Genomic DNA, 47,423 nt, shown 5'->3' with positions numbered 1-47,423 from the left:
TCGGCGATCCATCCTCAGCACCTACCGCTGGTGTGAATCTCGCCCAATACCTGATTCCTGTATCCTTGGTACTGCGACTTTCTGACTCAGTAGAACTAGATTGAGATTCATCTGTTGCTGCGAGAGGCTACGATGACATCGCCTGAGGACTTTTCACGGCTGCAATCCGACATGACACACGCGGTCAAGGCGCATTGGAAGGCCTTCCTATTCGAAGGCATCCTGCTCGCTGTTCTCGGCGTTGCCGCGCTAATCCTGCCGCCGCTCGCAAGCCTCGCGATCGCGATCTTCCTCGGCTGGATGTTCCTGATCAGCGGCATCGGCGGGCTGATCGTCACCTACTGGGCCCGCAGCACGCCGGGCTTCTGGTGGTCCCTGATCTCGGCAGCCCTTGCCGTGCTCGCCGGCATGTTGCTGCTTGCGCGGCCGATGCAAGCCGTGCTGACGCTGACCATCGTGCTCGGCGCCTATTTCCTGGCCGAGGGCGTCGCCACCATCATGTATGCGCTGGAGCATCGCCGCGAGCTCAGCAGCCGCTGGTCGTGGCTCCTGATCTCGGGCCTCGTCGACATCGCGATCTCGTTCATGGTGATCACGGGGCTGCCGAGCTCGGCGGAATGGGCCATCGGCGTCCTCGTCGGCATCAACCTCCTGTTCGGCGGCGCCACCCTGATCGGCACGGCGCTGGCGGCACGCAACAGCAACACCTGAGGCGCCTCGTCACGCACTGCGCCGTTTTGGGGGGTGACAACCCGCCAACCGCGCGCTATATGGCGTTCCATGATCACCCTCGTCACCAGCTATTTTTGGTACTTTAGCTACGACAGCTCGCTGGCGGCGGGAGGATCGCGCTCAATCTGACACATTGCAGCAAACGTCCGGACAAGCCGCCGCCAGACCTGGCGGCTTTTTTATTGGCCGGCAGGTTCTTCAAAAGACAGGAGCCCGCCGTGCTGAGCACGACCGACGATCTTCGTATCCGTGAACTGAAAGAGCTGAGCACGCCGGAAGAGGTGATGCGGGAAGTCCCGCGCACGCTCACCGCGACGCGTGTGGTGATGGCGTCGCGCAACGCCATCCACGCGATCCTCAATGGCCAGGACGACCGGCTTCTGGTCGTGGTCGGCCCCTGCTCTGTGCATGATCCCAAGGCCGCGCTCGACTATGCCGAGCGCCTCGCGAGCTTGCGCGAAGACCTCGCCGACCAGCTCGAGATCGTGATGCGGGTCTATTTCGAGAAGCCGCGTACCACGGTCGGCTGGAAGGGCCTGATCAACGATCCCGACCTCGACGGCAGCTTCGACATCAACAAGGGCCTGCGGCTGGCGCGAAACGTGCTGTCCGCGATCAACAATCTCGGCCTGCCCGCGGGCGCCGAATTCCTCGACATGACGACGCCGCAATACATCGCGGACCTCGTATCCTGGGCCGCGATCGGCGCGCGCACGACCGAGAGCCAGATCCATCGCGAGCTGGCCTCAGGCCTGTCCTGTCCGGTCGGATTCAAAAACGGCACCGACGGCAACGTCCGCATCGCGGCGGACGCCGTCAAGTCGGCCTCGCATCCGCATCATTTCATGGCGGTGACCAAGCGCGGCCGCTCGGCGATCGCCTCGACCGCAGGCAATGAGGACTGCCATATCATCCTGCGCGGCGGCAGCAAGCCGAACTACGACGCGGAGAGTGTTGCGACCGCCTGCAACGAGCTGGCGAAATCGGGCGTCGCATCGCAAGTGATGGTGGATGCGAGCCACGCCAATTCAAGCAAGAAGCCGGAGAACCAGCCGCTGGTCACGGCCGACATCGCTCGCCAGATTTCGGGCGGGGAAAACCGCATCATGGGGGTGATGATCGAGAGCAATCTCATTGCCGGCCGCCAGGACGTGGTGCCCGGTAAGCCGCTCGTCTATGGCCAGAGCATCACTGATGGCTGCATTGACTGGGCGACGACGGCAACCGTGCTGGAGCAACTCGCCGACGCGGTCGAGATCCGGCGTAACGCGCGGCGCGCGGGGCTGCACGAGCGCTCGGCTTAAGGCGCAAACGCGGGCGGGGCGATGCTGTCGCGCCCTGCCCGCCGTTGCACGCTTAGCAGCCGCGACAGATGCTCTTGATCTTCTTGTCCAGCGCCGCGTCTTCCTTGTTCACGGGATTATTAGGATCGCTCAGATTCTTCTCGCTGGGCACGTCGCTGGCACGCGGCTGGCGATGACCGACCGGCGCCTGCGGCAGCGATCCAGCCGTGGCGCCGCCCGACGTCGATCCCTTGGCGCCGGTCTGCGCGACCGCGGTACCGCCGAGCAAGACCACGAACGATGCTGCCACCATGATCTTCTTCATTCTATACCTCCATTCCTCAAACCGGCGCTTCCGTCGCGACCCGTTCAGGTCTCGGGCGGATAGAGATGAACGTCGCCGCAATAGTCCACGATACGATAGCGCGTTTCCGATGCCGCATCACGCGCATCAGGTGCGGTATTTTGCATCGGCAACACATAATTCGGCCCCACCGGCGACTTGCCGGCGCCTCCAGGGATGTCGATGACATAGTCGGGCTGACACAATCCTGATACCCGTCCGCGCAACTGACGCATCAGGTCCTGCCCTTCCGCCAGCGTCGTGCGCAGATGCGCGGTGCCCGGCGCGAGATCGCCGTGATGCAGATAATAGGGCTTGATCCGGCATTCGACGAAAGCTCGCATCAAATCCGACAAAGCGGCGACATTGTCATTGACGCCGCGCAAGAGCACCGACTGGCTCACCAAAGGAATCCCGGCATCGATGAGCCGCGCGCAGGCCGCGCGCGCCGGGCACGTCAGCTCCCGCGCATGATTGGCATGCACCGCGACCCAGGTGGTCGCACCCTCGACCCTCAGCGCAGCGACCATCTCGTCGCTGACGCGCGCAGGCTCGGCCACCAGCACGCGGGTGTGAAGACGGATGATCTTGACGTGATCGATAGCGGCGAGATCGGCCATGATCTCGCTCATCCGCCGCGGCGACAGCATCAGCGGATCGCCGCCGGTCAGGATCACTTCCCAGATCTCGCCGTGCGCGCGGATGTAATCGATGGCGGCGCGGTAGGCGCTGTCCGACAGCGCATTCTCCTTGCCGGGACCCACCATCTCACGGCGGAAACAGAAGCGGCAATAGACCGCGCAGACGTGAACGAGCTTGAACAGCACGCGGTCGGGATAGCGATGCACGATGCCGGGCACTGGCGAATGCGGGTGGTCGCCGATCGGATCGGCATTCTCGCCCGGCTGCGCCTCCAACTCCGCGGCGCTCGGAACAAATTGCCGCGCGATCGGATCATCGGGATCGGATTTGTCGATCAGCTCGACCAGCGCCGGCGTGATCGCGACCGCATAGCGTGCGGCGACGCGCTCGAGCACCGGCAGCGCTTCAGCCGGCGCAAGCTGCTCGGCCACCAGCTCGGCCGGCTCGCGCAAGGTACGTGCAAGGTTGGTCTTCATCATGTCTCGCTTAACGTTTCATTTGCAAGCGGTGTCCACACCACCTGATCAATCCGTGAAGCGCCGCTCGCCAGCATCACCAGCCGGTCGAAGCCGAGCGCGACGCCGCTCGCCTCAGGCATCTCCGCGACCGCGGCCAGAAAATCCTCATCCAGCGGATAGGCCTCGCCGTAGCGGCGCTGCTTCTCCGCCATCTCTTCCGTGAAGCGCCGGCGCTGCTCGTCGGCGTCGGTCAATTCGCCAAAGCCGTTGGCGAGTTCGACGCCACAGGCATAAACCTCGAACCGCTCGGCAACCCGCGGGTCGCCGGCCTTCACACGTGCCAACGCCGCCTCTGGAGATGGGTATTCGAACAGGATGGTCAAACGTCCCTGCCCCAGCCGCGGCTCGACATGCTCGACCAGGATCTTGCTGAAGATATCCGACCAGGTGTCGTCCTCCGCCACGCGGATCTTGCCGGCGGCTGCGGCGGCGAGCGCGGCCCGGTCGCCCTTCCCGCCGGAGATAGTCGCGAGCAGGTCAATGCCGGCGAACCTCTCGAACGCGCCGCCGACCGTCAGAAGCTCCGGCTCGGCGAAGGGGTCGGCGGACCGGCCGCGGAAGGAGAAGGTCCCGATTCCGGTTGCCTGCGCCGCATGGGCGATCACGTCGACGCAGTCGGCCATGATGGCGTCGTAGGGCGCGCCGGCCCGGTACCATTCCAGCATGGTGAATTCGGGCAAATGCAAATCCCCCCGCTCGCGATCGCGGAACACCCGGGCGAACTCGAAGATTCGGGACTCTCCGGCCGCCAGCAGCTTCTTGCAGGCAAATTCGGGCGAGGTCCGCAGGTAACGGGGGACGCGGCTGCCATCCGGCCGCATGATCTCGGTCCGCGGGGCATGCAGATGGGTCTCATTGCCCGGGGAGACCTGGAGGACGGAAGTTTCGACCTCGACGAAGCCCTGTTCGGCAAAAAAGCCTCGTGTTGCGGCGGTAATGGCCCCCCTCGCCTGGAGGAATGGCCGCCGGTCGAGGTGGCGCCCGGGCGACCAGAACGGCGAGATCGGCTTGTCCCCAGCCATTAACCGACCGCCCCGTGGCACAGCAAAATGCTGGCTTCCAACGGCAAAATCAGTATGTTGCGGCCCGAAACGGGCGCCGAGGTCTGATTTGAGGCCCCAGGTCCCCCATCAATTTGACCAAGTCCTGGCCGGTGCCGGGCCAAGCAGACAGGAAATATCGCTTTGAGAGTCATCGCCAGTTCTATTCGCAAGGGCAACGTGATCGAGCAAGACGGCAAGCTATATGTCGTCGTGACCGCCGAGAACATCCATCCCGGCAAGGGCACCCCGGTCAGCCAGATCGAAATGCGCCGAATCTCGGATGGGGTAAAGATCTCCGAGCGCTACAAGACCACCGACCAGGTCGAGAAGGCCACGATCGAAGAGCGCAATTACACCTTCCTGTACGAAGATGGCGATGGCTACCACTTCATGAACCCGGAGACCTATGACCAGGTCCAGGTGTCCAAGGACGTCATCGGCGACTCCGCGGCGTATCTCCAGGAGGGCATGACTGTCAAGCTCTCGCTGCACGGCGCCAATCCGGTGTCGATCGCGCTGCCGCAGCGCGTGACGCTGGAGGTGGTCGAGACCGAGCCTGTGACCAAGGGCCAGACCGCCTCGTCCTCCTACAAGCCCGCGGTGCTGTCCAACGGCGTGCGCACCACCGTGCCCCCGCACATCGCGGTCGGTACGCGTATCGTGGTGATGACCGAAGACGGCTCCTACTCCGAGCGCGCCAAGGACTAAGCGAGGGATCGAGGATCAGAGCAGGTGCCGCCGGGGGGCGAGACAGTGGGTAGGAAGACTTTCCGCTTCGTCTCGCAAGCCCTAGCGGCGCTTTCGCTCCTCCTTGTAACTCCGGTCGCTGCGGACGAATTCCGCAGCCCCTCGCTCACGGCCCTGCGCGTCGATTGGCGCGCAGCGCTCGACCAGCTCCGCACCGAGATCAACAGCCGCCCCCAGATCGCCGGCGATTTTATCTTCGCACCCCGCCGTTCGGTGCCGCGCTACGATCCGCGCGCGATGCCGGCGCTGGTGCAGCTCAACGCGGTCTCCTCACAATTCTTCACCGGCATTGCGCGCAGCCCGGTTCCCGTGCTGCTGCCGTTCGACGCCGCCGCTTACCTTGACGCGCAGCGCAGCGGCGCGCCGGCGACACTCGCGCTGTCGCGCTACCAGGCCGATTTCAATCCCGCCGATCTGTTCGACGCCGGCCCAGCAGGCTATAGCGCCAGCTTTTCGCTTGAGCCCGGCGCAGGCGACGGCATGCCGACACGGGTGTTTGCACGGCCGGTCGAGGTGCAGATTACGGGCTCGGCGCTGATCTACGACATCGCCGATCCCAGCGGCGGCAAAGGCGAGCCGGTCAAAGCGCTCGCAGCAACCTATCCGGACCTGCGCAGGTTCATCCGCGAAGGCTATGTGCGCTACGCCTTCACCCGCTTCGGCGTCGGCTATGTGGTGTCGATCCAGTGTCTCGACAGCGTCGCCAAACCGCGGCGTCTCGCCTGCAAGGAAGCCTATCCGGTTGCCGAGCGTTTCCTGAAGGCGCTGCACATCGCCGGCGGGCGGCGAATGCCGCCGCTGACGGACATTGCCTCCAACGTCATCGATCGTCCCGCAGCGCGTTCGCCGGAATTCAGCTACCGGCCAAGCGGCGACATCATCCCGAATACCGGCTACCGCAACAAGAGCGGCCATCCCGACGTGATGGCCTATGCGCAGATCCGCTTTCCGCTCGAAAAGGCGCCCGCGTTCGTACGTTCGCAATCCTATGCCAGGCGCGACAAGATGGAGAGCACGACCGCCTATCCCTGGCGCGACAATTTCTGCGAGTCCCGTAGTTTCGAGGTCTGGCAATGCGGCGGCGGCTACGGCCACCAGGGGGAGGACATTCGTGCGGCCGAATGCCCGCCGCAGGGCGACGGTGGCGAACGCTGCGACCCCAAGCAACGTGGCGTGGTCGCAGTGCGCGACGCCATCGTGATCCGCGGCGCCAAGGACCAGGCCGCGACGCTTCAAGTCAACAGCCGCACCGAGCACATCCGCTTCCGCTACATGCACATGAATCCGCAGGCCATGAACGCCGATGGCTTGCTCAACGGCCGCATCGTCAGCGAGGGCGAGAAGATCGGCGTGGTCTCGAACTATCTAGATCATCCCGCCGGCACCTCAATGCACCTGCATTTCGACGTGCAGGTCTTCACCCGTGACGGCTGGGTCTGGGTCAGCCCCTACGTCACGTTGGTCTCCGCCTATGAGCGCCTGATCAGCGCCCGCGGCCGCGAGGTCGGCCCGGAGATCGCAGGCAGCCCACAACCCGTGGCACATGCGCTGCCGGAGGATGCACTCAAGCCCGACCTGCGTGAGGGCTCGAGCGGAGAGGATAATTGAGGCTGCTCGCGCTACAGCGGCGGTCCTCAGCGCGAGGCCTTGGCTGACAAGGCCGTTTTCCCGACGCGTTACGCGACCTAGCGCCTATCTGGCCTCAGAATTGCTTGGCCACCGGCAAGCAAGGCGGAATCCAGCCTTCGCGGGCGTTGCGTCGAAACAGAATGAAGGGAAGCACATGCGTTTTCTCACCACGGCGGCCTTCCTGGCCGTCGCGTTCGTCGTGCCGGTTCATGCGCAGGAATTGAGCGGCACGTTGAAGAAAATCAAGGAGACCGGCGCGATCACACTCGGGATACGCGACAGTGCGGTACCCTTCAGCTACATCGACGACAAGCAGAAGATCGTCGGCTACGCCATAGACATCTGCATGAAGATCGTCGACGAGATCAAGGCCGAACTCAAGCTGAACAAGCTCGAGGTCAACGAGAACATCGTCACCTCGTCTAGCCGGATTCCGCTGATGGCGAACGGTACCGTCGATCTCGAATGCGGCTCGACGACCAACAACGCCGATCGCCAGAAGCAGGTGTCCTTCACCAACACGCATTTCCTTACGGCAAGCCGCTTCGTGTCCAAGAAGGCCCTGAAGCTCGACCAGGTTGACGACCTCAAGGGCAAGGCCGTCGTCTCGGTCTCGGGCTCGACCAACCTGACCCAGCTCAACAAGGCCAATGCTGCACGCTCGCTGGGCATCACCGTGATGAACGCCAAGGACGTCCCCGAGGCGTTCCTGATGGTCGAGACCGACCGCGCTCAAGCGTTCGTCATGGACGACATCCAGCTTGCCGCCATGATTGCCTCCTCAAAGGATCCGTCGCTGTACGCGATCAGCACCGGCGCATTTTCGGATCCGGAGCCCTATGGCATCATGCTGCGGAAGGACGACGCACCGTTCAAGGCGGTGGTCGATCGGGCAACCGCAAAACTCTACAAGAGCCCGGAGATCGAGAAAATCTACAACAAATGGTTCATGGAGCCAGTGCCGCCGCGCGGCCTGAACTTCCACGTGCCGATGCCGATGTCGATGAAGAAGTCTTTTGAGAACCCATCCGACAATCCTGATCCAGCCTCCTACGGAGGCTAACGACAGATGTCCTCCGTCAACTACGGGTCTACTCCAGCAACGTCGTGAGCTGCGCGCCCTCATCCGCCACGAACACCGCGATCAATTCCGCGGGCTCCGTGGCGCTGGCGTTGGCCGAGACCAGATGCGTCGATCCCGGCGGCTCGAAGAAGGACTGGCCGACCCCAAATGTCTCGACAGAGCCACCGCCGAGCTGGGAGCGGATCTCGCCCTTGGTGATGTAGGCCGTCACCGAGCCTGCATGCCGGTGCGGCCGCGAAAACCCGCCGGGACCGTAGAACACGTGCACGATCGTGACCCGCTTGCCCGGCACGTTCGGCAAAGCGTAGGAGCCGATCGGCTCGACCTTGTCGAGCGGCGAGCTCTCGGCGGCATTGGCGCACAGCGGCGCCAGCGCGCCGGAGACCGTGTCCATCGTCACCGGCAACGCCTTACCGATCGCAAGAGCGCAAGCGAGCCCGCCAACAACAGCAAGCATCGTCGGGCGCGATGGCAGTTGCCTGGGCGCGGCGGCCAAACTCATTGCAGTCATCTCTACCTCTCCTTCATATACTCAGGATGCTGCGGCATTCGCCGCGACCGGCCGCTTCGCCGGCGTCCAGCGATAGGCCGCGCCAAAGCGGTTCCAGACGTTGATCGAGGCAACCGCGGATGTCAGGTACATGAGCTCGGCCTCGGAGAATTCGCAGGCAGCCTCTTCATGGACTTCATCGCTGACACCGTCGGGTAGAAGGGTCAGCGCCTCGGTCCACGCCAATGCCGCGCGCTCGCGCGCGGAAAAGACCGGCGCCTCGCGCCAGACTGCGACCAGATTGAGCTTGTCCACGGGCACACCGATCCGCTCCGAGAGCAGGATGTGATGCTGCAAACAGAACGCGCAGCCATTGATCTGCGAGGCACGCAGCTTGATGAGCTCGAGCAGCTGCTTATCGAGACCGGTCTTGGCCGCGACCTGCCCCAACGCAAGCACCAGATCATATGCATCGGGCGCAATCCGCTTGAAATCCTCGTATTCGCCGCGGGCGTGTGACATCGCCGTTCACCTCGTGTTATTGTAATAGCACTTACATCTTATAAGAGCTCTTATATGTCACGCAAGACGGCCGATATCACGAGATCGCCACCGAGGCGGAGCACGGCTTCCCGAAAGGACGCTGACCGGCCAGGCGCCGACGGAACACCGCGCGTGCCGGGCCCTGGCGAAGGCAAGCGCGGCGAGCAGGGCTATCTCGGCTATCTGCTGCGCCAGGCCCACGCCGCGGTCCGTCTGAAGATGGAACGAACCCTCGCCGATCTTAGCGTGACATCGCCGCAATTCGCCGTGCTGACCATGCTCAATGCCTACCCCGGCCTGTCGGGTGCCGACGTCGCCCGCCTCACCTTCCTGACGCCGCAGACCGTCGGCGTGATCATCCGCAATCTCGAACGCGACGGCGCGATTCTGATGACGCCCCATCCCGTCCACGGCCGCATCCAGCAATGGACGCTGACGCCACGCGGCGCGACGCTGCTGAAGGCATGCCGGGAGCGTGTGCTGGAGCTGGAGAAACGCCTTGCCAAGGGCTTGGACGGCAAGGCGGAAATCACAATAAGGCGGTGGCTGGCCGGGATTGCAGCCGAATTGCAGGAAAGCTAGGCGGGTCCGTGCTGCTCGCCAGTACGAGGCACGCCTCCGTCGCCCCCGTCGGCATCAGAGAATCCACCGCAAGCGCCGCCGCCTTGAATGCCTCGGCCGAAATTCTCGGCGATGATCATCAGGATCACGACGAACAGCCCTGCGCCGAAAGGCCAGGGATTGGCACGGATGATGTCAAACAGCTCCCGCATGCGTACATCATGCGCAGACAGGAACGAATCGAGCGTAAAGCGGCAGGCCTAAAGTTGGGGTAATCGATGTTGCGGAAAGGCACCTTACCCGCTCTTCAACGCATTCTTAACCTCGCCGTCGGGCCAGGTGTCGTCCGCCCCGATCACGCGAACACGGCTTTGGTCCGCAGCGTTTACCAGCACATGCGAACTTACCCCGTCACGGCAGTGCTCCAGATGCAGATCCGTCTCTGGCTTCCACCCTAGCGTCGTTGCAAGATCGCCCGGAAAGATCTGCCAGTTTGATCCGTCGTCGAGCTGGACGACATGGCTCTCCGAATGCGTGCGTATCTTCATTCAGTCCCGAATTGTACTTACATAATGGTCCGCGTTGCGGAAAGTGCCTCGACGATCGGTCGGAGCGCTCGTGCGGAAGGAATGCGTGAGCGCGAGCGTTTGTTCCGGGGAACGCCGGGTCGGTCGACTGTTCCTGCGTTCCAGGAACCACTCACAGGGACCGTGTTTCCCGCTACAATCACTCCATGAAACAAGCTGATTCTTCGGCCAACCAGACCCGCCGCGCCCTGCTGAACTCTGCGCTCGGCGTAGCCGCCCTGCTCGCATCACCCACTTGCGTCCTCGGCGCAACGCCTCCCGGCTTCGATGAATGGCGCGAAGGTTTTCGCGCGCGTGCAATAGCAAAAGGGATCTCGGCTGCGACCTGGCAGCGCACGATGGCGCGCGTCGAGCCCGACATGAGCGTGTTCAAGCAGATGCGCAACCAGCCGGAATTCCACGAGCAGGTCTGGCAATACATCAACCGCCGCGTCTCCGACTGGCGCATCATCAACGGCAAGATTGCGCTGAAGAACAACGAGGCGTTGCTTGCGCGCATCGAACGCGATTTCGGTGTCGAGCGCGGCACTCTGTTGGCGCTGTGGGGCGTCGAGTCCGCCTACGGCGATCCCCTGGTGCAGCAGAACCACATGACGCCGGTGTTTCCCTCGCTCGCCGCGCTCGCCTGGAACGAGCCGCGGCGAAAGGCTTATTGGGAGACCGAGCTGATCAACGCGCTGCGGATCGTCGACAAGGGCTGGAGCACGCCAGAGGAGATGCGCGGATCCTGGGCCGGCGCGATGGGGCATTCGCAATGGATGCCCGAGGTCTGGCTCAATGTCGGCATCGATTATGACGGCGACGGCAAGGTCTCGCCGTTCGGCAAGCCCGACGATGCACTGGGCTCGACCGCAAAGTATCTCGTCAATCGCGGCAAGTGGCGCCGCGGCGAGCATTGGGGCTACGAGGTGCGCGCCCCCGGCGACGTCAGCGGCAACCGCACTTATGCGGCCTGGGCATCAGCCGGCGTTACCCGCGCCGACGGACAGCCGTTTCCGCAACCAACTGCGTCTGCGCAGATGTGGACGCCGGTGGCGGGCGGGCCGACCTTCCTGCTGGGCCCGAATTTCTATTCGGTGAAGAGCTACAATCCCTCGATGAACTATGCGCTGGCAATCTGTCATCTCGGCGACCGCTGCCTTGGCGCGCCGCCCTTCATCCAGCCATTCCCCGGCTCCGAACGCGCGCTGACGCTGGCCGAGGTACAGGAGATGCAGACACGGCTGACGAAAGCCGGCTTCGACACCGGCGGCACCGATGGCCGCGTCGGCAACGACACCATGAAGGCGATCAAGGATTTTCAGCAGAAGGCCGGGATCACTCCGGCGGACGGCTATGGCGGGTTGAAGGTGCTGGCGAAGCTGCGGCAGGGTGGATGATGGCTCCCCTCATTCCGGGGACACCACTTGGCACGCGCCGCGGAATGACGCCCTGAGAGCTCAGTGCCTGTATTGCGGCTCCTCGGCATCGAGCTGGCGACGGACGGCGGCAAGATGCAGGCGCGCGGATTCGGAGTCGCCCTCGCGCATCTGCTTGTAGGTTGCTGCCGCCATCGCGGGATCGACCGGCAGAACCTTTCGTCCGGTCGACATCGCCAGCACCTGCACCTCGGCGGCACGCTCAAGGTAGTAGAGATCGTCCCAAGCCTCCGCGATGGTCGGCGCCAGCACCATCACGCCGTGATGCTTCATGAAGACGATGTCGGCGTCGCCGACGGCCGACGCAATGCGCGCGCCTTCGCGGTTGTCGAGCGCTAGGCCGTTGTAGTCGCGGTCCACAGCGGTGCGCCCGTAGAATTTCAGCGCGGTCTGCCCCGCCCAGATCAAGGGATCACCCTCGGTCATCGACAACGCGGTGGCGTAGGGCATGTGGGTGTGGAAGGCGACTTTCGCGCGCGGCAGGCGCTTGTGCATCTCGGCGTGGATGTAGAACGCCGTCGCCTCCGGCTCGCCGTCGCCGTCGAGCACGTTGCCGTGGAAATCGCAGACCAGGAGCTTTGACGCGGTCAGCTCCCGGAAGGCGTAGCCATAGGGGTTGACCAGGAAGAGATCGTCATGGCCCGGCACCACCGCCGAGAAATGGTTGCAGATCCCCTCCTCAAATCCGTTGCGCGCCGCCATGCGGAAGCAGGCGGCGAGATCCTCGCGTGCGGTGCGGATCGCATCGGTGGCGAGATCCGGCCGGTTCGAGCGGACAGCTACGGGTGAGGAGGCGTAAAGGCCGTGCGCCATGGCGAAGAAAACCTCTGTCGGTCGGAAGATGATGGCGTTGTACAGGGGCAACGCCAGTGCGTCAGCCCCTGCGAGCGCCGCTCTGCCCTGCGCGCCTCAGGCCCGCCGCGGCACGCCGCCAGCGTTCATGCCGCCGTCGATGACGAGCTCGGTGCCGGTGACGTAGCGCGAGGCATCGGAGGCCAGATACAGCACGCCGCTGGCAATCTCGGCGGCCTGTCCGGCGCGGCCGAGCGGTGTGACAACCCTGGCCCGCTCCTCGGGATCGATCGGCGCATTGCCCTGGTTGCCGGTCGCACCCGTCGGGATCTTGCCCCAGATCGGTGTATCGATGATGCCGGGATGCACCGAGTTGACGCGAATGCCATCGCCGGCCGTCGCGCACTCCATCGCAATCGATTTTGCGAACAGCCGCACGCCGCCCTTGGTCGCCGAATAGGCCGACAGCCCCGGCGAGCCGCGCAGGCCCGCCAGCGAGGACATCATGACGATGGAGCCGCCGCCGATCTTACGCATCAGCGGCAGGCAATGTTTCACGGACAGAAAGACGCCGTCGAGATTGATCGCGTTCTGCCTGCGCCAATCACTGAGAGTCATGTCGACGATCGAAGGCACGGCAATGCCGATGCCGGCGTTGGAAACGAGCACGTCGAGCCGGCCGAAGCGCTTGGCGATCTCGGCTGCGATCTCCGCCCAGCGCTCCTCGCTGGTGACGTCCTGCTCCAGAAAGATCGCCTTGCCGCCGGCCTTGGTGATGCGCCTGGCGAGCTCGGGGCCTCTCAACTCGTCGATGTCGGTGGCAATGACGGTGGCGCCCTCGCGCGCGAACAGCTCGACGATGGCTTCACCGATGCCCGATGCGCCGCCCGTCACCAGCGCGACCTTGCCTTCAACCTGCCCTGCCATGTTCACTCCCTTTTTTGTTGTTTGCGGATTTTTATCTGATCATAGATGGTCCCTGATCGGGTAGCGCAACGTCAAGGACGCGAAACTGCACGCGTTCGGCGCCCTGGTAGCGGTCGACCGACAATGACCCTGCCACGTGCAGCTGCTGGCCGCGGTTGGCCACAAGCGCATTGCCGAGCTTCTGGCCGACCGAACGGAACGCGATGCCGTTGACGATGGCGCCGTCGCCGGACTTGAAGCGCAGGCGCAGATGCGCCTGTCCGACCTCGTCGGCATAGACGAGCTGATGCGCCGGCAGCGCCAGCACGACCTCGGGATTGCCGCTGCCGAAAGGACCTGCGCGGTTGAGTGTGGTCGCAAGCTCCGTCGTCACCCCGCGCGCGGACACTGCACCGTCGATATAGAGCTCATTGACGTGGCGGGCCTCCGCGACGTCGCGTGCCAGTGTGCTTTCGAGATAGGCGCGGAATTCGGCGAGCTTTTCCTTGCGCAGCGTCACGCCCGCGGCCATCGCATGGCCGCCGCCTTTCAGCAAGATGCCGTCGACCACTGCCTGCCGCACCGCCTTGCCGAGATCGACGCCGGCGATGGAGCGGCCCGAGCCGGTGCCGATGCCGCCGGGCTCAAGTGCGATGGCAAAGGCGGGCCGCGCAAACTTCTCCTTCAGCCGGGAGGCAACGAGGCCGACCACGCCGGGATGCCAGCCTTCGGAAGCCGTGACGATGACGCCGAGTTTGTCCTCGAGCCCGATCGAGGCAAGCGCCTCGGCTTCGGCCTGCGCTTCCGCCGCCTGCTCGATGATGCGGCGTTCGCCGTTGAGCCGGTCGAGCTCGGCAGCGATGCGCGCGGCCTCGGTGCTATCGCCCTCGAGCAGGAGCCGCACGCCGAGATCGGCGCGGCCGATACGGCCGCCGGCATTGATGCGCGGCCCGAGCATGAAGCCGAGATGCCAGGCCTCGGGCGGCCCGTTGAGGCGCGCCACATCCATCAGCGCGGTGTGGCCGACATGATCGCGCCGCCGCATCGCGATCAGGCCCTTGGCGACGAAGGCGCGGTTGAGGCCGATCAGCGGCGCCACGTCGGCCACCGTGCCCAGCGCAACGTGATGCAGCATGCCGAGCAGATCGGGCTCCGGCATCTCACCGCTCCAGAAGCCGCGCTGGCGCAGCTCGCGATTGACCGCAACCAGCGTCACCAGCACCAGCCCGACGGCCGCGAGGTGGCCGAGGCCGGAAAGATCGTCGGGACGATTCGGATTGACCAGCGCGTCGACCTCGGGAAGGTCGATGCTGGATTGGTGGTGGTCGATCACGACCACGGACATGCCGAGGCGTTTCGCCTCGACGAGCGGCTCGATGCTGGTGGTGCCGCAATCGACGGTGACGAGCAGCGTGGCGCCCTTTGCGGCCAGCGCGCGGACCGCTTCCGTGTTCGGGCCATAGCCTTCGAAAATCCGGTCGGGAATGTGGATCAGCGGATCGAGCCCGCAATGTCGCAGGTGCCAGGCAAGCAGCGCCGCCGAAGTGGCACCGTCGACGTCGTAGTCGCCGAAGATCGCGACCTTCTCGCCTCTCACCGCCGCGTCCGCGATCCGCTTGGCGGCAGCTTCCATCTCCGTCACCGTAAAGGGATCCGGGAGGAGCTTGCGGATGGTCGGATCGAGGAAGTCAGACACCGCATCGATGTCGACGCTGCGGCCGGCCAGCACTCGCGCCAGCAGTTCGGGCAATTGATGGCGCTGCACGATGGCGAGCGCCTTGGCCGCTCCGCGCGCGTCCAGCCGGTCGCGCCAGAGCTTGTCCGTGAACGAGCGTGCCACGCCCAGGAAGGCGTGGGGCGCTTCGACCGGCAAGGCGGTAGCGGGCGGCGTCATGATTCGAGAGACTGACTGTTGGGAACTCGGGGCCGGACCATCACGCAGGCGTCCGGCTACTCATTTGGGGATTGGCCGGGAATCATTCCGGATTTGCAACGGCGGCCGGGCACAAAGCGGTGGATGGCCGCTCCGCAAGCCGGATTGACTACCATTTAGGCATTCCGCCGAACAGCAAATTAATCGGGCGTTAGGCGGAATCCCCGAAAAAGACTCGTATTCGATCTGTAATTGTTGTTCCGGGTTCTTTGCAGATCAGGCCTCATTGCCAAGGGAAGTTACCCGATGTCTGCAGCGCTGGGTCTGAAAGCCAAGCCGATCGCGAACGGAACCACCGCGCCCGACGATGATTCCGACATCTCCGCACTGATCAACCGATTGACTGCAGAGGTCAACCAGATCGCGGTCGACAAGACCAAGTCGATCCAGCAGATCACCAACCAGATGAAGATGCTGGCGCTCAACGCGCTGATCGAAAGCTCGCGCGCCGGCGTGCAAGGCGCCGGCTTCGCGGTGGTGGCGCAGGAGGTGCGCGGCGTCGGCCAGCAGGTCGAGACCATCGCCCGCGAGTTAGAAACCCAGCTGACCAAGCGCACCGGCGACCTCGTTGCCTCGATCGAACGCATGAGCCAGCGTTCGCGCGGCGAGCGCATGGTCGATCTGTCCCTGAACGCGATCGAGCTGATCGACCGCAATCTCTATGAGCGCACCTGCGATGTGCGCTGGTGGGCGACCGACTCCGCCGTGGTCGATTGCGCGGCCTCCTCGGGCGCTGCGGCCGTCTCGCATGCGTCGGAGCGCATGGGTGTGATTCTCGGCGCCTACACCGTCTATCTCGATCTGTGGCTCTGCGACCTCGACGGCAACGTCATCGCCAACGGCCGTGCCGACCGTTTTCGCGTCGTCGGCCAGAACGTCGCCCACACCAAATGGTTTCGCGAGGCCAAGGGACTGCGCTCCGGCGACGACTATGTCGCCGGTGACGTCGAGAACCAGCCGCTGCTCGGCAACGCGCAGGTCGCGACCTACTGCGCCAGCGTCCGCGCCGGCGGCCAGGCCAACGGCGCGCCGCTCGGTGTGCTCGCCATCCATTTCGACTGGGAGGCGCAGGCCCGCGCCATCGTGCAAGGCGTGCGCGTCGGCGACAGCGACAAGGCGCGCGTGCTGCTGGTCGACTCCAATTTACGCGTGATCGCGGCCTCCGACGGCCAGGGCATTTTGAGCGAGCGGATCGCGCTCTCGCTGAACGGCCAGCGCTCCGGCTTCTATCAGGACCGCTCGGGCACCCTAGTCGCGTTCCATGCGACGCCGGGCTACGAGACCTATCGCGGCCTCGGCTGGTACGGCGTGATCATCTGCGGGGCGTGAGGCGGCCCGATGACGCTGACCGTCAACTCAAAATCTAAAAAACAACCCCATGCACAGTAGAATGGGGCTGACAACACAGGGCTTTTTGCCCCGCTCGATCGTTTGACTCGTCGATTGCGTAATCTGTCGGTCTGGCAATTTACCTATCCCCGGTGGCAGCCGGTAAAGCCTTCGCCGCGCACGCAAATATCAGCTCTTCGGGCGATTGCCGAAGACCTCGATCAGGCGGAAGCGCTCGCACATCAGCATCATGTCCTCGCTGAACCGTCCCAGCCGGCCGAAATAGGTGCGATGAGCGCAGCGCCAATAGGCCAGGCTCCGATCGCCCTCTCCCTCGTCGAACGCAAAGTCGGCCTCGACTTCGTCGAAGCGTCGATAGGTCACCTCGGTGCTTTCGATGACACAGCGTGGTTCTGCGCACCCGTCGAGCACCACCCAGCGCTCACCGGGCGCGGAGGTGTTCGGCTCGTCTTCCGTGCTGCAAGTCGCAGTCTTGATGCCCCTGATGACAAGTTCGAGCAATTCATCCGCGAGCGCGGGACTGTCGCCGAACGCGAACGTTCGGAGGTGTCGATATTGTTCAGGGATCGGCTCGCCCATGGCTTTCACGCCTTGATGTCACGTCTCAACGACGCAATGGCCGCACCGCTGCAGGCACAGAGCGACGTTGTCGAAATCTGCGATTGCGCGCAAGGGCCAGCCTGCCGCCGCCCTCCCTGCTCAAGAGACGCGACAATCTGCGGCAGGTGGGCGTGCGTTTAGGACATAAGGGCACGATCCCTGACGGATTGCCGCCGCAACGCGACGCAACGTCTTGAGCATTTTTCGGCAACATAGGCCCGTTCCAGGCAAGAGCCTGCCCCATTGCTCCTGTAAAATGCGGCTCACATCGGGAGCGTGAGTAACCTCCGCCCTTGGTCATCTCACGTTCGCAACATGCAGAGGAGACGTGCCATGAAGATCGTCGTGATCGGCGGAACCGGATTGATCGGATCGAAGCTCGTGGCGAAGCTGAAGCAGCAAGGCCACGAGGCCGCAGCAGCCTCGCCGAAATCAGGCGTGAACGCCGTGACCGGCGACGGCCTCGCCGCGGCGCTGGCGGGCGCGGACGTTGTCGTCGACGTGGCCAACGCACCGTCCTGGGAGCCTGCCGCCGTGCTCGAATTCTTCGAGCGATCGAGCACCAACCTCGTCGCCGCGGAGGCCGCTGCCGGCGTCAAGCATCATGTGGCGCTGTCGATCGTGGGGACCGATCGCTCGCCCGACATCTCCTATTTTCGTGCCAAGCTCGCCCAGGAGACCATCGTCAAGGCCTCTTCGATCCCCTACTCGATTGTCCGCGCCACCCAGTTCTTTGAGTTCCTCGGCGCCATTGGTGAAGCGGGGGCAGTTGGAGGCAATATCGTCGTTCCATCGGCGCTGTTTCAGCCGATCGCGGCCGACGATGTAGTCGATTGCCTCGTGGAGATCGCGACGGGGCGGCCGCTAAACGGCACGATCGATATCGCAGGCCCCGAGAAGGCTCCTTTCAATGAATTCGTCGCGCGACGCCTGAAGGCGTCCGGCGACAGTCGTCCAGTGGTCGGAGACCCAGGCGCGCAGTATTACGGCGCCGCCATTAACGACACCTCGCTGAACCCGCTCGGCGAGGCGCGGCTCGGAAAAACGCCGCTCGCAACATGGCTCGCGAAGCTGTGAGTATCCGCCCGTCCTGCAATCGCGACAGTCACGGCAACAATAAAGGGAATCCCATGCGCAGATTGCTGATCGCAACGGCGGTTTATACAGCATCCTTCCTGACGGCACAGGCAGCGGAGACGCAGCCGGCAGCACCAATGGCCAAAGTGACGGTCGTGTTTGACCAAGCCCTGCCCAACGTCCCGGGCAAGAGCATGAAGGGCGTGCTAGTCGAGTATGGTCCGGGAGGCTTCTCACCGGCCCACATGCACCCGCGCTCCGCATTCATATATGCGACCATCCTGGAAGGAGCGATCCGCAGTCAGGTCAATGACGAGCCCGCCAAGGTCTATCACAAGGGAGAGAATTTCCTCGAAAGACCAGGCGACCGCCACGCCATAAGCGCCAATGCCAGCGATAGCGAGCCCGCGAAGCTGCTGGCCGTCTTCGTGGTGGATACAGCCGACAAGGAGCTGGTGACGCCGCTCGCGAAATAGCGCCGGATTAGCAGACGGCGTTGCTGGAACGAGACACTGTCATCAACCGGAGCCCTCCACGAACGCGACCGGCGTACTTTTCGAGACGCTGGCTGCGACGCGTTCGGCGTCCCAGTTGGTGAGACGCACGCACCCGTGCGACTGCGCCTTGGAGATTTTCTCCGGCGACGGCGTGCCGTGAATGCCGTAGCCTTCCGCAGAGAGATTGATCCAGACCGTGCCGACCGGATTGTTCGGACCGGGCTTGATAGTGAACGGCTTGCGGGAATGGACGTCCTTGAAGTGATAGTTTGGGTTGTAGCGATAGGTCGGATTTCGATTGACTTCCGTCACCTTCAGCGTGCCCGAGGGCGACGGCTTCTCTTCGCTTCCGACGGTTGCCGGATAGAACCCGATCAGTGCATTCGACTTGTCGAACAACTTCACCGTCTGCCGGCTCTTGTCGATCTCGACCCTGTCGGCCCGGGCGGGCGCGCCGCCTCCTCCGGCGGCGGTATCGACCACCACGATGGTGTCGCCGGCGCGTTCGAAATGGCGACCGGGGTTGAGCGTCGCCAAGAGCTGCTCGCTCATGTGAAATTTCTCGGCCAAGGCTTCGCGCGGACTGGTGAAGCCGAGCTTCGGGATGTCCTTCATGTCCTCCATCTTCGACGGAAGCTTGCGAAGGAACGGGCCCGACACATCCTGCTCGGTGATGGTGTAAGTCGCCGTCACTTGCCGGTCATCCGCCTGGAGCGCCTTCCAGGCCTCTTCCGTCAAGGCGTCCGAACTCGGCAATTGCTGCGCTTCCGCATAGGCTCGCAGCGCCTTCTTGGCGTTCTCTCCGAACTTGCCGTCGATCTCGCCGGGCGAAAAGTGCGCCCTGTCCAAAAGGACCTGCAGCCGCACCCCCGCCGGGGTCGGCTTCTCGTTCGAGAGAGTCTTCTTCGATGGCTGGGCCGCATTGATGGCGTCCGCGGTCATTTCGGCAGCGAACGCAGGTGCTCCCGCCAGGGCGAAGGCAGGAAAGAAGACAAGAAAGATGCAAATCTGCCCCGCTTTCGTGAGCGACACGGTCGCCTCCTTTCACGTCTCGGACCGTTGCATGTTGAATTCTCCGGCCGCGGTGGCAACCAGGTACTCGCCTTCGTACTCGCGCGCCATTCGTCGCGCCGAGAAGCGCTGCTCGAAGCGGGAGCGCACGCTGCTTCGAGCGTTCATGGAACGCCAACTCGTCGCGGCGGCGGAAGTTTCCAGTTTTTCCCGAAATTCATAAGCCTGCGGGCGGGGCGAGCGCGGTGAGCATTCGCTCCCCAGCGCGTGCAAATCACGCGCCGCGCCGCGCCGCCATCTCAGCCGCGAGCAGCACCGCGGCGCGGCTGGCGCCGGTGGACGCGATGCCTTGGCCGGCGATGTCATAGGCGGTGCCATGCGCGGGCGTGCAGATCGGAAACGGGAAACCGCCGAGCATGGTCACGCCGCGATCGAAACCCATCAGCTTCATCGCGATCTGGCCCTGGTCGTGGTACATCGTCAGCACCGCATCGAAGACGCCACTCTTGGCGCGCAGAAATACCGTGTCGGCCGGGAACGGCCCCTCGGCGGCAATGCCCTCACGCTGGCCGGCCGCGACCGCGGGGGCAATGACATCGATCTCCTCGCGGCCGAAATTGCCGCCGTCCCCGGCATGGGGGTTGAGACCGGCCACGGCAATGCGCGGCCGCTCAAAACCAGCGTTGCGCATACAGGAATCGGTCAACTTGAGCGCGCGTTGGATGCGTTCGCTGGATAGTTTCGAGGCGACGTCCTTGAGCGGAATGTGCGAGGTGACACGCGCATTCCAGAGCTCGCCAAGCACGTTGAATTCGCTCGCCGCGGTCTTGAGCCCGACGACCTCCGCCGAGAACGCGATCTCGTCATCATAGTCCGAGCGGGCATACCGCATCGCCTGCTTGTTGAACGGCGTGAAGCAGACCGCGTCGGCATGCCCGTCCCGCGCCAGCTCCAGCGCGTGACGGTAATTTGCCAGCGCGAACCTGCCGCCGGCAAGGCTCGCCGTGCCCTGTTCGACCTCCGCGGGATCGAGATGGCCGAGATCAATGAACAGCGCATCGCCCGCGGCCGCACGGACGTCGGCCCCCAGCTCGACCGTATTGAGCTCCGGCCTGACCCCGGCGACGCGGGCACCTTGGTCGAAGACGCGGCGGTCGCCGATGACGACGAGCCGGCCACGGGCGCGAATATCATCCAGCGCGACCAGTTTCGCCGTCAGCTCCGGGCTGATGCCGGCGGGATCTCCCATCGCAAGTGCGATGAGCGGCTTTGAGGTCATATGATCACCTTTTCCTGACTTGTCGTCTGATCGCCGGGTAACGCGGGCTTGCGCAGCAACATGCGCGCCAGCTGCAATGCCAGCGGAAGCAGCAGGAGCACGATGCCGGCCACGACCAGGCACGTCACCAGGCGGTTCGCAAAGAAGATTCCAAGCGATCCCTTGGACATCAGCATCGATTGCCGGAACGCGTCCTCGGCCTTGTCGCCGATGACGATCGCGAGCACCAAAGGCGCGAGGGGATAGAACAACTTCTTGAAGAGATAACCGACGATGCCAAAACCCATCATCATGACCACGTCGAGATAGGAGTTCGACACTGAATAAGCACCGACCACGCAGATGATCACGATCAGGGGCGCGATGACGACGAAGGGAATCCGCATCAGGGCGGCAAACACCGGAACCGTCAGCAATACCAGCGCGACCGCGACGATGTTGCCCACATACATCGAGGCGATCAGTCCCCAGACGAAATCCTTCTGATCGACGAACAACATCGGTCCGGGGTTGAGTCCCCAGATCATCAGGCCGCCCATCATCACCGCCGCGGTCGCCGAGCCGGGAATCCCGAGCGAGAGCATCGGCAGCAGCGCGCTGGTGCCGGCCGCGTGATCGGCCGTCTCCGGCGAGATGATGCCTTCGACCTCGCCCGTGCCGAAGTAGCGTCCGCGCCGCGAGAAACGCCTGGCGATGCCGTAGCTCATGAACGATGCCGCCGTGGGACCGCCGGGCGTGATGCCCATCCAGCATCCGATCGCCGCGCTGCGCAGCAGCGCAACGCTGTGCCTCGGCAAGCGGCCGACTGCGCGAAGTACCTCGCGCCAATCGATCTTCGAGGAGACCGCGCGAGCGTGAAACTCCTCTTCGACCGCCACCAGAAGCTCGCCGATGCCGAACAACCCCATCACCGCGACGACAAAATTCACGCCTTTCACCAGCTCGTCGACGCCCATCGTGAGGCGCACGCTGCCGGAGACGGTGTCGATGCCGATGGCGGCAATCGCAAAGCCTATTCCCAGCGCAACGACGGTCTTGATTGGCGCCGCACCGCCCATGCCGACGAAACTGGCGAAGGCGAGAAAATAGACCGCAAAATATTCCGGCGGCCCGAAGGCGAGCGCGACCTCGGCCACCCATGATGCGAGAAAGGTGATCAGGATGACCCCGACCAGCGCGCCAAATGCGGCCGAGCCGAACGCCGTGGCGAGCGCCGTCGTCGGCCGTCCGTCACGCGCCATCGGATAGCCATCGAAGGTGGTCGCGACAGAGGACGGCTCGCCGGGGATGTTGAACAGGATCGAGGTCACGGAGCCACCGAACAGCGCGCCCCAATACATGCTCGAGAGCAGGATGATGGCCGACACCGGCTGCATGCCGAAGGTCAGCGGCAGCAACAGCGACACGCCGTTCGGCGCGCCCAGCCCCGGCAGTACCCCGACGAGAATGCCGAGCAGCACGCCGATCACCATCAGCGCCAGATGCGGCAGGGTGATCGCGACGCTGAAACCGTGCAGGAGCTCCTGGAGATTGTCCATCGCCCGCTCCGTCAGAACCCGAACGCGGCGGCGAGCGCGCCGTGCGGAAGCGACACCTGGAACATGCGCTCGAACACCACGTAGAGCCCGACCGCCGTTGCCGCCGCCATCATTGACGAGCGCATCGGGGATTGATGCTTCGGAATTGCGAGCACTGCGAAGATGTAGACGGCCGAGGCGAGGTAGATTCCGATCAGCGGCATGGCCGCAACGAAAATCGCCGCCGGCACGAACAGGCCTGCAAGCCGGCGCAGCTCGGTCGGTGTGATGGCGATTGGGACGCTCGCCAGCGTCAAGCCCGGCAGGGTCCCGCGCGCCAGATTGTACAGGCTGCCAAGCACGACGATGACGCCGGTCAGGAACGGGAAGGTGCCGGACTCCACGCCCGCGCTCGACCAGCCAATGCCGTTGTCGAGGCTGGAGAGGACGACCGCCACACCGAAGCTGCCGGTGAGGACGGCGGTCGCCAGTTCAAGAGCGCGGCGCGATATCATGGCGTGGTACCTTTGAAGGCAGGGCTATCGCATGTGGCAGCGGGGAAGATGCCGAACGTGCTCGGCCCGCATGGTTCGAGACGCCCGCTTTGGCGGGCTCCTCACCATGAGGGTCTGATACTTCGCTGCAGAACGCGACCTCATCCTGAGGGCCCGCGGCAGGCGGGCGTCTCGAAGAATGGCCGCAGGCGACCTGCCCGCCACGTTGTTCGTCATATGCAATCGCCCTGCCTTTGAAGAGGCTTGCCCGCTTCACTTGATCAGCCAGCCCTGCTCGCTCGCAACTTGCTTGAGGTGCTCGAGATCCTGCTTGATGAACTTGTCCAGAGCATCGCCAGTCAAAAACGTGTCGACCTGCGAGGTCTTCTCGATGTAGTCCTTCCATTCCGGCGTGGCCTGAACCTTCTTCATCAGGTCGACATAGAACGCAGCCTGCTCCGGCGTGACTTTGCCGGGCAGCCACACCGTCCGCGGCTGCTCATATTGCGCGATGTCGAGACCCTGTTCGACGCAGGTCGGGACGTCACTCCAGCCTTCGGTCGCAGTGATCTTGGCGCCCTGCGGCAGACGCTTCGGACTGAAGGCACATAGCGGGCGCTGCGTGCCGCCGCGCCACTGGCCGAGGCTCTCGCTGGGATTGTTGATATGCGAGTCGATGTGCCCGCCGGCGAGCTGCACCGCGGCCTCGGCGCCGCTCTTGAACGGGATGTAGGTCAGCTTGACGTGACCGATCTTCTCGATCATGCGCGTCAACACCTCATCGGTGTCCTTCGACTGCGCGCCGCCCATCTTGAATTCGTTTGCGGCCGCGGCCTTCAAATAGTCGCCTGCCGTCTTGTAGGGCGCATCCTGCTTGACCCAGAGCAGGAACTCGTCCTGGGCCATGGCCGCGATCGGGGTGAGGTCGGTGTAGTTGAAGGCAACCTTGGACACGAGCGGCTGCTGCCAGGCGTTCGAGGTGCCGAAGATGACCTTGTAGGGATCGCCCGCGGACGCCTTGCCGTACACATAGCCTTCGGCGCCGCTGCCGCCGCCCTTGTTGACGACGACAATCGGCTGGTCCGTCAGCTTGTACTTGGTGATGATGTTCTGCACCGCGCGGGCCAGATTGTCCGTGCCGCCGCCCGGCCCTGCGGTCGCCACGAACTCGATCGGCTTCTGCGGCTGCCAGGCTGCGCTGGCGGGAGTCATGCCGGCGAGCACAATGACGGCCGCAGACAGCAGATATGTCGACGTATTGCGCATGTTTTTCCTCCACCCGATTTTTGATCTTGTTTATTGGTAGCGACGTCAGGTCAGGCGACTCGTTCCTCCTGCCTGCTCGACCCCAAGACAATCGCGCCTTCTTTTTCGAGCGCTTCGATCTGCTGCTGGTCGAACCCGTACTCCGCCAGCACCTCGCCTGTATGTTCGCCATACACAGGCGCACCGGAACGCACCTTGCCGGGCGTCTTTGAGAATTTGACCGGAAGCCCGATCGTCTTGACCGGGCCGAGCGTCGAATGCTCGACTTCGACGACCATCTCGCGCGCGAGCGTCTGCGGATCGCTCAACGCCTCCAGCATGTCGTGGACAGGACCGCACGGCACGCCCTTCTCGTCAAGCGCCGCCAGCCAATGCGATCGCGACCTCGTCCGGAAACGCTTGCTCAACACCGCTTCGAGCTCCTTCAGATGTGCCATGCGGTCGGCTCCGGTGACGAAGCGCGGATCGGCCGCAAGCTCGGTCGCATCGAGCGCCTCCAGCATCAGGAGCCAATGCTTCTTGTTGGCCCCGCCGACCACGAGCCAGCCGTCGGAAGCTTCGAAAGCCTGATACGGCGCGTTGAGCGGATGCGCCGAGCCCATCGCGCGCGGCGCCGTGCCCGCGGCAAGGGCGATGGTCGCTTGCCAATAGGTCTGCACCAACGCGGCTTCATAGAGCGACGTCTCGACCCATTGTCCATCGCCGGTTTTCAGACGATGCGCATAGGCAGCGAGGATGCCCATGCTCGCGAGCAGGCCGGCGGTGATGTCGGACAGCGGCGGTCCGCACTTCACCGGCGGACCGTCGGGACGCTCGCCCGTAAAACTCATGATCCCGCTCATCGCCTGCGCCACCAGGTCGAATCCCCGGCGGTGCTTGTAGGGGCCGGTGCGGCCGAACCCCGACAGCGAGCAGTAGATCAGCGCCGGGAACTCCTTGTGCAGGTCCTCGTAGCCGAAGCCCAGGCGCTCCATGGCGCCGGGTGCAAAATTCTCGACCAGGACGTCGGCGCTCGCGATCAGCCGCCGCAGGACATGCTTGCCGCCATCGGTTTTCAGATCGAGCACGATGCCGCGCTTGTTGCGGTTCATCATCAGGAACGAGGCCGCCTCGTCGCCGATTTTCGGCGGCACCGAGTGGCGGGTATCGTCGCCATTCGGTGACTTTTCGATCTTGATGACGTCGGCGCCCATGTCGGCGAGCATCAAGGTGCAGGTCGGACCTGCCATGACGTGGGTGAGATCAACGACCTTGAGGCCGGCGAGCGGTCCCGAGCGATCAGAAGTGGATTGCGATGGATCCTTTTGCATCGGCCTGTCCTACTCGCCGCGCCATTGCGGCGCGCGTTTGGTAAGAAATGCGTCAAGGCCCTCGCGAAAATCCTCGCTGGTGTAACACATCAGGATCAGGTCCTCGCCTTCCTCCCGCGTCAGCCGCCGTTGCAGGCGGGCGACCGCCTGCTTGGTCGCGTTGAGCGTCAGTGGCGCATGGCCGGCAAGGAGCCGCGCAACTTCGTCGGCACGCCGGTCGAGCGCCGCGATATCCTCGACGACTTCCGTGAGCAGCCCGACGCGTGCAGCTTCAGTGGCTTCGACGAGGCGCGCCGTGAAGATCAGATCCTTGACCCGTGCAGCACCGATGAGCGCCGTGAGGCGGCTGACATTGGACATCGACAGGCAATTGCCAAGCGTCCTGGCGATGGGGAATCCGATTTTCGTGCTGGCGGTGCCGATGCGCAGATCGCAGGCCGCGGCGATGCCTGCTCCCCCTCCGGTGCAGAATCCGTTGATCGCGGCGATGGTGGGAACGCGGCATTGCTCGAGCACGGCGAGGACCCGATCGATCCGATTCTCGTAGTCGATCGCGTCCTGCGGTGTCTTGAATTCACGGAACTGATTGATGTCGGTTCCCGAGGCGAAGGCCTTGTCGCCGGCGCCGCGGAGCACCAACACCTTGATCGAATGATCCTCATTGGCCTGTTGGCAAATGTCCGCCAGCCGCTCGTACATGGCGAAGGTGAAGGCATTCCGCGCCTGCGGGCGGTTGAAGACGATCCGCCCGATATCGCCATCGCGTTCAAAAACGAGGTCTCCCGTCGCCGCGACCTGTTGGTCCATCTCCCAAGTCCTCTATGTTTTTTACCTTTTTGAATGCAAAATGTGATATTTTCAAGCTAAATCTAGCATCGTACCGGATAAAACCCCAACTTTTGCATGCAAAAATAAGGCTCTACTCCATGCTTCATGAGGAGGTCGTCGGGCGCATTCGCGCCATTCTGCTCGAGGGCGAAATCCCGCCCGGCGCCCGCATTCCCGAACGCGAGCTGTGCGACCGGCTGCAGATTTCGCGCACGCCGCTGCGCGAAGCGCTCAAGGTCCTCGCCGCCGAGGGCCTGGTGCACTTGCTGCCCCATCGCGGCTCGCGCGCGGCGAAGCTGACCGACAAGGACATGCGCGACCTGTTTGAGGTCTGCCAGGGCCTCGAGGCACTCGCCGGCGAGCTCGCCTGCGAGCGCATCACGGAGGCCGAGATCGACGAGATTGCCGCCGCGCACGCCTCGATGGTGCAGCACTATCGCGAGGGCGATTTGATCCAGTACTATCGCGGCAACCGCGCCATCCACGAGGCGATCGTCGCCGCCGCCGGAAATCCCGTGCTCTCGGGGCTCTATGCCTCCGTGACCGCGCGCATTCGCCGCGCGCGCTACGTCACGCCGATGAGCCCGCAACGCTGGGCGTTCGCGGTCAGCGAGCACGAAGCGATTCTGAACGCGCTACAGAGGCGCGATGGCGTTGGCCTTTCCCACATCTTGCGCGCACATCTCCGGCACAAGCGCGAAGAGGTCTTGCAAGCCGGATTTGCGGAGACGGACGGGAGCGAGCTCGCGCTGAAGATCGCGTGAGGGAGAGGTCACAACGGTTGTAAGCCTGCCAGTATCGGGCAATCCTGGAGACCAGGAGCGCATCACATGGCGATCGAGCTGCACGGCTACCAATACAGCGTCTATTCCTGGATCGCCCGCCTGGCTCTCCATGAAAAGGGCGTGGCGTACGATTGGGTCGAGGTCAATCCATTCGCGGAGAATTTCCCTGCAAGCTACCTTGCAATGCATCCCTTCAAGCGCGTTCCCGTGCTGGTTCATGATGGACTCGTCGTCTACGAAACGGGCGCCATCACGCGCTATGTGGATGAAGCGTTCGAAGGACCCGAGCTTCAATCCATGGAGCCAAGAACGCGGGCGCGTTGCAATCAGATCATGTCGATCGTGGACAGCTACGCTTACTGGCCTCTGGTGAGGCAAGTCTTCTCCGACGGGGTTTTCAGGCCGCGCATGGGATTGCCGGCGGACGAGAACAATTTCGAAAAGGCCTCGAAGCTGCGCCGAGGATCCTGTCAGCATTGGAGAAAGCCCTCGTCGAGGGACCATATCTCTGCGGCAATCAACTATCGCTCGCGGACATTCATCTCGCGCCGATGATTGGCTATTTTGTTCTCGCCGATCAAGGAAGAGCGCTTCTCCAAAAGCACCGCAGAGTTAGTCACTGGTGGTCGGAGTTCTCCGCGAGAGCCGCCTTTGTGGCGACAAGGCCGCGCTTGCCATAGGTCCTGCTGAGAGAGTTGCTCGCAGCCGGTTGCGCCAAGCTAGCTGGCTGCTTTGTCATTTCCGTCCACCGAGGAAGCGCTCGATCGGCCGCAACGCGTCGATGTCCGGAATACACTCGCGCGCCTGGACGTCCGAGCACCATGGATAGGGCAAAGCCGCTAGCCATTGCATGATCGGCTTCGAACCCTCGGCCGGAAGCACGCACATCACCTCAATGTCGATCACGAGCTTCTTCACGCGCCCATCGTCGTCGGGACCAAAATGCCAGTCATAGTGTCAGCATCAGACGCGAACGGCGCCGCCCTGCCGCGCCGACATCCCGACCAGCCAATCGCAACGGAAATGCGGCAGGTGGCCTGCCCTGGGACGCAAGAGGCAAAACGTGCGCACATTCTCGTACTGGTCACCGAAGCCGGTGACCAGCACCTGGGTGATTTGCTCGAGCCCCTTTGCCGAACTCGGAAACGAGATGGCGTCAGTCTTGACGGCCATTTCGAGTTCGCAGTCCTCCACAAAGGCCAGCTTCATCAATTGAGGGCGGTTGCCATCCTTCGCCAGGATATATGTGCTGATCGCATCGGCAGCATCGGTGGCCGCGGATCGGTTCATTCGGTTTCCCCCAACACGTTCAGGCCGAGTCTAGCACCCCAGCCGATCGGCGATCCCGCCAAAATCCCTGGCGACGATGTCCCAGTTGCCGGTGGCTTCGAAATCGACCTTCTGCAACGGACCGTACTCGGTCGGCCGCGCCACGAACGCGGTCTTCAGGCCGTTCTTCTGTGCGGCGGCGAGGTCGCCGTTGTGGGCGGCGACCATCATCACCTGCGCTGGCTTGAGGCCGAGCAGGCGCGCGGCGCCGAGATAGGTTTCGGGATCCGGCTTGTAGTGCACGAACAGTTCGGCGGACATGATCAGGTCCCAGGGCAGGCCCGCGAACTTCGCCATGTTGGTGAGCAGCGCGACGTTGCCGTTGGACAGCGGCGAGATCACGAATTTCGATTTCAACCGCGTTAGGCCGGCGACGCTGTCGGGCCAGGGATGCAGGCGGTGCCAGCCTTTGGTGAGATAATCGAGGTCCGCGTCAGTGAGGCCCTTGATCGCAAACTGCTCGACCAGCTTTTCCAGCGAGCGGCGGTGCAGATCGTCGAGCATCACATAGCCGCGCTCCGGATGCTGGCGCACGTCGTCCATGGAGGCCATGTACATGCCGCGCCAGCCGTCGACCAGCGCGGTCCAGTCGGCGCTGATGCCGCGGCCCCTGCTCCACCACATGAAGTCGGTGATCAGGCTGGTGCGCCAGTCGACGACCGTGCCGAACACGTCGAAGACGAGGGCTTTGACGGTGGAAAGATCGGACATGTGCGCTCCTCCTGATTGTTCTTGTCGTTATTCCGGGGCGCGCGAAGCGCGAACCCGGAATCTCGCGCAACAACCTCTGGATTCCGGCTTCGCGACTTCGTCGCGCCCCGGAACGACGGAAAGCGTCAACCCAGGTAGAACTTCTCGAGCTGCCGGTGCTCGGCCTTGATGTAGCGCACGGTGCCGGTGACCGAGCGCATCACCACCGTCTCGGTCTCGATCACGCCGTCCTTGCGGAATTTCACGCCCGAGAGCAGCGAGCCCGTGGTGACGCCGGTGGCGGCAAACAGACAGTCGCCCCTGGCCATGTCCTCGATGCCGTAGATCATCTTGGGATCGTTGACGCCCATCTTGGCGGCGCGCTCGCGCTTCTCGTCGGAGTCGAGGATCAGACGGCACTGCATCTGACCGCCGATGCAGCGCAGCGCCACGGCGGCGAGCACGCCTTCCGGCGCGCCGCCGGTGCCGAGATACATGTCGACGCCGGTGTTGTCGGGATCGGCGCAGTGGATCACGCCGGCAACGTCGCCGTCGGTGATGAGGCGCACGGCCGCGCCCGTCGAGCGCACGCTCTCGATGATGCTGGCGTGGCGCGGACGGTCGAGCACCAGAACGGTGATCCCCTCCGCCGGCACGCCCTTGGCCTTGGCGAGACGGCGAACGTTCTCGGCCGGCGTGGCGTCGAGCTCGACGACGCCCTTGGCGTAACCCGGGCCGATCGCGAGCTTCTGCATGTAGACGTCAGGGGCATGCAGCAGCGTGCCGCCGTCGGCCATCGCCATGGTGGCGATCGAGCCCGGCATGTTCTTGGCGCACAGCGTGGTGCCTTCGAGCGGATCGACCGCGATGTCGACCTGCGGCCCGGCGTTCATGCCGACCTTCTCGCCGATGAACAGCATCGGCGCTTCGTCGCGTTCGCCCTCGCCGATCACGATGGTGCCTTCGATCGGCAGCTTGTTGAGCTCGCGCCGCATCGCGTCCACGGCAGCCTGGTCGGCCGCCTTCTCGTTGCCGTGCCCGCGCAGCCGCGCCGAAGACACCGCCGCCCGCTCCGTCACCCGCACGATCTCCAGCGTGAGAATGCGCTCGAGCAACGCGTGCGGCGGCACTGAAATATGGGTCGACATCGGCTCACTCCTTCAAGACAGGTTTGGACGGAAATCTCCGTCCGCATCAACTCGCAACATCGGCGGTTCGTTCGAACCCGCACTCTTCATTTCGGCATGCTGATCCGGAGCATGCCCTAGTTCTTCTCGATCCTTATGACCTGCGGCCGTCCGCTGATCACCTTGTCGCGCTGCACGGCGGCGAGTGCGCGGCGCACGGCGTCCTCATGCGTTGCGTAGGTGATCAGGATGACGGGCACAGGCACCGCCTTGCCATTTGCCGGCGTAGCGCCGCCATTGGGATGGCGTTGCACGATCGACTCGATCGAAATCTTCTGTTCGGCCAGCCGGGTCGCGATCGCGGCCGCGGTGCCCGGGAAATCGCGCGCCAGCAGGCGGATGTAGTAGCCGCCCTCGTGCCGCTCCATCGGCGCCTTCTTGGTGTCGCGCAGATGCGAGATCGGCCGGCCGAACGGATTGGCGCGGATACCGCGCGCGACGTCGGCGATGTCGGCAACGACCGCGGATGCGGTGGCAGCTCCCCCGGCACCCGGGCCGACCAGCGTGATCGGCGGAATGCCCTCGCCATCGATCGTGACCGCATTGGTGACACCCATCACCTGCGCGATCGAGGAGGATTTTGGAACCATGGTCGGATGCACGCGCTGCTCGATGCCCGTGGCGGTGCGCACGGCAACGCCGAGCAGCTTGACGCGATAACCGAGATCGGCGGCCGCACGCAGATCTTCCGGCGCGATGGAAGAGATACCTTCGACATACACCGCGCTTTGAGCAACTTTCGTGCCGAAGGCGAGGCTGGCGAGAATGGCGAGCTTTTGTGCGGTGTCGTGGCCGTCGACGTCGAAGGACGGATCGGCCTCGGCATAGCCGAGCCGCTGCGCATCCTTCAGGCATTCGGCAAAGGATAAGCCTTCCTGCTCCATCCGCGTCAGGATGTAATTGCAGGTGCCGTTGAGGATGCCGTAGACGCGGTTGATGCCGGTTCCCGCAAGACCCTCGCGTAACGTCTTGATGACGGGGATTGCGGCGCCGACCGCTGCCTCGAAATTCAGCGCCCCGCCGTGCTTTTCAGCGGCCTTTGCCAGTTTGAGGCCGTGCTTGGCGAGCAGCGCCTTGTTGGCGGTGACGACGGACTTGCCGGCGTTGAGCGCGGCTTCGACCGCGGAGAGCGCAGGATCGCCGGCACCGCCCATCAGTTCGACGAAACAGTCGATGCTGGGATGCGTGGCCAGCGCCATCGGATCCCTGGCCCATTCGACATCGCGCAGATCGAGGCTACGCTTCTTCGCCTTCGAGCGCGCGGTGACGGCGACGACACGAATGCCGCGTCCGCTGCGCCCTGCGAGCACGCGGGCTTGCGTTTCAATCAAACGGACAACTTCGGCGCCCACGGTGCCGAGCCCCGCTATGCCCACTTTCAGGGGTGCGACCATGGTGCTTTTAGAAAACCTGTCGAAGAGAATTAACGCCGGTTGGCGAGCGGAACGACGTTGTGCAACGTTTCCATGCCGCTTTCAAGGAAGCGGCGCACGCCGCGCGCGGCCTGCCTGATCCGTTGCTCGTTTTCCACCATGGCGATGCGGACATATCCTTCGCCATGTTCGCCGAAGCCGACGCCGGGCGAGACCACGACGCCGGATTTCTCCACCATCAGGGTCGCAAACTGCATGCTGCCGACGCTGCGGAAGGCTTCCGGCAACGGCGCCCAGGCGAACATCGAGGCCTGCGGCGGCGGAATCTCCCAGCCGGCGCGACCGAACGACTCCACCAGCGCGTCGCGGCGCTTGCGGTAGGTGTCGCGCATCTCCTTGATGCAATCATCCGGGCCGTTCAGCGCGGCGGTCGCCGCGACCTGGATCGGCGTGAAGGCGCCGTAGTCCAGATAGGATTTGACGCGCCCGAGGGCTGCAATGACGCGCTCGTTGCCGACCGCAAAGCCCATGCGCCAGCCGGCCATCGAATAGGTCTTCGACATCGAGGTGAACTCGACGGCGACGTCGATCGCGCCCGGCACCTGGAGCACCGAGGGCGGCGGATTGTTCTCGTCGAAATAGACTTCGGCGTAAGCGAGATCGGACAGGATCAGGATCTCGTGCTTCTTCGCGAACGCCACGAGATCCTTGTAGAAGTCGAGGCTCGCAACATAGGCAGTCGGGTTCGAGGGGTAGCACACCACCAGCGCCAGCGGCTTCGGGATCGAGTGCACGATCGCCCGCTCCACCGCCTCGAAGAACTGCGGTGTCGGCTCCGACGGAACCGAGCGGATCACGCCGCCTGCCATCAAAAAGCCGAAGGCGTGAATCGGATAGCTCGGGTTCGGACAGAGGATGACGTCGCCAGGCGCGGTGATCGCCTGCGCCACGTTGGCAAAGCCCTCCTTGGAGCCGAGCGTCGCCACCACCTGGGTGTCCGGGTTGAGCTTCACGCCGAAGCGGCGGGCGTAATAGCCGGCCTGGGCCCGGCGCAGTCCGGGGATGCCGCGGGAGGCCGAATAGCGGTCGGTGCGCGGCTTGCCGAGGGTCTCCTTGAGCTTCTCCAGCACGTGCGCCGGCGCCGGCAGGTCCGGATTGCCCATGCCGAGGTCTATGATGTCGGCGCCGGCATTCCGTGCGGCGGCCTTGGCCCGGTTGACCTGCTCGAACACGTAAGGCGGAAGGCGGCGGATGCGGTAAAATTCTTCCATGGCTCTCTGGGCTCCGGGCAACCGGTCAGGACCGAATCGAAAGGGCCGTGACGGCCCTTTGAAAGGCACCCGGCTCCTGGGCGAAAATACCTCTACATCAAAAGCCTAGAGCCATTTTCGGCGACAAGGGCTGAACTCCTTCGCCCCAACTCTCGGCTGAACTCAGGTCTTTTTAGCACGGTGTGGCGGGGGCGCCAGCGATTACCTTGCAGCGCCCCAACTGGCGTCTTGCGCCTTCGGTTACTTGGCGTCCTTGGCGGCAGTGGCCTGGCGGTCGCGCGCCGCGGCAAGCTCGGCCTCGATCTTGGCGCGCTGATCCGGCGGGATGACTGCTTGATCACGGTCCGGCGGCAGATCGTGCACCGGCAGATAGGAGCCGGGCTCCCTGGGGTGCGCCTGCGCATCGGCAGGCGCAAGGTCGGCAAGCTGACTCGAACAGCCGCCCAGCGCAGCCGCCGCAATCAGCAGTGCGCAGCAGGCAAGCCGCGTCTTTTGCAGGTCCCTCAACGCCAACACTTGGGAAATCCCCACCTCGTCCCAACGCAAGGCTGCCGGACCTTAACCCGACAACCCGTCCAAGCTCAAACCATTGTGCCCAAAAATGGTGCGAGCGAGAAAACCATCCGACGTCCATCAACCCGGTCGGGTGCGGCTTGATTGTGACGGAACCAAGAAACTTTGTCGCAGTGCAGCACATCTTCGAGAGTGTTTAACGCCAAACGTGCGAGCTTCGCGGTGACGAATACGGAATGAATCGTTACTGTTCTGCTCATGAGTATCGCCACCACCGACACGCCCAAGTCAGAGACGAAGTTCAATGCGGAAGCCTTCGCGATGAATGTCGCGCGGGCGATGGAGAGCGGAGGCAAGGCGCTCGCTGCATACCTGAAGCCGCGCGAGAGCGGCGAGGTGCAGGATCGCCCGCCGGCCGAGCTCACCGAGGTCATCAAGACCTTCACGTCGGTCGCCGAATACTGGCTGTCGGACAGTACGCGCTCGTCCGATCTCCAGACCAAGCTCGCCAAGGACTATCTCGACCTCTGGGGCTCGGCGGCGCGGCGCATGGCCGGCGAGGACGCTCCGCCCGCGATCGCGCCATCGCCGCGCGACAAGCGCTTCGCCGATCCGGAATGGAAGTCGAACCAGTTCTTCGATTTCGTGATGCAGCTCTATCTGCTCACGACCAAATGGGCGCAGGAGCTGGTCCGCGACGCCGAGGGGCTCGATCCAAAGACCCGCCGCAAGGCGGAGTTCTACATCCAGCAGGTCGCCAACGCGCTGTCGCCGTCGAATTTCGTTCTGACCAATCCGGAAGTGCTGCGCGAGACGGTCGCAACGTCCGGCGACAATCTCGCGCGCGGCCTGAAGATGCTTGCCGAGGACATCGCTGCCGGCAAGGGCATGCTGAAGATCCGCCAGTCCGATCCGGACAACCTCGTCGTCGGCGTCAACATGGCGACGACGCCGGGCAAGGTGATCTACCAGAACGAGATGATGCAGCTGATCCAGTATGCGCCGACGACGGAAAAGGTGCTACGCACGCCTCTGCTGATCGTGCCGCCGTGGATCAACAAATTCTACATCCTCGATCTCAAGCCGGAGAAATCCTACATCAAGTGGTGCGTCGACCAGGGCATCACCGTGTTCGTGATCTCATGGGTCAATCCCGACAAGGGGCTCGGCAGCAAAAGCTGGGAAGACTACATGAAGGAAGGCGTGCTCACAGCTATGGACGTGATCGAGAAGGTCACCGGCGAGCTGAAGGTGCACACCGCCGGCTATTGCGTCGGCGGCACGATGCTCGCGACCACGCTGGCCTGGCTCGCCGAGAAGCGCCGCCAGCGCGTCAGCTCTGCGACGTTCTTTGCCGCACAAGTGGACTTCACCCACGCCGGCGACCTCCTCGTCTTCGTCGACGAGGATCAGATCGCAGCCCTTGAGCAGGACATGAAGGCGGCCGGCGTGCTCGAAGGCTCGAAGATGGCGATGGCCTTCAACATGCTGCGGTCCAATGACCTGATCTGGTCCTACGTCGTCAGCAATTACCTCAAAGGCCAGCAGCCGAGCGCATTCGACCTGCTGCACTGGAATTCGGACGCAACGCGCATGACCGCGTCGAACCATTCCTATTACTTGCGCAACTGCTATCTGGAGAATCGGCTGTCCGCCGGCACGATGGTGCTCGACAACACCCTGCTCGATCTGTCCAAAGTCATGGTGCCCGTCTACAATCTCGCCACCCGCGAGGACCACATCGCGCCGGCCGAGTCGGTGCTTTATGGCTCGCAGTTCTTCGGCGGTCCGGTGAAATATGTGCTGTCCGGCTCGGGCCACATCGCCGGCGTGGTCAATCCGCCCGCGTCGAACAAATACCAGTACTGGACCAACGACAACGTCAAGGACGTCACAGTCGCCGAGTGGATGAAGGGCGCCGTCGAGCACAAGGGCTCATGGTGGCCGGACTGGCGCGAATGGCTGGGCGGAATCGATCCGGAGGAAGTCCCGGCACGCAGCGTCGGCAGCGAGGCGCTGCCCCCGATCGAGGACGCCCCCGGCAGCTATGTCAGGGTTCGCGCATAGCGGAATCTTCCGCAGCTTCGTATAAGCTCCACTCTTGCGACAGCGATTACTTGCGACAGCGATTAAACGAGGGGACCGGGTTATGACGCGCGAATTGTTCTGGCTGACACTGACCATGATCCTGACCGGAATCCTCTGGATTCCCTACACCATCAACCGGTGCCAGGTTCGGGGTCTCTCCGGCGCCCTGGCCAATCCCTCCCGCAACGACAAGCCGCAGGCCGAATGGGCAACGCGGCTGATGTTCGCGCATGACAATGCGGTCGAGAACCTCGTGCTCTTCGCACCGCTGGTGCTGATTCTGAATGCGATCGACTATTCCTCGAAATGGACCGCGCTTGCCTGCGCCGTCTATTTCTGGTCGCGCGTCGCGCATCTGATCGTGTACACGCTGGGGATTCCGGTGTTCCGCACCCTCGCCTTCACCGTCGGTTTCCTCGCGCAAGCCGTGCTGGCGCTGGCAATTTTCAAGCTGGTTTGATCCCGTGTCCCTAACAAGACGCAGCCCGATCGTGATGCGCCGCTGAGCCGGGATCCGAGGCTACAGATGCCGGAAGCATGGGCTCCGGCTCTCCAGTGCATCGCTCACAAATGCTGCGAATGCTGCGCTGTGGCCGGGGCACGGAAGAGCGCCCTATGCTGCGGATGCCGGCGGTGTTGCCGGAAGATAACAGTGCCGCAAAAACCTACCATTACTTCCGATTGCATCTACAAATTGTCACTCATCCACAGGTATATTTGGGCGTCGCAATTGATTGATTCGGTGCAGACATGAATTGGAAGATTGCTTCCGCGCTCGGCGCGATCTCGTTCGCGGCCGTCGTGACCCAGGCCAACGCAGCCGATCTGGCCGCCCGCCCATATACCAAGGCACCGCCGATGATCGCCGCCCTCTATGATTGGAGCGGCTTCTACATTGGCGCCAACGGCGGCTATGGTTCATCGCGCAAGTGCTGGGACCAGACCGTCGGGTTCGCCCCCGGCGTTGCCGAAGGCTGCCACGACGCGACGGGCGCCGTCGCCGGCGGCCAGATCGGTTATCGCTGGCAGACCGGCGCCTTCGTGTTCGGCCTCGAGGCCCAGGGCGACTGGGCCGACCTCTCCGGCCAGAATGCCAGCACCGTGTTCGGGGTCGCGAACCGCACCCGCGTCGACGCCTTCGGCCTCTTCACCGGCCAGGTCGGCTACGCCTGGAACAATGCGCTGCTTTACGTCAAGGGCGGCGGCGCCGTCACCCGCGATCGTTACCGCGGCATCGGTACGGGCGGTCTGGCCGGGGCTGAGTTCGATGGTGCCGACGAGACTCGCTGGGGCGGCACGGTCGGTGTCGGCTTCGAATACGGTTTTGCCCCGAACTGGTCGGTCGGCCTCGAATACGACCATCTGTTCATGGGGAACCGCGATGTCACCCTCACGTCCAATGGCGCGCTGGCGCCTGTCGGCACGTTCTCGCGCACCGACCGCATCGGTCAGGACGTCGATCTGATCACGGTCCGCATCAACTACAGGTTTGGCGGCCCGGTCGTCGCCAAATACTGAGCGGCGCGGCAAATCCCCAACGGCCGCCGGCGTCCTTCGGGACGCCCGCGGCAGCGTTTCGTCCGGGCACGCTTGCCGATCAAACACCGGGACCTGGATGCGTAGCGAGTCCAACAGGGATTTTCTCGAATTCCACGACCTGCGATCGGACACCATCCTGTCGATCGTCGCCCGTGCGCAGGTCCTGGCAGGGGCATGGAACGAGCGTGCCATGCCCCAGAGCCTGGCCGGCAAGCGCGTCGGCATCGTCGTTGATGACGGTGGATGGAGGAATACGTCCGCCTTTGATCTTGGCGTCCAGGCGATGGGCGGCATCAGCGTACAACTGCCGATCAGGTTCAACGTCCATGAAACGACGGCGGATCTGGCAGGATATCTCGACAACTGGTTCGACATCCTGGCCGTGCGCGCCCAGGAATTATCGACCTTGCGCGGGCTCGCATCGAGCGCCAGAGCGCCCGTCGTCAACGCCAGGACGCGATCAAATCATCCCTGCGAGACGCTCGGCGATCTCGCTTATCTCGGAAGCAGGCGCGGAACGCTCGAGGGCCTGAAGGTCGTCGGCGTTGCTCCGGACGCCAATATCTTCCGATCCTGGGTCGAAGCCTCCATTTCGCTGCCGATCCACGTGACGCAAGTCTATCCGGCGGATTGGCATATCGAGGACATCGCAAGTCCGAGGTTCACCGCCAGCGTCGATCTGGACGCGTTGTTCGATGCCGACGTGATCATCACAGACTGCTGGCCCGACGGTGCGCACGACGATCAACTCGCGACATACCGGATATCGGTGTCGCTCCTCGACAAATGCCGCCCTGACGCAATTTTCCTCCCCTGCCCGCCGGTGACCCGGGGTCAGGAAGTCACGGCCGATGCGATGAGCCACCCAGCCTGCCAAACCACGGTCGCGAAGGCTTACCTTCTCCACGCGCAGAACGCGCTGCTGGAATGGATCGTCGCCTAAAGCGCGACGAGATCAGGATGAATCGTGATCGCGCTTTAGAGGTGTCGTTTGAGTATGATCTATTCGGAAGACCGCTTCGCATTTTTCCGGATCATGCTCCAATTGGCGATGTTCGACGTGGTTCGCTCTCGTGCCCCGGCTCTGCAGCGCACCGCCGAAGACGCGCTGCGCTGCGTCCGGGGCAACAGAGTTCTACTCCTCCGGCAATCCCAGCATCAGCCGCATGTTCTGCACGGCCGCACCGGAAGCACCCTTGCCGAGATTGTCGAGCCGGGCGACCAGCACCGCCTGGTGATATTTGTCGCTGGCGAAGACGTAGAGCTCGAGCTGATTGGTCTCGTTCAGCGCCTCCGGCTCGAGCTTGCCGCCCTTGATCGCTTCGTTCTGAAGCGGCATCACCGAAACGTACCTTGAGCCGGCATAGCGCTTGGCCAGTGCGGCCTGGAGATCAGCGCCGCTGGGCTTACCAGGCAGCGTGTCAAGCTGGAGCGGCACCGAGACCAGCATGCCCTGCCGGTAGTTGCCGACGGAGGGAATGAAGATCGGCCGCCGCGTCAGGTTGGAATAGAGCTGCATCTCCGGCAGATGCTTGTGCTCGAAGCCGAGGCCGTAGAGCTCGAAGGACGGCGCGCTGCCGTCTTCAAAGCTCGCGATCATCGACTTGCCGCCGCCGGAATAGCCGCTCACAGCATTGACCGTGACGGGATAGTCCTGCGGCAGCAGGCCGGCATCGACGATCGGCCGCAGCAGCGCGATCGCGCCGGTCGGATAGCAGCCGGGATTGGAGACCTTTTTCGCCGCCTTGATCTTGCCGGCCTGGTCCGGCGTCAACTCCGGAAAGCCGTAGGCCCAATCCGGCGCGATCCGGTACGCGGTCGAGGCATCCAGCACCTTCGGGCCCGACGGCCCCATGCTGTCGATGAGTGCGACCGTTTCCTTGGCAGCGTCATCCGGCAGGCAGAGGATGACGAGATCCACCTCCTCCATCAGCGCCTTCTTGGCCGCGGGGTCCTTGCGCTTGTCGTCGGCAATCGTCTTCACCGCGACGTCACCCTGGAGCTTGAGCCGCTCGTTGATGCCGAGCCCGGTGGTGCCGGAGCCGCCATCGACGAAGACGGTGGCGGGCTTCGTCTTAGCGCCGCTGGTCGGTGCTTGCTTGGTATCAGCGAGGCTCATGGCACGCTCCTTTCGAGCTTGTTGCTTTCGTCCGCGAAGGCTTCCGGCCTCACGTCCTGCATCAGTTGCGCGATTTCCCTGGCGTCGGCATGGGCTTGCGCACCGAGCGCATTGGCGATCGCCGTATAGTCGGCATCCGATTTGTGCTGGTTGAGCTTGAAGCTGCCTTCGACCTCTTCAACCGTCATGACCAGACCCACGATCGCCTTCTTCATCGCCTCGAGCCGGCCCGCCGTCATCTTTGCCGACGTCCACGGCTTCTTCGGCAGCAGCCAGGTCTCGAACTTGTCGCTGAGCGTGTCGACCTGCTCGGAAAGCTCGTCGTCCGTCAGAGGCCGCACCGGTCCGCTCAGGTGAACCGACTGGTAGAGCCAGGTCGGCACCTGATCCGGCGAGACGTACCAGTCCGGCGATACATAGGCATCCGGGCCGTTGACCGCGAGCAGCCAGGCGGTCGCGCCGTCCGCAAGCTTTAACAGCGGATTGTGACGGGCGAGATGAAAGGCGGCCTGCGGCGTGCCGTCGGCGGCATAGGTCAGGTAGAACGGCAACAGCGAGGCGACCGGCTTGTGGCCGTCGAAGGCGCACATGGTGCCAAACCCGCGCTCATTGGCGAATTTCAGGCTCGCGGCGCGGTCCTGCTTGAAAAAAGGTGGTGTGTACATCGTGGTCTCCTGCTGGGCCTCCCTGGGGGGCCGCCGGATCAGATCGCGCTGACAGGAGAGAGAATGCCGCGGATCGGATCCAGCGGCAAAGACGATGATCTCAAACGCGATCGACCGCCCAAACCGCTAAGCTGCGGCGGCGGCGACGGGCGAACAGGATGGTCGCGGCGTTGATCATGACGCGCGGCTATACGGCCAAGCGCGGTTCCCGTCAAGGTTCAGGGCTCACACCACGCGCCAGATCCATTCCATGATCGTCGCGATCACGTCGCCGAACAGCAAGAGCGCGGCGGACCAGACCAGGGCCGAGACGAAATTGGCGGCCTGGAAGCTCCAATAGGGCATCTCGAAGATGCCGGCGGCGAGCGGCACCGAGGCGCGCAAGGGCCCGAAAAAGCGGCCGATGAAGATGCTGGGCACGCCCCAGCTTCGCACGAAGGCCTCGCCCCTGGGGAGAAGTTCCGGATAGCGCGACAGCGGCCACATCTGCGCGACATTCTCCTTGTAGCGGTAACCGAACCAATAGGAGACCCAGTCGCCGAGCGCTGCGCCGATGCCGCCGGCAATCCAGACCGGATAGAAGCTGATGCCGCTGGCTCCGATCAGGGCGCCAATCGCCACCAGCGCACCCCAGGCCGGGATCAGCAGCGAGATGAAGGCCAGCGACTCCCCGAAGGCGAGCGCGAACACGATCGGAGCTGCCCAGGCCTGGTGAGCGCGCACGAAGTCGGCCAGCGCGTGCGCATACTGCTCCATTCCAGAATAGCCTTCCCGCCCCGACAGGACCCAGATAATGAAAATGACTGGTAAGCCAAGGACTTGTGTGACATCAAGTCACAAAGACCGGGCGAGCCTGGACCTGGACGTCAAATTGCCGGGAACTGAAGGGCCTGCGGCGTAAAATTGCCGGGATCGGCTTCCACCCACACCAGCCGGGCCGTCCTGCGGTGACCTTTTCAAGCCAGAAGTGGCATAGTCACGCCAACCGATTCGCCGCCTGTGCGATCCCTCAAAACGCATCAAGATTATATGTCCAAGCAGTTGAAAACCAAAGCAAAAGACGACCTGTTCGGCGGCAACGAGCCGAAACCCCGCGCGCCCAAGGCGGCCACGCGCGCTGGCGGCGCCGAAGCCGACTACACCGCGGCCGACATAGAGGTGCTGGAGGGCTTGGAACCGGTCCGGCGCCGGCCTGGCATGTATATCGGCGGCACCGACGAGAAGGCGTTGCATCACCTCTTTGCGGAAGTCATCGACAACTCGATGGACGAGGCGCTCGCCGGGCACGCGACCTTCATCGAGGTCGACTTAAGCGCCGACGGTTTTCTGACTGTCACCGACAACGGCCGCGGCATCCCGATCGATCCGCATCCAAAATTTCCGAAGAAGTCGGCGCTCGAAGTCATCATGTGCACGCTGCATTCGGGCGGCAAGTTCGATTCAAAGGTCTACGAGACCTCGGGCGGCCTGCACGGCGTCGGCATCTCCGTGGTCAACGCCCTCTCCTCGCGCCTCGAGGTCGAGGTCGCGCGCAGCCAGAAACTCTACCGCATGAATTTCGAGCGCGGCCATCCCAAGGGCAAGCTCGAGGATCTCGGCAAGATCAACAACCGCCGCGGCACGCGCGTGCGCTTCAAGCCGGACACCGACATCTTCGGCGCCAAGGCCGCGTTCAAGCCGCAGCGCCTGTTCAAGATGACGCGGTCCAAGGCCTACCTGTTCGGCGGCGTCGAGATCCGCTGGAATTGCGCGCCCGAACTCTTGAAGGGCATCGAAGACGTGCCGCCGGAGGCAACGTTCCACTTCCCCGGCGGCCTTAAGGATTATCTCGGCGCAGCGATCCACGCTGACACGCTGGTGCACCCCGACATCTTCTCCGGCAAGTCGGGGCGCAACGGCGCGCACGGCGCCTGCGAATGGGCGGTTGCCTGGACCGCGGATGCCGATGGCTTTCTCTCGTCCTACACCAATACGGTACCGACGCCCGACGGCGGCACGCATGAATCGGGCCTGCGCAGCGCGCTGCTGCGCGGCCTGAAGGATCATGCCGAGCGCGCCGGCCAAGGCAAGCGCGCGGCCTCCATCACGTCGGAGGACGTGATGGTCGGCGCGGCCGTGATGCTCTCGGTGTTCGTGCGCGAGCCGGAATTCCAGGGCCAGACCAAGGATCGTCTCGCCACCGCCGAAGCCCAGCGCATCGTCGAACAGGCGATGAAGGATCCGTTCGACCACTGGCTCTCGGGCAACCCGAACCAGGCCAACAGGCTCCTCGACTTCGTGATCGACCGCGCCGAGGAGCGGCTGCGTCGTCGCCAGGAAAAGGAGACCGCGCGCAAGACCGCCGGCAAGAAGCTGCGCCTGCCGGGCAAGCTCGCCGACTGCACCGATGCCGGCACGGAAGGCTCCGAGCTCTTCATCGTCGAAGGCGACTCGGCCGGCGGCAGCGCCAAGCAGGCCCGCGACCGCAAGACCCAGGCCGTGCTGCCGCTGCGCGGCAAGATCCTCAACGTCGCCTCTGCCGGCAAGGACAAGCTGACGGCGAATGCCCAGCTCTCAGATCTGGTGCAGGCGATCGGCTGCGGCACGCTCGCGCACTATCGCGAGGAGGATCTGCGCTATCAGCGCATCATCATCATGACCGACGCCGACGTTGACGGCGCCCACATCGCTTCGCTCCTCATCACTTTCTTCTACCGGCAGATGCCGCGACTGATCGATGAGGGGCACCTCTTCCTGGCGGTGCCACCGCTCTACAAGCTGACCAGCGGAACCAAATCGGTCTACGCCCGCGACGACGCGCATAAGGAGGCGCTGATCAAGAGCGCGTTCAACGCCAACGCGAAGGTTGAGGTGAACCGCTTCAAAGGCCTCGGCGAGATGATGCCGGCGCAGCTCAAGGAGACCACCATGGATCCGGCCAAGCGGACCATGCTGAAGGTGGTGCTGCTCGCCGACGACCGCGACACCACGGCGGATTCGGTGGAGCGCCTGATGGGCACCAGGGCTGAAGCGCGCTTCGCCTTCATCTCGGACAAGGCCGAGTTTGCGAGCGATGAACTGCTCGACGTCTGAGGCAGATGTTGCAGGCGTCCAGGTGCTCGCAAATTTCCATCCGCTTCTCGCTTGCGGCGGGCACTGCATGCGGCGTCGACCGGAATCCGGTCCGCGACTCATCGAACAGTGGTTCGAAGCCAGAATCAGCGGATTTGATCGGTCGATCTCGAGCCGACCGCTCAGAATTTTCCGGCCGAGGTTTCGACATGGCGACTGTCCTAGCGAGCACACCTTCGGCGTGTAAGCCGAGGACTCGACTTAACCAACTGATAGCATTCGTCTTTCTGACTACTGGATCGGCTCGCGCATCTCTGTGTCCTCCGTACAACACCGGATCCTTTTCAATCATCTGTGTCTGGGGAGCAACAGCATTTCGGAGGGAAGCGTCTATAGTCCGATCATCGAATTTGACCGGAACGGCGCTCGCGCCCGCTAAACGAACCAGGGTTGGGGATTTAAACATGAAGAAGATTTTGCTGGCTCTGACCGCGGTGGCGGCGATGACCGGTTCGGCCTCGGCGGCCGACCTTGGGGCCCGCCCCTACGTGAAGGCCCCGATGGCGGCGCCGGTCGCCAACTGGACCGGCTTCTACATCTTCGGCGGCGGCGGTGGCGGCCTCTCGAATGCTGACCAGAGCGTTGTGGATACGGCCACCGGCACGCCGTTGACGATCACGCAGCGCCAGGGTGGTTCGGGCTGGTTCGGCACGGTCGGCGCCGGTTACGATTGGCAGTTCAGCGGCACCTGGGTCGCCGGTGTATTCGCTGACGGTCAGTTCGGCAGCATCCGCGCCACCATCCAAGACCCGATCTTTCAGATCACCGGAAGCCAGAAGCTGGAAACCTCGTGGGCCGCAGGCGTGCGCCTCGGCTGGCTGGTCGCTCCGAACGTTCTCTCCTACGTCAACGGCGGTTACTCGGGCGCCCACTTCGGCCAGACCAACTTCACTGACCTCGCTGGCGTCCCGGTCGGTGTCCACCTCAACAGCTACAACCGCAACGGCTGGTTCGTCGGCGGTGGCGTCGAGAACAGCCTGAACATCTTCGGCATCCAGTCGCCCGGCTGGTTCATGAAGACCGAATACCGTTCGGCCTTCTACAATGCCAAGACACAGGACGAACTGTTCGACGTCGGCAACGTTCCGGTCGGCAACAGCATCCGCGCCAACAGCTGGAACCAGACGATCTCGACCTCGCTGGTGTATCGCTTCAACTGGACCGGCCCGGTCGTCGCGAAGTACTGAGCCAGTCACACGACCAAACGTCAAAGCCCCGGCATCGTCCGGGGCTTTTTCGTTTTGGACCTTTCAGCGGCTCACGTTCGCCTTCGCCTTCAGCGCCCTGTATGCGCCGGCGAGCTGTGCTTCGATCCTCCGCCCGATCCCATCGATGATCGCTTGGTCCCGCGCATCTCGAAATGGCATGGATCGGCCTGCGCGATGCCGACCGCCTGGATCCCCGCGTCCGGACTCTTGCCATAGAGTTGGTGGACCATCCAAACTGACGAAGCCGATTTCCGACATCGTTGCGGGGCCGGGCTGCGGTTTCCTGGGTCGAGGCAGCACGGGGTTCTCGATTGATGGGCTGACGCTGCGCGGCGAGTTGAATTCTGGCGCGGCGCTTTCCGGCCCGGCGCACAAGGCCATGTCCCCGGCGGAGTGACGTTCCGTGGAACGACAAAGGCCATCGCGCATCGGCGATCGACCTAGCGGTCCCGACCAGGCCCGGATATATGGATACCTCTGCGGCTACATTCAGAATCTCAACACGACCCGCAAGAGCGGGACGACGCCAAATGCCCACATGAAGGGCGGGATCTGTCACGGAATCGAGCTGGCAGGAAGATTGGACCCGGTAGTTCTGATCAATCAAGTTGCTGCCGCGTAAATCTTGCGTTTGCCAGTGACGCCAGCCGAGCCCCCAGCGCGTTCATCGGAGTCTCGAACAATCTCCAGCTCAGCACGGCGAGGCCGCCGACGAGAGCGATGCAGCCGTAGCGAATGGGTTCCTGCGTCCAGAGCGGCGGAAGGCTCGCCCCCAGCTTCGCGTAGACGTAGGAAAACACGAGAGCGTGAAACAGGTAGATCGAATAGGATGCGTCCCCGAGTGCGATTCCGACCCGCTCGGCAATCGAGTCCGGATTGAACCTGATGTTCACGAAACCGATCAGCAGCAGGAACCAGCCGAGCTGGAAGCCGATGCGGCCACCCCAATAATTTGCCGCATAGAGCGCGCCAATTCCAAGCAGGAAAGGCAGCAAAAAGCCGGCCGGCTTGAGACGTCGAAACAGCAGGAATGCCGCGATGCCGGCGAGGAAGTTGGGATAGAAAAAGGCGTATCGATGCAGGTACCACGGCAGATCGAAGGTGAGATCGCAGACCGTGCCGATGACCAGAAAGCTGATCAGTCCGGGTAGGCCCAAGCGCGGCGTGAGCAGTGAGGCGATCACATAAAATGCCATCTCGTGCTGAAGGCTCCAGCCGAGGTCGTAGAACGGATAGCCGTTGGTAGGCAGGAGCGTAAGCGAGTAGACGAAGAACGCGTATGTGCTGTCCGGCGGCCAGCCAAGGTACTTGGCGTAGATGTAGACGAGCACGAATGACGTCACGATCCAAAGTGGATAGAGCCGGAAAGCTCGGCGGATCAGGAACGGGACCGGCTCAAATCGGGGCTTCGTCACGACCATGCAGATAACGAAACCGCCGATCGCGAAAAAGAAATCGACAGTGTAGCCGCCGTAGTTCTGGAGAAAGGGGATCGGATAGTCCGTTCCCTTGGGAAACTGCATCGCGACATGCCAGGAATGAAAATAGGCGATGCTGACCGCAGCGCAGGCCCGTGCGACCTACAGGCCTGCAAGCTTGTCTTTTTCCATTACCCCGTGGTTCCCTGCCTTCAACCAGACGTCGTGCAACCTAGCACGATGCGCGTCGGTCTCAAGGCCTGACCAAAGGCTAATTCCTATCGAATCGAGCGCGCGGCGCTTTGAAGCTGTCCCGTGTTGTCAATAGCATAAAAAATGCCGCTGCCGACTGACCAGCCAATATCGCGGCCCTTGCGTCCTCCCTACTGCCCTGCATCCGTAGCCATTGTATCCGAGCTGAAGCCGGCTAGTCTGGCCCTAAGCTTTCGCGGTTGTGGCGCTTGACGCCGCGCGCCACGACAGAAGCGGACCAACGGGAGGAATGCATGCGCAGATTTCTGCTGATCGCAGGCTTGTTTGCTCTCGCCGTCGGGCTGCTCTGGATCGGACAGGGCACGGGCACTGTTGCGTGGCCGCGATCGAGCTTCATGGTCAACCAGCTGCAATGGGCGGGCTATGGCGCAGCCATGGCCGGCTTCGGCCTGGTGCTGATCTGGCAGAGCAACCAATAGAAGAAACCAAGGAATAAAGAGCATGACATCCAGCCGGTTCGATCTCCGCGGCAAGGTCGCGGTCGTAACGGGAGGCAATGGCGGCATCGGGCTCGGCATGGCCCACGGCCTCGCCGACGCCGGCGCCGACATCGCCGTGGTCGGGCGCAACGAAGCGAAATCCGCAGCCGCTGTGGCAGATCTCAAGCAGCGCGGCGTGAAGGCGCTTGCCGTCACCACCGACGTCACTGACAAGGCAGCAGTCACTGCGATGGTGGAGCGCGTCGTCACGGATCTTGGCCGCATCGACATCCTCATCAACAATGCCGGCATGAGCATCCGCAAGCCGCCGCACGAGCTCGAGCTCGACGAGTGGAACAAGGTGATCGAAACCAACCTCACCAGCGCCTTCCTGTGCTCGAAGGCGGCCTATCCCGCGCTCAAGGCGTCCGGCAACGGCAAGGTGATCAACATCGGCTCGATGATGTCGATCTTCGGCGCGAGCTTCGCGACCGCCTATGCGGCGAGCAAGGGCGGCATCGTGCAGTACACGCGTGCCTGCGCCAACGCGTGGGCGCCGGACAACATCCAGGTCAATGCCATCCTGCCCGGCTGGATCGATACCGATCTCACCCGCGGCGCGCGGCAGCAGGTGGCGGGGCTGCATGAGCGTGTGCTGGCGCGCACGCCCGCAGGGCGCTGGGGCGACATCGACGACTTCGCGGGCATCGCGGTGTTCCTCGCCTCGCCTGCATCGGTCTTCGTGACCGGCACTGCAATTCCCGTCGACGGTGGCTTCTCGGTCATGGCCTGAGGCTATCCCACACGATCGGGATAGGGGGAGTCTCGCGACTCTCCCCTCCCACACCACCGTACATACGGGTCCGTATACGGCGGTTCACCGGATTGAGCGCGAACGGCTTGTTTTGCGTCCGCGCCAGAGGTTCAGATGGTGGGCTCCGTCACGTCGGCTTCG

The 47,423-nt window shown here is 63.6% G+C and carries 51 protein-coding genes and 1 pseudogene; 21 read left to right on the top strand and 31 right to left on the bottom strand.

Going from position 1 to position 47,423, the window contains the following annotated elements:
* Positions 1-132 precede the first annotated feature (132 nt).
* Together IVA82_RS39825 and IVA82_RS39820 are read left to right on the top strand one after the other, a co-directional pair.
* Complete coding sequence (locus tag IVA82_RS39825; protein ID WP_247389307.1) at positions 133-711, top strand: HdeD family acid-resistance protein; 579 nt, start codon at positions 133-135, stop codon at positions 709-711.
* A 239-nt stretch (positions 712-950) separates the two neighbouring features.
* A complete protein-coding gene (locus IVA82_RS39820; protein WP_346658802.1) occupies positions 951-2,036 on the top strand; it encodes a 3-deoxy-7-phosphoheptulonate synthase in 1,086 nt (361 codons plus the stop codon).
* Between the two features lie 52 nt (positions 2,037-2,088).
* On the opposite strand, the gene IVA82_RS39815 is transcribed toward IVA82_RS39820, so the two are convergent.
* The 3 genes from IVA82_RS39815 to epmA are packed head-to-tail and all read right to left on the bottom strand — an operon-like array spanning position 2,089 to position 4,540.
* Entirely contained in the window at positions 2,089-2,340 is a 252-nt protein-coding gene (locus IVA82_RS39815) for a hypothetical protein (RefSeq protein WP_247389306.1), read from the bottom strand.
* A gap of 44 nt (positions 2,341-2,384) precedes the next feature.
* The gene (locus IVA82_RS39810) at positions 2,385-3,479 is read right to left on the bottom strand and encodes a lysine-2,3-aminomutase-like protein (protein ID WP_247389305.1); all 1,095 of its coding nucleotides are present in this window, start codon (positions 3,477-3,479) and stop codon (positions 2,385-2,387) included.
* Positions 3,476-4,540, bottom strand: coding sequence for an EF-P lysine aminoacylase EpmA (gene epmA, locus IVA82_RS39805; RefSeq protein ID WP_247389304.1), 1,065 nt, complete (start codon positions 4,538-4,540; stop codon positions 3,476-3,478). Before epmA ends, IVA82_RS39810 begins: the two co-directional genes overlap by 4 nt.
* 162 nt (positions 4,541-4,702) lie before the next feature.
* Here epmA and efp point away from each other — a divergent pair, with 162 nt between their 5' ends.
* The 3 genes from efp (at position 4,703) to IVA82_RS39790 (ending at position 8,000) form a co-directional block, all read left to right on the top strand.
* Complete coding sequence (efp, locus tag IVA82_RS39800; RefSeq protein ID WP_148738367.1) at positions 4,703-5,269, top strand: elongation factor P; 567 nt, start codon at positions 4,703-4,705, stop codon at positions 5,267-5,269.
* Between the two features lie 24 nt (positions 5,270-5,293).
* Positions 5,294-6,916 carry a M23 family peptidase gene (locus IVA82_RS39795; protein WP_247389303.1) on the top strand — a complete coding sequence of 541 codons (1,623 nt, stop codon included), beginning with the start codon at positions 5,294-5,296 and terminating at the stop codon, positions 6,914-6,916.
* Between the two features lie 175 nt (positions 6,917-7,091).
* Entirely contained in the window at positions 7,092-8,000 is a 909-nt protein-coding gene (locus tag IVA82_RS39790) for an amino acid ABC transporter substrate-binding protein (protein WP_247389302.1), read from the top strand.
* Between the two features lie 28 nt (positions 8,001-8,028).
* Here the strand turns inward: IVA82_RS39790 and IVA82_RS39785 are convergent, their stop codons facing one another.
* Together IVA82_RS39785 and IVA82_RS39780 are read right to left on the bottom strand one after the other, a co-directional pair.
* Positions 8,029-8,532, bottom strand: coding sequence for a cupin domain-containing protein (locus tag IVA82_RS39785; RefSeq protein WP_247389301.1), 504 nt, complete (start codon positions 8,530-8,532; stop codon positions 8,029-8,031).
* A 21-nt stretch (positions 8,533-8,553) separates the two neighbouring features.
* A complete protein-coding gene (locus IVA82_RS39780) occupies positions 8,554-9,033 on the bottom strand; it encodes a carboxymuconolactone decarboxylase family protein (RefSeq protein WP_247389300.1) in 480 nt (159 codons plus the stop codon).
* A 54-nt stretch (positions 9,034-9,087) separates the two neighbouring features.
* On the opposite strand from IVA82_RS39780, the gene IVA82_RS39775 reads away from it, so the two are divergent.
* Positions 9,088-9,636 (top strand): MarR family winged helix-turn-helix transcriptional regulator, encoded by a 549-nt coding sequence (locus IVA82_RS39775; RefSeq protein ID WP_247389299.1) that lies wholly within the window; start codon positions 9,088-9,090, stop codon positions 9,634-9,636.
* On the opposite strand, the gene IVA82_RS39770 is transcribed toward IVA82_RS39775, so the two are convergent.
* The gene (locus IVA82_RS39770; RefSeq protein ID WP_247389298.1) at positions 9,633-9,827 is read right to left on the bottom strand and encodes a hypothetical protein; all 195 of its coding nucleotides are present in this window, start codon (positions 9,825-9,827) and stop codon (positions 9,633-9,635) included. The genes IVA82_RS39775 and IVA82_RS39770 overlap by 4 nt on opposite strands.
* A gap of 84 nt (positions 9,828-9,911) precedes the next feature.
* A complete protein-coding gene (locus tag IVA82_RS39765) occupies positions 9,912-10,163 on the bottom strand; it encodes a hypothetical protein (RefSeq protein ID WP_247389297.1) in 252 nt (83 codons plus the stop codon).
* Positions 10,164-10,348: 185 nt separating this feature from the next.
* Between IVA82_RS39765 and IVA82_RS39760 the strand changes: the two genes are divergently transcribed.
* Positions 10,349-11,581: a lytic murein transglycosylase gene (locus IVA82_RS39760; protein ID WP_247389296.1), complete on the top strand. Its 1,233-nt coding sequence runs from the start codon at positions 10,349-10,351 to the stop codon at positions 11,579-11,581.
* A 60-nt stretch (positions 11,582-11,641) separates the two neighbouring features.
* On the opposite strand, the gene IVA82_RS39755 is transcribed toward IVA82_RS39760, so the two are convergent.
* From IVA82_RS39755 to recJ, 3 genes are all read right to left on the bottom strand, one after another.
* Positions 11,642-12,433, bottom strand: a complete 792-nt coding sequence (locus tag IVA82_RS39755; protein ID WP_247389295.1) for an aldolase — start codon at positions 12,431-12,433, stop codon at positions 11,642-11,644.
* Positions 12,434-12,529: 96 nt separating this feature from the next.
* Positions 12,530-13,339: a glucose 1-dehydrogenase gene (locus IVA82_RS39750; protein WP_247389294.1), complete on the bottom strand. Its 810-nt coding sequence runs from the start codon at positions 13,337-13,339 to the stop codon at positions 12,530-12,532.
* Between the two features lie 31 nt (positions 13,340-13,370).
* Positions 13,371-15,212: a single-stranded-DNA-specific exonuclease RecJ gene (gene recJ / locus IVA82_RS39745; RefSeq protein ID WP_247389293.1), complete on the bottom strand. Its 1,842-nt coding sequence runs from the start codon at positions 15,210-15,212 to the stop codon at positions 13,371-13,373.
* Between the two features lie 285 nt (positions 15,213-15,497).
* On the opposite strand from recJ, the gene IVA82_RS39740 reads away from it, so the two are divergent.
* On the top strand, positions 15,498-16,580 hold the full coding sequence (locus IVA82_RS39740; protein WP_247389292.1) for a methyl-accepting chemotaxis protein: 1,083 nt from the start codon (positions 15,498-15,500) through the stop codon (positions 16,578-16,580).
* A 189-nt stretch (positions 16,581-16,769) separates the two neighbouring features.
* On the opposite strand, the gene IVA82_RS39735 is transcribed toward IVA82_RS39740, so the two are convergent.
* Complete coding sequence (locus IVA82_RS39735) at positions 16,770-17,180, bottom strand: ASCH domain-containing protein (protein WP_247389291.1); 411 nt, start codon at positions 17,178-17,180, stop codon at positions 16,770-16,772.
* A gap of 354 nt (positions 17,181-17,534) precedes the next feature.
* Here IVA82_RS39735 and IVA82_RS39730 point away from each other — a divergent pair, with 354 nt between their 5' ends.
* Both IVA82_RS39730 and IVA82_RS39725 read left to right on the top strand, forming a co-directional pair.
* On the top strand, positions 17,535-18,278 hold the full coding sequence (locus tag IVA82_RS39730) for an SDR family oxidoreductase (protein ID WP_247389290.1): 744 nt from the start codon (positions 17,535-17,537) through the stop codon (positions 18,276-18,278).
* Positions 18,279-18,331: 53 nt separating this feature from the next.
* Positions 18,332-18,754, top strand: a complete 423-nt coding sequence (locus IVA82_RS39725; RefSeq protein WP_247389289.1) for a cupin domain-containing protein — start codon at positions 18,332-18,334, stop codon at positions 18,752-18,754.
* 42 nt (positions 18,755-18,796) lie between these two features.
* Here the strand turns inward: IVA82_RS39725 and IVA82_RS39720 are convergent, their stop codons facing one another.
* The 8 genes from IVA82_RS39720 to IVA82_RS39690 form a co-directional block, all read right to left on the bottom strand.
* Entirely contained in the window at positions 18,797-19,807 is a 1,011-nt protein-coding gene (locus IVA82_RS39720) for a L,D-transpeptidase family protein (RefSeq protein ID WP_247389288.1), read from the bottom strand.
* 12 nt (positions 19,808-19,819) lie between these two features.
* On the bottom strand, positions 19,820-19,954 hold the full coding sequence (locus IVA82_RS48675; protein WP_256469793.1) for a hypothetical protein: 135 nt from the start codon (positions 19,952-19,954) through the stop codon (positions 19,820-19,822).
* A 106-nt stretch (positions 19,955-20,060) separates the two neighbouring features.
* Complete coding sequence (locus IVA82_RS39715; protein WP_247389287.1) at positions 20,061-21,065, bottom strand: 4-hydroxythreonine-4-phosphate dehydrogenase PdxA; 1,005 nt, start codon at positions 21,063-21,065, stop codon at positions 20,061-20,063.
* On the bottom strand, positions 21,062-22,603 hold the full coding sequence (locus tag IVA82_RS39710) for a tripartite tricarboxylate transporter permease (protein WP_247389286.1): 1,542 nt from the start codon (positions 22,601-22,603) through the stop codon (positions 21,062-21,064). Before IVA82_RS39710 ends, IVA82_RS39715 begins: the two co-directional genes overlap by 4 nt.
* Positions 22,604-22,614: 11 nt before the next feature.
* Entirely contained in the window at positions 22,615-23,097 is a 483-nt protein-coding gene (locus IVA82_RS39705) for a tripartite tricarboxylate transporter TctB family protein (RefSeq protein WP_247389285.1), read from the bottom strand.
* A 252-nt stretch (positions 23,098-23,349) separates the two neighbouring features.
* A complete protein-coding gene (locus IVA82_RS39700) occupies positions 23,350-24,342 on the bottom strand; it encodes a tripartite tricarboxylate transporter substrate binding protein (protein ID WP_247389284.1) in 993 nt (330 codons plus the stop codon).
* A 50-nt stretch (positions 24,343-24,392) separates the two neighbouring features.
* Positions 24,393-25,652: a CoA transferase gene (locus tag IVA82_RS39695; RefSeq protein ID WP_247389283.1), complete on the bottom strand. Its 1,260-nt coding sequence runs from the start codon at positions 25,650-25,652 to the stop codon at positions 24,393-24,395.
* 9 nt (positions 25,653-25,661) lie between these two features.
* A complete protein-coding gene (locus tag IVA82_RS39690; protein ID WP_247389282.1) occupies positions 25,662-26,459 on the bottom strand; it encodes an enoyl-CoA hydratase/isomerase family protein in 798 nt (265 codons plus the stop codon).
* Positions 26,460-26,578: 119 nt separating this feature from the next.
* Between IVA82_RS39690 and IVA82_RS39685 the strand changes: the two genes are divergently transcribed.
* The 3 genes from IVA82_RS39685 to IVA82_RS39675 all read left to right on the top strand — a co-directional run bounded on the left by IVA82_RS39685 (position 26,579) and on the right by IVA82_RS39675 (position 27,945).
* Positions 26,579-27,244: a GntR family transcriptional regulator gene (locus tag IVA82_RS39685; protein WP_247389281.1), complete on the top strand. Its 666-nt coding sequence runs from the start codon at positions 26,579-26,581 to the stop codon at positions 27,242-27,244.
* A 66-nt stretch (positions 27,245-27,310) separates the two neighbouring features.
* The gene (locus tag IVA82_RS39680; RefSeq protein ID WP_247389280.1) at positions 27,311-27,820 is read left to right on the top strand and encodes a glutathione S-transferase family protein; all 510 of its coding nucleotides are present in this window, start codon (positions 27,311-27,313) and stop codon (positions 27,818-27,820) included.
* Entirely contained in the window at positions 27,742-27,945 is a 204-nt protein-coding gene (locus tag IVA82_RS39675) for a glutathione S-transferase C-terminal domain-containing protein (RefSeq protein WP_247389279.1), read from the top strand. Before IVA82_RS39680 ends, IVA82_RS39675 begins: the two co-directional genes overlap by 79 nt.
* Before the next feature lie 55 nt (positions 27,946-28,000).
* On the opposite strand, the gene IVA82_RS39670 is transcribed toward IVA82_RS39675, so the two are convergent.
* The 8 genes from IVA82_RS39670 to IVA82_RS39635 form a co-directional block, all read right to left on the bottom strand.
* Positions 28,001-28,183: a hypothetical protein gene (locus tag IVA82_RS39670; RefSeq protein WP_247389278.1), complete on the bottom strand. Its 183-nt coding sequence runs from the start codon at positions 28,181-28,183 to the stop codon at positions 28,001-28,003.
* Positions 28,184-28,228: 45 nt separating this feature from the next.
* Positions 28,229-28,555 (bottom strand): hypothetical protein, encoded by a 327-nt coding sequence (locus tag IVA82_RS39665; RefSeq protein ID WP_247389277.1) that lies wholly within the window; start codon positions 28,553-28,555, stop codon positions 28,229-28,231.
* A 30-nt stretch (positions 28,556-28,585) separates the two neighbouring features.
* The gene (locus IVA82_RS39660; RefSeq protein WP_247389276.1) at positions 28,586-29,305 is read right to left on the bottom strand and encodes a haloacid dehalogenase type II; all 720 of its coding nucleotides are present in this window, start codon (positions 29,303-29,305) and stop codon (positions 28,586-28,588) included.
* Positions 29,306-29,430: 125 nt separating this feature from the next.
* Positions 29,431-30,432, bottom strand: coding sequence for a class II fructose-bisphosphatase (gene glpX / locus IVA82_RS39655; protein WP_247389275.1), 1,002 nt, complete (start codon positions 30,430-30,432; stop codon positions 29,431-29,433).
* 116 nt (positions 30,433-30,548) lie between these two features.
* Entirely contained in the window at positions 30,549-31,865 is a 1,317-nt protein-coding gene (locus IVA82_RS39650) for a homoserine dehydrogenase (RefSeq protein WP_247389274.1), read from the bottom strand.
* A gap of 29 nt (positions 31,866-31,894) precedes the next feature.
* Positions 31,895-33,115 (bottom strand): LL-diaminopimelate aminotransferase, encoded by a 1,221-nt coding sequence (locus IVA82_RS39645; protein WP_247389273.1) that lies wholly within the window; start codon positions 33,113-33,115, stop codon positions 31,895-31,897.
* 240 nt (positions 33,116-33,355) lie between these two features.
* Positions 33,356-33,631, bottom strand: a complete 276-nt coding sequence (locus tag IVA82_RS39640; protein ID WP_247389272.1) for a hypothetical protein — start codon at positions 33,629-33,631, stop codon at positions 33,356-33,358.
* Positions 33,632-33,696: 65 nt separating this feature from the next.
* A complete protein-coding gene (locus IVA82_RS39635; RefSeq protein WP_247389271.1) occupies positions 33,697-33,888 on the bottom strand; it encodes a hypothetical protein in 192 nt (63 codons plus the stop codon).
* Here IVA82_RS39635 and phaC point away from each other — a divergent pair.
* The 4 genes from phaC (at position 33,887) to IVA82_RS39615 (ending at position 38,198) form a co-directional block, all read left to right on the top strand.
* Positions 33,887-35,695 (top strand): class I poly(R)-hydroxyalkanoic acid synthase, encoded by a 1,809-nt coding sequence (gene phaC / locus IVA82_RS39630; RefSeq protein WP_247389270.1) that lies wholly within the window; start codon positions 33,887-33,889, stop codon positions 35,693-35,695. The genes IVA82_RS39635 and phaC overlap by 2 nt on opposite strands.
* Before the next feature lie 82 nt (positions 35,696-35,777).
* Positions 35,778-36,176: an MAPEG family protein gene (locus IVA82_RS39625; protein ID WP_247389269.1), complete on the top strand. Its 399-nt coding sequence runs from the start codon at positions 35,778-35,780 to the stop codon at positions 36,174-36,176.
* A gap of 290 nt (positions 36,177-36,466) precedes the next feature.
* Entirely contained in the window at positions 36,467-37,234 is a 768-nt protein-coding gene (locus tag IVA82_RS39620; protein WP_247389268.1) for an outer membrane beta-barrel protein, read from the top strand.
* A gap of 97 nt (positions 37,235-37,331) precedes the next feature.
* A complete protein-coding gene (locus tag IVA82_RS39615) occupies positions 37,332-38,198 on the top strand; it encodes an ornithine carbamoyltransferase (RefSeq protein WP_247389267.1) in 867 nt (288 codons plus the stop codon).
* A 192-nt stretch (positions 38,199-38,390) separates the two neighbouring features.
* Here IVA82_RS39615 and argC read toward each other — a convergent pair whose 3' ends face one another.
* The 3 genes from argC to IVA82_RS39600 form a co-directional block, all read right to left on the bottom strand.
* The gene (gene argC, locus IVA82_RS39610; protein ID WP_247389266.1) at positions 38,391-39,374 is read right to left on the bottom strand and encodes an N-acetyl-gamma-glutamyl-phosphate reductase; all 984 of its coding nucleotides are present in this window, start codon (positions 39,372-39,374) and stop codon (positions 38,391-38,393) included.
* A complete protein-coding gene (locus IVA82_RS39605) occupies positions 39,371-40,039 on the bottom strand; it encodes an FMN-binding negative transcriptional regulator (RefSeq protein ID WP_247389265.1) in 669 nt (222 codons plus the stop codon). Before IVA82_RS39605 ends, argC begins: the two co-directional genes overlap by 4 nt.
* Positions 40,040-40,264: 225 nt before the next feature.
* On the bottom strand, positions 40,265-40,795 hold the full coding sequence (locus IVA82_RS39600) for a DedA family protein (RefSeq protein WP_247389264.1): 531 nt from the start codon (positions 40,793-40,795) through the stop codon (positions 40,265-40,267).
* Positions 40,796-41,068: 273 nt separating this feature from the next.
* Between IVA82_RS39600 and parE the strand changes: the two genes are divergently transcribed.
* Together parE and IVA82_RS39590 are read left to right on the top strand one after the other, a co-directional pair.
* Positions 41,069-43,111, top strand: coding sequence for a DNA topoisomerase IV subunit B (gene parE, locus IVA82_RS39595; protein WP_247389263.1), 2,043 nt, complete (start codon positions 41,069-41,071; stop codon positions 43,109-43,111).
* A 443-nt stretch (positions 43,112-43,554) separates the two neighbouring features.
* Complete coding sequence (locus IVA82_RS39590) at positions 43,555-44,337, top strand: outer membrane beta-barrel protein (RefSeq protein ID WP_247389262.1); 783 nt, start codon at positions 43,555-43,557, stop codon at positions 44,335-44,337.
* Between the two features lie 620 nt (positions 44,338-44,957).
* Here the strand turns inward: IVA82_RS39590 and IVA82_RS39585 are convergent.
* Positions 44,958-45,923: pseudogene (locus IVA82_RS39585) on the bottom strand (acyltransferase); the annotation flags it as partial.
* Positions 45,924-46,282: 359 nt separating this feature from the next.
* Between IVA82_RS39585 and IVA82_RS39580 the strand changes: the two are divergent.
* Positions 46,283-46,468 (top strand): hypothetical protein, encoded by a 186-nt coding sequence (locus tag IVA82_RS39580; protein WP_007609848.1) that lies wholly within the window; start codon positions 46,283-46,285, stop codon positions 46,466-46,468.
* Between the two features lie 22 nt (positions 46,469-46,490).
* On the top strand, positions 46,491-47,261 hold the full coding sequence (locus tag IVA82_RS39575; protein ID WP_247389260.1) for a glucose 1-dehydrogenase: 771 nt from the start codon (positions 46,491-46,493) through the stop codon (positions 47,259-47,261).
* Positions 47,262-47,423: the final 162 nt, after the last annotated feature.

Source organism: Bradyrhizobium sp. 142, from assembly GCF_023074015.1.
Classification (GTDB): Bacteria; Pseudomonadota; Alphaproteobacteria; order Rhizobiales; family Xanthobacteraceae; genus Bradyrhizobium.
The sequence above is the reverse complement of the archived record's forward strand: the minus strand, read 5'-3'. Positions and strand labels throughout refer to the sequence as shown.

Excerpts from the sequence above, each read along its gene's own strand:
- IVA82_RS39825 (WP_247389307.1), top strand. The coding sequence starts at position 133 with ATGACATCGCCTGAGGACTTTTCACGGCTGCAATCCGACATGACACAC.
- IVA82_RS39815 (WP_247389306.1), bottom strand. The coding sequence starts at position 2,340 with ATGAAGAAGATCATGGTGGCAGCATCGTTCGTGGTCTTGCTCGGCGGT.
- IVA82_RS39810 (WP_247389305.1), bottom strand. The coding sequence starts at position 3,479 with ATGATGAAGACCAACCTTGCACGTACCTTGCGCGAGCCGGCCGAGCTG.
- epmA (WP_247389304.1), bottom strand. The coding sequence starts at position 4,540 with ATGGCTGGGGACAAGCCGATCTCGCCGTTCTGGTCGCCCGGGCGCCAC.
- IVA82_RS39790 (WP_247389302.1), top strand. The coding sequence starts at position 7,092 with ATGCGTTTTCTCACCACGGCGGCCTTCCTGGCCGTCGCGTTCGTCGTG.
- IVA82_RS39785 (WP_247389301.1), bottom strand. The coding sequence starts at position 8,532 with ATGACTGCAATGAGTTTGGCCGCCGCGCCCAGGCAACTGCCATCGCGC.
- IVA82_RS39780 (WP_247389300.1), bottom strand. The coding sequence starts at position 9,033 with ATGTCACACGCCCGCGGCGAATACGAGGATTTCAAGCGGATTGCGCCC.
- IVA82_RS39775 (WP_247389299.1), top strand. The coding sequence starts at position 9,088 with ATGTCACGCAAGACGGCCGATATCACGAGATCGCCACCGAGGCGGAGC.
- IVA82_RS39770 (WP_247389298.1), bottom strand. The coding sequence starts at position 9,827 with ATGCGGGAGCTGTTTGACATCATCCGTGCCAATCCCTGGCCTTTCGGC.
- IVA82_RS39765 (WP_247389297.1), bottom strand. The coding sequence starts at position 10,163 with ATGAAGATACGCACGCATTCGGAGAGCCATGTCGTCCAGCTCGACGAC.
- IVA82_RS39760 (WP_247389296.1), top strand. The coding sequence starts at position 10,349 with ATGAAACAAGCTGATTCTTCGGCCAACCAGACCCGCCGCGCCCTGCTG.
- IVA82_RS39755 (WP_247389295.1), bottom strand. The coding sequence starts at position 12,433 with ATGGCGCACGGCCTTTACGCCTCCTCACCCGTAGCTGTCCGCTCGAAC.
- IVA82_RS39750 (WP_247389294.1), bottom strand. The coding sequence starts at position 13,339 with ATGGCAGGGCAGGTTGAAGGCAAGGTCGCGCTGGTGACGGGCGGCGCA.
- recJ (WP_247389293.1), bottom strand. The coding sequence starts at position 15,212 with ATGACGCCGCCCGCTACCGCCTTGCCGGTCGAAGCGCCCCACGCCTTC.
- IVA82_RS39740 (WP_247389292.1), top strand. The coding sequence starts at position 15,498 with ATGTCTGCAGCGCTGGGTCTGAAAGCCAAGCCGATCGCGAACGGAACC.
- IVA82_RS39735 (WP_247389291.1), bottom strand. The coding sequence starts at position 17,180 with ATGGGCGAGCCGATCCCTGAACAATATCGACACCTCCGAACGTTCGCG.
- IVA82_RS39730 (WP_247389290.1), top strand. The coding sequence starts at position 17,535 with ATGAAGATCGTCGTGATCGGCGGAACCGGATTGATCGGATCGAAGCTC.
- IVA82_RS39725 (WP_247389289.1), top strand. The coding sequence starts at position 18,332 with ATGCGCAGATTGCTGATCGCAACGGCGGTTTATACAGCATCCTTCCTG.
- IVA82_RS48675 (WP_256469793.1), bottom strand. The coding sequence starts at position 19,954 with ATGAACGCTCGAAGCAGCGTGCGCTCCCGCTTCGAGCAGCGCTTCTCG.
- IVA82_RS39715 (WP_247389287.1), bottom strand. The coding sequence starts at position 21,065 with ATGACCTCAAAGCCGCTCATCGCACTTGCGATGGGAGATCCCGCCGGC.
- IVA82_RS39710 (WP_247389286.1), bottom strand. The coding sequence starts at position 22,603 with ATGGACAATCTCCAGGAGCTCCTGCACGGTTTCAGCGTCGCGATCACC.
- IVA82_RS39705 (WP_247389285.1), bottom strand. The coding sequence starts at position 23,097 with ATGATATCGCGCCGCGCTCTTGAACTGGCGACCGCCGTCCTCACCGGC.
- IVA82_RS39700 (WP_247389284.1), bottom strand. The coding sequence starts at position 24,342 with ATGCGCAATACGTCGACATATCTGCTGTCTGCGGCCGTCATTGTGCTC.
- IVA82_RS39695 (WP_247389283.1), bottom strand. The coding sequence starts at position 25,652 with ATGCAAAAGGATCCATCGCAATCCACTTCTGATCGCTCGGGACCGCTC.
- IVA82_RS39690 (WP_247389282.1), bottom strand. The coding sequence starts at position 26,459 with ATGGACCAACAGGTCGCGGCGACGGGAGACCTCGTTTTTGAACGCGAT.
- IVA82_RS39685 (WP_247389281.1), top strand. The coding sequence starts at position 26,579 with ATGCTTCATGAGGAGGTCGTCGGGCGCATTCGCGCCATTCTGCTCGAG.
- IVA82_RS39680 (WP_247389280.1), top strand. The coding sequence starts at position 27,311 with ATGGCGATCGAGCTGCACGGCTACCAATACAGCGTCTATTCCTGGATC.
- IVA82_RS39665 (WP_247389277.1), bottom strand. The coding sequence starts at position 28,555 with ATGAACCGATCCGCGGCCACCGATGCTGCCGATGCGATCAGCACATAT.
- IVA82_RS39660 (WP_247389276.1), bottom strand. The coding sequence starts at position 29,305 with ATGTCCGATCTTTCCACCGTCAAAGCCCTCGTCTTCGACGTGTTCGGC.
- glpX (WP_247389275.1), bottom strand. The coding sequence starts at position 30,432 with ATGTCGACCCATATTTCAGTGCCGCCGCACGCGTTGCTCGAGCGCATT.
- IVA82_RS39650 (WP_247389274.1), bottom strand. The coding sequence starts at position 31,865 with ATGGTCGCACCCCTGAAAGTGGGCATAGCGGGGCTCGGCACCGTGGGC.
- IVA82_RS39645 (WP_247389273.1), bottom strand. The coding sequence starts at position 33,115 with ATGGAAGAATTTTACCGCATCCGCCGCCTTCCGCCTTACGTGTTCGAG.
- phaC (WP_247389270.1), top strand. The coding sequence starts at position 33,887 with ATGAGTATCGCCACCACCGACACGCCCAAGTCAGAGACGAAGTTCAAT.
- IVA82_RS39635 (WP_247389271.1), bottom strand. The coding sequence starts at position 33,888 with ATGAGCAGAACAGTAACGATTCATTCCGTATTCGTCACCGCGAAGCTC.
- IVA82_RS39625 (WP_247389269.1), top strand. The coding sequence starts at position 35,778 with ATGACGCGCGAATTGTTCTGGCTGACACTGACCATGATCCTGACCGGA.
- IVA82_RS39620 (WP_247389268.1), top strand. The coding sequence starts at position 36,467 with ATGAATTGGAAGATTGCTTCCGCGCTCGGCGCGATCTCGTTCGCGGCC.
- IVA82_RS39615 (WP_247389267.1), top strand. The coding sequence starts at position 37,332 with ATGCGTAGCGAGTCCAACAGGGATTTTCTCGAATTCCACGACCTGCGA.
- argC (WP_247389266.1), bottom strand. The coding sequence starts at position 39,374 with ATGAGCCTCGCTGATACCAAGCAAGCACCGACCAGCGGCGCTAAGACG.
- IVA82_RS39605 (WP_247389265.1), bottom strand. The coding sequence starts at position 40,039 with ATGTACACACCACCTTTTTTCAAGCAGGACCGCGCCGCGAGCCTGAAA.
- IVA82_RS39600 (WP_247389264.1), bottom strand. The coding sequence starts at position 40,795 with ATGGAGCAGTATGCGCACGCGCTGGCCGACTTCGTGCGCGCTCACCAG.
- parE (WP_247389263.1), top strand. The coding sequence starts at position 41,069 with ATGTCCAAGCAGTTGAAAACCAAAGCAAAAGACGACCTGTTCGGCGGC.
- IVA82_RS39590 (WP_247389262.1), top strand. The coding sequence starts at position 43,555 with ATGAAGAAGATTTTGCTGGCTCTGACCGCGGTGGCGGCGATGACCGGT.
- IVA82_RS39580 (WP_007609848.1), top strand. The coding sequence starts at position 46,283 with ATGCGCAGATTTCTGCTGATCGCAGGCTTGTTTGCTCTCGCCGTCGGG.
- IVA82_RS39575 (WP_247389260.1), top strand. The coding sequence starts at position 46,491 with ATGACATCCAGCCGGTTCGATCTCCGCGGCAAGGTCGCGGTCGTAACG.